Here is a 56951-nt window from a genome sequence, read left to right on the forward strand (position 1 = left end):
CGGTTCGCCTCTGTCCGCCATCCATGGCGTCCAGACCTTGTCATTCACGCTCCGGTTCGCCGATTTCAGCGGGGACACAACCCCTCGCTGTAAGACCGGAGATAAAAGCGATGAAAGCGTTGCTGTGGGCTCGCTTTTGTAGGCCGGATAAGCGCAAGCGCCATCCGGCAATCCGTGCTGCGGTGATAATGCCGGATGGCGGCTCCGCCTTATCCGGCCTACGGGAACAGCAACAAAAAAGCCCCTCCCGTTGCCGGGAGGGGCTTTGCACACTGCCTGAGCGAGGAGCGTTAAAACGCGTTCTCGGTCACGCGCTCGATCAGCTCCATCTCTTCGCTGTTCAGCAGCTTCTCAATATCCACCAGAATCAGCATCCGCTCATCCAGCGAGCCGAGACCAAGCAGATACTGCGTGGAAAGCGTAACGGTATACTCCGGCGCGGGCTTAATCTGCGCCGCGTTCAGCGCCAGCACGTCAGAGACGCCATCCACCACAATCCCCACCACACGGCCGCTGTCGAGGCTTAGCACAATCACCACGGTATTTTGATCAAACTCTGCCGAGCCGAGGGTAAACTTCACGCGCAGATCGACGATCGGCACGATCACGCCGCGCAGGTTGGTAACACCGGCAATAAAATCAGGCGTATTGGCGATCCGCGTCACGCGATCGTAGCCGCGGATCTCCTGCACCTTCAGGATCTCAATCCCGTACTCTTCATTGCCCAGGGTAAACACCAGGAACTCATTCCCGGCGTTGTCGCCCGATAACTGTTTGTCTGAGTCAGATACGTTCATCTTATAACCTTTTCAAAAACGCCCTTCAGGCTTGCTGTCAGTGAGGTTTCGCGTTTTTCGCCAATGTTGTTAACACGGCCACATCCAGGATCAGCGCTACGCTGCCGTCGCCAAGGATTGTCGCCGCCGAAATACCGGGGATTTTGCGATAGTTCTGTTCGAGGTTTTTCACCACCACCTGGTGTTGCCCAATCAGCTGATCGACCAGCAACGCGTAGCGGCTGCCGGCGCTCTGCACAATCACGGCTATCCCTTCGCTGAAGTCATAATCGTCCTCGTGAATGCCGAACAGTTTGCCCAGCTCAACCAGCGGCAGATACTCTTCGCGCACCTGCAACATGCGCTCGCCGCCGGTCATCCGGTGCAGGGTGTTTTCGGAGAGCATCAGGGATTCCATCATGCTGCCGAGCGGCAGGACGTAGATCTCAGAGCCAACGCGCACCGACATGCCGTCGAGGATCGCCAGCGTCAGCGGCAAAATAATGCGGATCTTGGAGCCGCGCCCCTGCTCGGAGTGGATCGTCACATGGCCGCCCATCTCCTGAATGTTACGCCGCACCACATCCATGCCGACGCCGCGCCCGGAGACATCGGTCACCTTTTCGGCGGTGGAGAAGCCCGGCGCAAAAATCAGCATCCAGACATCTTCATCACTCATGTTGTCGCTGATCGCCATCCCCTGCTGCTGCGCACGGGCGAGGATCTTCTCGCGATTCAGCCCGGCGCCGTCGTCGGTCACTTCAATGATAATATTGCCGCCGTGATGTTCAGCCGACAGCACCAGGTTACCCTTCTCCGCTTTACCGTTGGCGCGACGCACCTCAACCGGCTCAATACCGTGATCGAGGCTGTTGCGCACCAGGTGCGTTAAGGGATCGACAATCTGTTCGATCAGCCGCTTATCCAGTTCGGCGGATCCGCCAACTAGCGTCAGCTCTACCTCTTTATTCAGCTTGCCGGCGAGATCGTGCACCAGCCGTGGGAAGCGGCTGAAGACATAATCCATCGGCATCATGCGAATCGACATCACCGACTCCTGCAGATCGCGGGCGTTACGCTCCAGCTGAGCGATGGTGGTAATCAGGATGTCGTGAGTGGAGGAGTCGAGCATGCCAGAGAGCTGCGAGAGCATCGCCTGGGTGATGATCAACTCGCCGACCTGGTTGATTATCTGATCCACCTTCTCTACCGCCACGCGAATGCTGCTCGCCTCCGCCTGATGCGGTTTCGTGCGCGCGGTTTCCGGGCGCGCGGCGCGCACCGCCGGGGCTGCGCTACTTTGTGCAGGCGCGGTGGTCTCAATAGCGGGAACGGAGGGCTCTTCCACGGGTGCGGGAGAGATCGCAATCTGCTCGGGCTCGAGGATAAAGCAGAGCACCGCCAGGATATCGTCCGGCGTGGCGGTAGTCGCCAGCGTCAGTTGCAAACCCGTCTGGTCCGTCTGCAAGGCGCTGACCTTGCCCAGGTTGCCCAGTTCGTCAATCAGCGGCTGCTGATCCTCCTCTTTAATAGTGCTGAGGATAATACGTAAACGCTCGCCCTCCGGCTTCGTCGCAGCGACGGGCGGCGCAACGGGTTCGACGGCCACAGGCGCGGCGACTTCAGCAGGCAGCGTAGTCGGTTCGGCACTGTCGAGGGCAATCTGGCGCAGCGCTTCACAAATGTAGCGGAACGCCTCCTGATCGGGCTCAGCGGAAGCTTTATAGGCGTCCAGTTGGTCCTGCATAATATCTTTGCTCTCCAGAAACAGATCGCGGATCGGGTCGTTGATCTGCAATTTACCGCTCCGTACATCGTCCAGCAGGTTTTCAAGAATATGCATGGTCTGTTGTAAGACGGTAAAACCAAAAGTACCCGCCCCACCCTTGATGGAGTGGGCGGCACGGAAAATGGCGTTAAGTACTTCCCTGTCCGGAGCCTCGAGATCCAACTCAAGCAGATACTTCTCCATATCCGCCATCAGCTCATCCGCCTCGTCGAAAAAGGCCTGATAAAAATCGCTTATATCCATTATTTGATCTCCTCAGGAGCGCGCTTAGCGGCGGGCTCTGGCGTGCCTTTGCCGCTGGCTGCCTGCGGCGCGGGGCTGACCAGCGTGTCGCGTAAAAGCACATCTTCTTGCATGATCTGTTTCTCTTTCTGCTGGCTTAATACCAGGATGCTGATGCGGCGGTTGATGGGATCGGCGGCATCGGAGCCAGCCTGCATCATGGTGTCCGCCGTACCGACCACCCGGATGAATTTTTTACTGGCAAGGCCCGCGCCAGAGAGAATACGACGCGAGGCGTTAGCGCGATCGGAAGAGAGCTCCCAGTTGCTGTAGCCCTGTTCGCCGTTGGCGTAAGGGAGTGAATCCGTATGACCGGTCAAAATGATGCGGTTGGGCATATCGTTAAGCACCGGCACCAGCGCCTGCAGAATATTGACCATGTAGTTTTCCGGCGTCGGGCGTCCGACCTTAAACATCGGCCGGTCGGCGCTGTCGGTGATCTGCAACAGCAGTCCGTCATCGGTCAGGGAGAGCCGCAGGTTCGAGGTGAAGTTATTAAGCCGCGGATCGACCTCAATCAGGTTCTCCAGCTTCTCGCGCGCCCGCTTGAGGTTGGCTTCGCTCTTCTTCTGATCGAGTTTTTGCAGCGTTCGCTTAAATACCTCACCATCCTGCTTCATCGCATCATCGCCGCCGCCGGGGACAATACTATCGCTCAGGCTTGCCTTGGTGCCGTGCGCCAGCGTGTTCTTCAGCGGCACCTTAAAGTAGTCAGCAATCTGCTGGCGCTGTTCGGGGCTTGAGGAGGAGAGCAGCCACATCACGAGGAAGAAGGCCATCATTGCGGTCATAAAGTCCGCATAGGCGATCTTCCACGAGCCGCCGTGCGAACCATGCCCTTTTTTGATGGTTTTGCGAACGACGATGGTCTCTACGGGCTTCCTTCTCATGCTGCGTCACTCGCAGACGAGGAGGCGCCTGAGGAGGAGGAAGAGGAGCGGACTTCCCGCACGTGATCTTCCAGCTCGGCAAAGCTTGGGCGCTCGGTCGAGAAGAGCGTTTTACGCCCAAACTCGACGGCGATTTGCGGCGCATAACCGTTAATGCTGGAGAGCAGCGTGGTTTTGATGCACTCCATCATCTTCAGATGTTCAGCGCTGCGCTGGCGCAGCAGGGTCGCCAGCGGCAGAACCATGCCGTAGGCGAGCAGAATACCGAGGAAGGTGCCGACCATGGCGTGCGCGATCAGCGCGCCAAGCTCTGCCGCCGGGCGATCCGCCGCCGCCAGCGCATTCACCACACCCATCACCGCCGCGACGATACCAAACGCCGGCAGGCCATCGCCGACGGCGTTCAGGCTGTGCGCCGGCACTTCATGCTCGTGCTCGCAGGTCTCGATCTCTTCATCCATCAACGACTCAATTTCAAAGGCGTTCATGTTGCCGCTGACCATCAGGCGCAGATAATCGACGATAAAGTTCATGATGTCGGCATCGGCCAGCAGGCGCGGATAGGCAGAGAAGATCGGGCTGTTTTGCGGATCTTCAATATCGTTTTCCAGCGCAACCAGCCCGCTCTGGCGGCTTTTTGCCAGCAGCAGATAGAGCATGCCCAGCAGATCCAGATAGAGTGATTTGCTGAAATGCGAACCTTTAAACAGCGAGGGGAAGGCTTTAAGGGTAGCGCGGATCGCTTTGCCATTATTACCGACAATAAAAGCCCCTACTCCGGCACCGCCGATAATTAATAGCTCGGTCGGCTGAAATAGTGACGCGAGGTTACCGCCGCTCAGCACAAACCCGCCAAATACGGTAGCGAGGACGACGACATAGCCAATAATGACTAACACTGCAACTCCTTAATCATTGAATAAAACAACCTGCCACGCTGAATAGTGCGCGCAGCGCATGCCCAATCCGGTTATAGCCGGGGGGTAATGAGCGTTCGCTCGGGGCCTGCGCGTTTAATTGCCCGGGAGGGCGGAAAACATAAACTGCAGGTAAAGACGCCCTGGGTACTTTCTGGTGCGGTAATGAAACGCCCGCCGCAGGTGCAACACTCGATATGTTTGATCATGCCGCAGTCAATAAAACGCAGCAGCGTCCAGGCGCGGGTTAAACCTAATACCGGCTTTTGCGCGGCACCGTTCAGGCTATTTTCTAAATAGAGGCGGTAGCCTTTAAGCATAATTTCAACAGGGCGGCCCGATTCGGTCTTTTGCAAATAACAGTAGATGTTATAAAACATTGACGAATGGATATTCTGCTCCCACGCCATATACCAGTCTGTGGAAAACGGCAACATGCCTTTCGGCGGCGAACAGCCTTTAAGCTCTTTATAAAGCTTTAATAAACGCCTGCGGCTTAAGCTCGTTTCGCTTTCCAGAACCTGCATCCTTGCGCCAAAGGAGATCAATTCCATGGCAATCTGCGCATCCCTGATTTCCGACATTATGCTTTTTTCACACATCATAAACTCCGCTTTCAGGTTGTCGACGGCTCTTCCCCGGAAAGAGAATTAAGCAAATCAGTGGATAGGATGATTCCGGTATGGATACTCTGCAAAGCATCAATACGGGAATCCCTGGTTAAACACTCAATAACCGTTTCATTATCAATTCGCAGCTGGCAAATAAGTTGCCCGGTAGATGCAAGCTTGATTAACTGGGGAAAGGTTAACCCTTTAATAATATCGATTGTGGCTTCACTCAATCCAAGCCGAAACTTAGCGGCAAGGCGGTCTTCCAGAATCAAACGCTGCGCCAAAAGCAGGTAGGAAAGATTCATATCCCGAATACACTGCATCGGCTCATCAAAATTCGTTACGTTCACTTCAACTGCCCCTTGTATTTTGTAACCAATAACGCAGTTACCGTCCTGCAATTCGTAACCAATGAGTAACAATAAAAATAAATAAAATTAAAAATAATCAGGCAGCGTCATTCATCGAGGATTAATTTATTATCGGTATGAGATATTACTTATCACCTTATGATTCCCAGCCCCGACCTTCCAGCCGCGCACGCAAACGTTTAATCGTCTGGCTATGTAATTGGCTGACGCGAGTTTCGGTAATGCCCAGTAGCGATCCCACCTCCTTCATATTCAGCTCTTGTTGATAATAGAGATTGAGCAACATCTGTTCGCGCTCCGGCAGCTCGCGGATCTCATTACTGACCTGCCGGGTTAAATCGCCCAGCACAGCGTCATTGAGGGGATCAAGGTGATCCTGCTCAAGCTCCGCCAGCTCGACGCCATCGGCCAGCAGCTCCTGCAACTCGTCCAGCGAACAGAGCATGCTGGTATTGGTGTCGGCGAGGATCTGCTGATACTCCTGCAGCGTCATACCAAGCTCAGCGGCCACATCGGATTCCGAGGCCGCGCCGCCGGAACGTTGTTCAACGCGCATAATGGCGGAGGAGACTTCGCGGGTTTTACGGCGCACGCGTCGCGGAACCCAATCATGTTCACGCAGTTCATCCATAAATGCCCAACGCAGACGCTGGGCAATATAGACGCTAAGTTTGACCCCTTTTTTGGGGTCAAACTGATCGATTGCATCAAGAAGAGCAATAGCACCAGCCTGAATAAGATCGTCAATTTCCACACTGGCTGATAATCTTGATTGCATTTTCAGTGCTTCATAGCGGACTAAATAACCATATTTAGCCCACAACTGCTCTTTTTGAATTGTCCCTTCGGGACTGTATAAGCCATTCACTATTACAATTTCCGGGATGATAATAATAGAATTAAATTATTATTGATTATCGCCAAATCAAATAGCCTGATAAGAAACCGTAAAGTTGAACATATTGCGACTTTATTTCCCGCAAGAACTTCGCGAAATTAAAACGTTTCCCAATCACCTTCGGATTTTTTAACAGGAACGAAATCTTTTCGTGTGGTGGAAATAACAGGACGCACTGTTTCTATACCATGCTGTTCACGCGCACTGGCGGAAACGTGATGTTCATTAACCACAAACTGCGCCACGATCTGATCGAGACTGCTGGCATGCTGCTCAACGCTGGTGGCGGTTTTCGCCGCGTTCTCTACCATCTGGGCATTCTGTTGGGTAACCAGATCCATCTCATTCACCGCCTGAGCAATCTGGTTAATACCGGTGCTCTGCTCATCGGACGCTGAAGTGATCTCCGCCATAATGTCGGTCACCTGCACAACGGATTTCACAATCTCCTGCATTGACGCACCGGCCAGTTCCACTTCCTGCGAGCCGGTATTCATATTGGCAACACAGGTGTTGATCAGCTGGCGGATCTCTTTCGCCGCGTCGGCGCTGCGCTTCGCCAGGTTACGCACTTCACCCGCTACCACGGCAAAACCACGGCCCTGCTCGCCCGCACGAGCCGCTTCAACCGCGGCGTTCAGCGCGAGGATGTTGGTCTGGTTCGCAATGCTATCAATAACGCTGTTGATATCAGCAATTTGACGGGAATTGGCGGTGATTTCCACCATGATCTTGTCAAGATTGCTCATCACTTCGCCGCCTTTTTGCGCACTGACGCTGGCACTTTCCGCCAGTTGCTGTGCGCTATGGGCGTTGTCGGCATTCTGACGAACGGTGATTTTCAGCTCTTCCATGCTGGCGGCGGTTTCCTGCAGCGCAGAGGCCTGCTGCTCGGTACGAGAAGAGAGATCGTTGTTGCTGGTCGCAATCTCCTGCGCGTTGCTATAGATGTGCTTCACGCCGTTACGAATGCCGTAGACGGTGTCGGTCAGCGACTGGCGCATCCCTTCCACTGCCGTCAGCATTTTGCCGATCTCATTCTGCGCGCCAGCCTCAATGCGGGTGCTCAGGTTACCGGAAGCGATGGACTGGAAGGCGGCAATCGCCTGATCCAGACGGGTGAAAATAGTCCGTTTTAACCAGATGCGGGAAACCACTGCGCAGATAACAGCAAGAACCAGCGCAAACATGGCGAACATCGTCATACGTTGCGTATCTTCATGGGCAGTCTCGCCAAACCCCGACACCAGCTCTTCGGCAAAGGCGAGATACTCATCTGCCAGCTCTTTCAAGGCAATACGCTGTTTCGCTTCATCAACAACGTCATTGGTGTAACTGGTTGGGTTGTTAATGTAGTTAATTTTTTTCAGCGAAAACTCCAGAACCCCTTCAAAACGCTTATGAATATCCTTGGCAATAAGCTCCTCTTTTTCCGTTTTGAAAGGCGTGGACATAAATTCGCTCATGTCCTTTTCGGCCTGGGCAAACATCTTTTTCGCATTATCGATATCGCCCTGATTAACCGGCTGGTTAATCATTGTCGCCAACATTCCGGCATTAACCTGCGCCATGGCATTAGTCAGCCCGAGGATGGCGCTATTTAACGTATCGATATTCGTATTGGTCATTACCGCATCATCAAAGTTATCTGATGATGATTTGGCACTGGTCAAGGCATAACCTGACACCGCAACAATACAAACAATTAACAGACCAAGCAGGAGGTTTATTCCTGTGGATATTTTTAAATCTTTAAACATAGCTGAACCTGAATAATAGGGAATAAAATGCACCCTCCGCGCAGGGAGAATGCATTGAAGAATAAGCGTCTAATAACCATTCCATTAAAGCTTATGGCATTAACAATCAGCGGCAGGCATCAACCCATTACTTTAAAAATAGAGAGCTGCTGCATCGACTGAAATACCGTCATGGAGGAATTAAGCGCGAATTCAGACATCTTTGACTGGGATAACAGGGTAATCATCGAGTCCCAGTCCGAACCTAACGTTTCCTGCAGACGGCTCTGCACATTGATGCTTTGAGCCTCAGCGCTGAATCCCAGTGACTCAATCTGCTGCATATTGGTACCGACGGTGGCGCGAACCTTGCCGAGGTTATCAATATTTTTCTTGATGCTGACATTGGCATCATCCAGCACTCCTTGCAGCGCATCCCTGTCCGCATCGCTGGTGACCGGCTGTTTCAGTTGCGCAATCGCACTGTCGAGGGCTTGAAACAGATCGTCCGGCGTGCCGCTGAGAAACACCTCTGAACCGGTATGGCCAACCTGCATTTCGGTGCTGTCGGAGACCACCTGCGTCATGGCGGTATCGCCGCCGACATAGCTGCCATCGGCCTGGAACGGCGCGCTACCGGTTTTATACCCGGCAAAAATATAACGCCCGTCGCTGTTTTTGGTGTTCGCCAGATCCAGCAGGTTATCGCGGATGCCCTGTAACTCTTCCGCCAGCGCAGCGCGATCTTCGTCAGAGTAGGCGCCGTTACCACCGGCGATCACTTTCTGCGTCAGGTTCTCTGTCAGCAAGTTGCCGATAGAGTCCAGGGTGTTATCTTCCTGGCCTAATGCATCCTGCGCGTAGGTGCGCGCGGTGTCGAACTGGCTCATGCGCGACAGCGCCGTTTGTAAGGTGACAGACTGCGACGCGCCGGTCGGATCGTCAGAGGGCTTCAGCAGCGTCTGGCCAGCAGAGAGGCGGGTCGCCAGGTCGTTGTAACCCGTCATCGCGTCGCCCAGGCTGTCTATGCGGTTTTGAAAAATATAACTTGTGCTAAGACGCATCGTTATTTCCCGATCAAAGGTTAAGCAACCCGGTTACCCGGGCGCGATTAACGGATATTTAAAATGGTGTCGAACAGCGTATTCGCGGTTTGCAGCACCTGCGCGTTCGCCTGGTAGTACTGAGAGAACATCTGCAGGTTGACGTACTCTTCCGTGATATCCACCCCGGAAACAGACTGCTGCTGCAACGCCCACTCGTCATAAACGTTCGCGGCAGTCGACATGTCCGCCTTCAGCGCGCTGACCGAGGAGCCAACGGAGCTGACCAGGCTGGCGTAGGCGCCGGAGAGCGTCTTACCATCGACCACCTCTTCATCTTTAATCGCAATCAGATCGAGGATGTTTTCGTTATCGCTCTGATCGTCCGGATCGGGGGATTTCGCCGCCGCGATCTGATCGCCGTCGGTGATCGCCACGGTCAGGTTATCCGCTGCGCCGTCGGTCGGGTTGAGGGTGAAGCTGTCGCCCGGCTGCGGAGTGCCGCCTGGCATTACGGAGATGCCTTCAAACTCCAGTTCGCCATTTGTGCCAATCGTCGGCGTGATGCTGCGACCATCGCTGGTAGTGATACTCCAGTCGGTGCTGCCCGGGCCGTTATAGACCAGTTCGTAATCTTCAGATTTCACCGACGGAATGTCGGTGAAGTTGACATCCAGCGAACCGGTACCGGTGTTGTTGATATTGCCCACTGCCAGCGGATCGGCAATGTTGAAGAGATCGCCGCCGGGATTGCCGTCGAGATCGTAACCCTGGGCATTCACTTCGTTGAATTTGTTCGCCATCTGCAACGCCAGCTGGTTAAGCTGATCGCGCGCCGAGACCAGATCTTCGTTGCGGAACTTGAACAGCCCGCCCAACTCGCCGGTAATTTTCTCTTCATCCAGCGGTAAGGCGTTGCCGGAGGCGTCAACGTAGGCCACCACGGTGGTGTTCGGATCGCTTTCCGAGGCGCTGGCCTGTAATTCGTAGGATTTCCCGCCGCTCACCAGCGCCATGCCGTTTTGCATCGAGATGTTAACCGCGCCGGTATCGCTGTTTTCAGTCACCTTAATGCCGATCTTTTCGCTCAGCTGGCTGAGTAACTGGTCGCGTTGATCCAGCAGGTCGGCAGGCATACCGCCGGTCTGGCCGTGCACCTTCTCAATCTGTTTATTGAGGGTCGCCAGCTGTTTGGTGTAGGAGTTGATGTCGTCAACGCTCTGGCTAATCTGCGTGTTGGTGCTCTGCTCAAGGCCGTTTAACGTTTTGCTGTTACTGCGATACTGGTTCGCCAGCGCGTTAAACTCGGCAAGCACACTTTGACGCGCGGCCGGATCGACGGGGTCTTTACTGACCGATTCCATGGCTTCAAATAAGCTATCCATGGTGACGGAGATATTGTTGGTGTTGTCGCCGAGCATGTCATCGATTTGGCTGACCTGCTGATAGCGGCTATTGAGGGTATAAAATTCGGTGGTCGCGCCACGCACCTGATTGGTCATAAAACCGTCGTAGGCGCGCTGTACATCGCCCACTTTTACGCCATAGCCGAAGAAGCCATAGCTTGTGGATTTCCCACCCGCCTCGCCGAGAATAATATTCTGGCGGCTGTAGCCTGTTGTTGTGGCATTTGACAAGTTATTACCCACCACATTTAACGCGTTCTGCGCGGCGTTAAGCCCGGACTGGGCCAGATTGATTAAATTCATTGGTATCGATCCTTACCAGAGGAGGAGGAGATAAGAAGCCCCCGATAAAAGTAGTGCTCTCTATATTTATCGGCCCTGCAAAATTTCGCTAAAGGCCGCAGCCTAAAATAATGAGGAAAAATCCGAGGAATATGCCTCTGCCGCTTCACTCACCTTATTCCGCACCTGCTGAATGATATTGATCAATTTTTTCGCATAGGCCGGATCCGTTGCATATCCTGCGCTCTGCAACGCTTTTGCCGCTATTTCCGGCGTTTCCGATTTCACAACATTTTTATAACGAGGATTACGACTAATTAACGACGTATAATCTTCCAGCGCTTCGGCATAAGAGGAATAGACTTTAAATTTATCCTTTATTTTTTGCGCCACGCCATTTTCATATTCGGTGGTGGTTATTTCGGTCGTTTCACCGTGCCACTCTGCGGTAGCTTTTACGCCAAATAAGTTATGGCTCGGTTTACCCTCCTCGGTGAGTATTTCCCGTTTACCCCAGCCGGACTCCAGCGCCGCCTGGGCAATAATTAATTGATGGGGAATACCGCTTAAACGCGCTACCGCCATTGCTGGCGCCATCATGCGGGAAATAAAACCGCCGCCGGGGATCGCGGGCACCTCGGGTAGCGCAGCCCGTTCATTGTTGGCCTGCGCCTGTTGCGGAACCTCGGTTTGCAGACGCAGCGGCACGCCAATAAAGCGTGCCGGGCTGATATTAAGGGGAACTTCACGCGTCGCGGTGGTCGTTTCCGCCACCGCATCGCTTTTGCCGCTCAACTGTTTAACCATCAGATCGGCGAAGCCCATCTTGCCTTTGTCGGCGATATTCTGCGAAATCTGCTGGTCATACAGCGAGGTGAACATCTCTGACTGCTGAGTGTTGAACAGCCCATCCTTAAAGCTGGCCTGCCGCATGCTTTTCAGCATCATCTGCACGAACAGGCCCTCCATCTGTTTCGCGACGGCTTTGAGCGCCTGCGGCGAATCGTTGCGCGCCGCCAGCTTTAACTTATCGAGACTGTGGGCATCAAACGCCGCATCTTGCGGCACGGATGGGCCAATCATCAGTTGATCTCCAGACGGGCATGCAGACAGCCTGCGCTTTTCATCGATTGCAGAATCGCCATCAAATCGTTCGGCGTTGCGCCAAGGCCATTAAGGGCGCGGACGACATTGTTGAGATCGGTGCTGGTCTGCACACGTTGCAGAGAGCCGTTCTGTTCACGTACCGAGAGCTGCGTATTTTGCGTCACTACCGTCTGCCCGCCTGCCAGCGGCGCATTGGGCTGGTTAACCTGCTGGTTTTGCGCCACTTCAACAGTCAAATCCCCCTGCGCAACGGCGCAAGAGTCGAGAGAGACGTGACCATTCATCACCACCGAACCGGTACGGGAGTTAATAATGATGCGCGCATCACCGGCGTCGACCCGCAGCGGCAGATCCTGCACCGCCGAGAGAAAGCGCACGCGCGCCGCGCTGTCGGCCGGAGCACGCAGGCTCACGGTACGGGCATCTTCCGCCACTGCTGCGCCGCCATAGCGACGGTTAATGGCGTCGCTGATCTGCTGGGCAACGGTGAAGTCATCCTGGTTCAGCACCAGTTTCAGCGTGCTCTGCCCGGCGAAGTTAGAGGGCACCTCGCGCTCAACCGTGGCGCCGCCGCTGATGCGTGCGCCGTTCAGCTGGTTGACCTGCACGCGGTTGCCGCCCGCCTGCGCGCCTGCGCCGGAAACCAGCAGGTTCCCCTGCGCCAGGGCGTAGATCTGGCTGTCCGCGCCTTTCAGCGGCGTCATCAGCAGCGTACCGCCTCGTAAACTTTTGGCGTTGCCCATCGAGGAGACCACTACATCGATCTTCTCCCCTGCACGGGCAAAGGGCGGCAGCTCCGCTGTCACCATTACAGCGGCGACGTTTTTCAACTGCATATTGACCCCCGCAGGCACGGTAATACCGAGCTGCGAGAGCATATTGTTGAGGCTCTGGGTGGTAAACGGCGTCTGCATGGTCTGATCGCCGGTACCATCCAGACCTACCACCAGGCCGTAGCCCATCAGGGAGTTGCCGCGAACGCCCTGAATCGAGGTGAGATCCCGGATCCGCTCAGCGCTGGCCTGGCCGGCAATGAGTGCCGACAGACAGCAGAAGAGCGCCAGGTAACGCGTAAAGGAAAACATTTTCATCATCAATCAAAAAGGAGAAAGGTTAAGGAACAGGCGTTGCAACCAGCCCATCTGCTGCGCTTCGTTGATATAGCCGTTGCCGACATATTCAATGCGCGCATCTGCCACCTGGGTGGATACAACGGTGTTGCTGGCGCTGATGGTGCGCGGGTTCACGATGCCGGAGAAGCGGATAAACTCCGTTCCCTGATTAATGGCGATCTGTTTCTCCCCGACCACGGCCAGGTTGCCGTTTTCCAGCACCTGTTTCACCGTCACGGTGATGGTGCCGCTAAAGGTATTTTTCGCTGCCGCTCCGCCTTTACCGGCGAAGTCGTTGGTGCCGCTCAGTGAGGCATCGGCTTTGCCGCCGCCCACCAGCCCGGAGAGGAAGCCCGGTACGGTGCTCATGCCCACATCCGTTGAGCCATCGCGCGAGGCGGTGGCGGAGGAGCTTTTGCTGGCGCTGACGTTCTCCTGTAGCGCAATGGTCAGCGTGTCACCGACATTGCGCGGACGGCGGTCCTCAAACATCGGTTGATAACCATAATTCATCGCCTGCCCTGACTGAAAAATTGCGCCGTTAACCGATGCGGCAGCAACCGGCGTAGGCGCGGCAGAGGTTTCCCCCCCTACCAGTGGTTTTTGTGGAATGTAGGCGCAGCCGGTTAACAGACTCATTAACAGGAGCGTTGAGGCCATACGGCCCAGCGTGGTTTCAGAGCAAGGGAGATTAGTCATCATATTCACTACAGATAATGCAGCCGCGAGCGTGCCCGCGGCCAGGGTTCAAAGTTGTGACAATCGTTGCAGCATCTGGTCAGAGGCCGAGACCGCCTTACTGTTAATTTCATAGGCGCGCTGGGTCTGGATCATGTTGACCAGCTCTTCCGCCACGTTAACGTTGGAGGTTTCGACATAGCCCTGCTTCAGGGTGCCTGCGCCGTTGAGACCCGGCGTGGATTCATTCGGCGCACCCGACGATTGCGTTTCGCGATAGAGGTTTTCACCAATACTTTCAAGGCCGGAGTCGTTGATAAACGAACTCAGCGTCAGCTGTCCCACCTGCTGCGGCGCGGTCTGGCCAGGCACCGTGACGCTTACCGTACCGTCGTTGCCGATGGTCAGGCTCTGCGCATCCTGCGGGATGGTAATCGCCGGCTGAACCTGATAACCGCTGGAGGTCACCAGCTGGCCGTTCTGGTCAAACTGGAAAGAGCCATCGCGGGTATAGGCAGTTGTGCCGTCCGGCAGCAGAACCTGGAAGAAACCGCCGCCTTCAATGGCGACATCCTTGCTGTTGTTGGTCTGCGTCAGGCTGCCCTGGCTGTGAATGCGCTCGGTCGCCACCGGACGCACACCGGTACCCAGCTGTAAACCGGACGGGATAGTGGTCTGCTCGGACGACTGCGCGCCCGGCTGGCGCAGGGTCTGATAGATCAGATCCTCAAACACCGCCCGCTGGCGTTTAAAGCCGTTGGTGCTGACGTTCGCCAGGTTATTGGAAATCACATCCATATTGGTTTGCTGGGCTTCGAGGCCGGTTTTCGCAATCCATAAAGAGCGGATCATGCTGTATTTCTCCTTACCGCGGCCTAACTGGCGCTCAGTAACTGGTTGGCTTTCTGTTCGTTGTCATCGACGGTGGTGATGACTTTCATGTTCATGTCAAAGCCGCGTGAGGTGGCGATCATCTCCACCATCGATTTCACCGGGCTGACGTTGCTCCCCTCCAGCATGCCGGGCATCAGGCGCAGATCGGCATCGGCGGGCAGCACGGCGGCAGCGGCCGGATCGGCGACGTGAAACAGACCGTCGTCGCCATGTTTCAGCACGCCAGGCGTGGCATTGACCATCTTCAGGCGGCCAACCTGCGCCAGCGCGGAAGGCTCATCGCCCGCGCCCAGCGCGGTAATGGTGCCGTCGGCGGCGAGCGTCAGTTCTGCCTGCGGTGGGACGGCAATCGGGCCGCCATCGCCAATCAGCGGCATGCCGTGCACCCGCAGCTGGCCATCGGCGTCCACTTCGATGTTGCCATCTTTGGTGTAGCCTTCACTGCCGTCGGGCAGTTGCACCGCCAGCCAGCCGTTCTGCGGCATCGCCACGTCGAGGTTGCGCCCGGTGGCCTGCATCGCGCCCATGGTGCTGTCGCTCCACGGCGTTGATTCGGTCACCATGGTGCGGGTCTCCAGCGACGGGCCGTGCACCGGGATCGCGCGATACGCGGCGATCTGCGCCCGGAACCCGTTGGTCGATGCGTTCGCCAGGTTGTTTGAGGTCACCGCCTGGCGGTTAAGGGCCGCGTTAGCGGCACCCATTGCGGTATATATCGCGCGATCCATCAGCCATTAACCCAGGTTAACCAGCGTCTGTAACAGCTCAGACTGGGTTTTGATGGTTTGCGAGTTGGACTGGTAGTTACGCTGGTAAACGATCATGTTCACCATCTCTTTACTCAGATCCACGTTGGAGGCTTCCAGCATGTTGCCGCGCAGCGAACCGAGGTTGCCGGTGTCGGCAATACCGGTTACCGGCTGCCCGGATTCCGGCGTCTCGGTCCAGCAGTTGTTACCTGCCGACTCCAGACCGCCCGGGTTGGTGAAGTTGCTCAGTACCACCTGGCCCAGCAACTGGCTTTCGCCGTTGCTGTAGGAGGCGATAATCTGGCCGTTATCACCGACGGTGTAGCCGTTCATCAATCCCGGCGGGTAACCGGTGGTGCTCGGGCTGTCCATGGTATTTTCAGATGCCTGCTGGCTGAGGCCAGAGAGATCGAGATTGAAGTTGAGCGCCGCGCCGCCCTGGTAAGCCGCGCCGTCGACGGTCAGCTCAGCCGGGTTGGTGGTCAGCTTGCCGGAGGTATCAAACGTCAGATTCACGGAGCTGGTGGTGCCCGGTGACGTAGAGTCCACCGAGTAAGCCGTCCACTGGTTATCCGCGGTTTTCACGTAGTAGACGTTAATCGCGTGCTCGTTACCGAGGCTGTCATAGGCGTTCACCTGCGTGGAGTAGGTATAGGAGTCGCCATCTGTCGGATCGAACGGGGTCACGGAGACAACGTCGTTACCGGAGTCGAGGTTACCGGAGATAGAACCCGCATCAGAGGCGCGCGCCGGCATCTGCCCGGTCGGGATCTGGATCGCGCCAACCGGTGCACCCTGCTGGATCGCCGGCGGCGTGCCGGTGGCCATATAACCGGTCAGGCGCATGCCCTGGTTGTTGACCACATAACCGCTTTCATCGGTCTGGAACTGACCATTGCGGCTGTAAAATACGCGCCCCGCTTCAGTCACCATGCGGAAGAAACCGTTGCCCTGGATACCCATATCCAGCGCGCTGCTGCCCGCGCCGAGTACGCCATCGCTGAAGTTCTGGTTTACACCGGCAACCTGTACGCCCATCCCCACCTGGGAGCCGGCGAAGACATCGGCGAATGCCACGGAGCCGGATTTAAAACCGACTGTCTGCGAGTTGGCGATGTTGTTACCAACCACATCTAACGCCTGCGATGAGGCGTTTAATCCACTAAGACCTTGAGAGAAACTCATTTGCTAAACGTCCTGTGCGCGTAGCGCGCAACTCTGAATGAAAAATTATTCAATAAGGTAAACTTCGCTGAGCGACGCGGTGCCATCGACGCCCAGTTGCAGCACAGCGCCTGAACTGGTGAAGGAGACGCTCTGCACTTTCGCCGGCTTCAGCGCGGTAATCGCTGGCGCGCTGCCGTCGGCATTGGTGGCGGTAAACGACACCGTAAAGCTGGTGTCCGCCTGGGTACGCGGGTCGCTCGGCTGGAAATCTTCAAAATCATCCAGCGTGTACTCATGCACGCCCGCTTCCACATTCTTCAGCTTCGCGTTGTAGGCGTTACCGGCCGCATCGGTGAGCGTGACGGTGACTTCATCGGCGGCGCTGTCGAGCGAAAGCCCCACTTTCTGGTTACCATCGGTCGCGGTGGAGACCTTCGGATCGCCCTGAATCATGATGTCGCGGCCGACCCAGTCAGCGGAGTTCATCTGCTGCATGCTGGCCACCAGCGTGCCCATGCTGTTCATGGTGGTGTTGAGTTGTTCCACGCCCGCCGCCGTGTTGAACTGCGCCAGCTGAGCGGTCAGGTCGTTGTTATCCATCGGATCGGTCGGGTCCTGGTTCTGCATCTGCGCCACCAGCAGCGTCATAAAACTATCCAGCAGCTCATCCGCGGTGGAGCCGGTGCCGACACTCCCGGAACTGGAGCTCGTCGACGACGTGGAAGAAGTGGTGTTCGTCGTGGTTGACGTACTTTTTGTCGTCACGGCGCTTTGCGTCATGAGCGGTGAAACTGCCATCGTTTTCTCCTTACTGACCCAGCGTCAGCGTTTTCAGCATCAGACTCTTCGCCGAGTTCATCACTTCGACGTTGGCCTGGTAGCTGCGGGATGCCGAAATGGTGTTGACCATCTCACCCACTACATCGACGTTCGGCATATGCACATAGCCCTGCTCATCCGCCAGCGGATTAGCCGGTTCATACACCAGACGATCGGGCGCTTCGGACTCCGTCACGCCGCTGACTTTCACACCGCCAATCTCCTGACCGGCAGCGTTATCGACATTGAAAATAACCTGACGGGCGCGATAGGGTTTGCCATCCGGCCCGGCAACACTGTCGGCATTTGCCATATTACTGGCGCTGACGTTAAGTCGTTTTGACTGGGCGGTCATCGCCGACCCGGAAATATCGAAAATACTAAACAGCGACATGAAAATTATTAACCCTGGTTAATGACGCTCATTAAACCTTTAATTTGAGCGCCGAGGATGGTTAAGCTCGACTGATACTTAACATTGTTATCTGCAAAATTAACGCGCTCACGATCCATATCGACAGTATTACCATCCGCGCTTGGCTGATCCGGAATTCGGTAAAGTAACTGTTGATCGTTGGCTTTTGGCGCAACGCCGGGAATATGTTTCCCGGATGTTATAGCTAATGTTAATGGATGATTATTTCGCGTCTCCTGCGTCATCGCATTTTTCAACTCTTTTGAAAAATCAATGTCTCGCGCCTGGTAGCCCGGCGTGTCGGCATTCGCGATATTGGAGGCTAAAATATCCTGCCGCCGTGACATCAGGCTTAATGCCTGCTGCTGGAAACGCAATTCATTATCAAGTTTATCAAACATGAAATGACTCGCCTGCTTCGCTAATTGATTACGGAGCATAGTCTAAGAGACAACCTAATAAATCTATACCTTAAACATCTGACAGAAATAAGCGCATTTAAATACTTCATTACGCGCATCGATTTCTAAATAGTGTTTTTATACACACTCTGAAACAGCAAATCGGCAATATACAAACAGAACTGCGCGCATTTACGCGATAAACAAATTACCGACCTGGATTACAATTAAAGTAATCGTAATATCCGCCTTCCTCTATTTATATATAAGGTTGTTCTACATGCTGCACACGCTATTAAGGCCGCTTTGCCTGCTGCTGCTCTGCTGCGCCGTCACGCTTCCCGTCCGGGCAGCAAGTGCACCCGACGGCGAGCTTGCGTCGCGCATTGCCAAACTGCTGGCAGCCAATCATCAAGGAGCAGAGGAAAACGCGCCGCAGCTGCGCATTCGCATTCTTACCCCGGCCACAAAACTTGCCGCCCTGTGTGAAAAGCCTGATTTGCGTCTTTCCGGCCATCCGGTGCGTTTGACCGGTAACCGTAGCGTGATCGCTAAATGCGGCAGGAAACAGCACTTTATTCAGGTGAATGTGAGCGCCAGCGGGCGCTACTGGATCGCCGCCCGTCTGCTTAAACCGGGGCAAACCATTGGCCCGCGTGATATTCAACCCCTTAGCGGCGAGCTGGATAAGCTGCCCGCCGGGCTGCTGTTAGATGCCAGTAAGATCGTGGGCCGCACGCCGACACGCACCCTGCATCCCGGTCAGCCACTGACGGAAAATCAGCTGCGTCAGCGCTGGCTGGTGGTGGCCAATCAGGAGGTGGAGGTTGTCGCTCCCGGTGATGGTTTTTTGATTCACGCCAAAGGCAAGGCGTTGAACAATGCGGCGCGAAATGAACGGGTACGGCTACAGACGCGCAGTGGCCGCATCGTGGCGGCAACCGTGGTTTCAGAAGGGACAGTAAGCATCAACATCGATAACTGATTTCAGTTTTATTTTGCCTGGGCCGATATCTTTATTACAGGCCACACATAAAAGATATCACCAGGACACTTATGAACATTGAACGCACCAGTCAAGCACGCGCAATCCAGGCGACCACCGCACAACAGCAGGGCGAGCCGCGCGCAAAGTATGACGATATGGGCAGAGCGGCGGCATCTGACGATCGGGCAAACGGTACGCAGGTCAAGCTGAGCCAATTGATGCAGCACGTTAAAGCTGACAGTAGCCGTGATATCGATACCGCACGTGTTGCTGAAGTTAAGGCGAAGATGGAAGCGGGCGAGTTAACGCTGGACAGCGACAAGATTGCCAGCGCACTGGTCCGCGACATCTTTCAGTTCTCATAAACCTGACGAATAGTAGAGATGGAAAATTTATCCGTAATATTGAAAAAACTCACCGGCCTGCTGGAGGAGCTGGAGAGCACGCTGGTGGAAGAGAATGGGCAGCTAAGCCGGGCGCAGATCAACCCGATTTCGCTGCAAATTATCTCTGACAATAAAAGCCGCCTGCTTGCCGCCATCAACTTTTATGATGAACAGCGCAAGCAGGAGGAGAACCAGCAGAGTGTCGCGTCACCGTATAGCCATAAACCGCAGCTGGCGGCGCTGTGGAGGGGCATTACTGTAGTGGTGAAAAAATCGAGCGAGCTGAACCAGAAGAATTATCAGCTGCTGGAGATGCATATGAAGAAGGTTAACGATGTTAAGCAGATCGTCAGCCGGGCGACCTCAACGACGCAACTCTATGGGCAGAGCGGCAATCACAGCAATGATGGTTCCGGCAATGTCTATCGCATCTCGGTATAGCGCGCATATCACCCTCACAACGGCTTTCAGACGCTTGCCTCGCTACCTGCACCGGGAATAAACACCACGCGGTTTCATTTCCGGTGCTCTCAAGCCAGCATTTTCAACTGCACGCTTTTTACTCATTCTCTGCTGCGAAAAATTGCAACCCCTTTTTTACGTCACCCCGCGCCATTCAACGCTTCGCGCTGATTTACCAAGGCAGATGTTTCTAAATGTTTCTTAAAAATCTTCCCCTGCAATGCCCCTCTGCGCAGGAAAAAACAAAAGCGCTGATTTTGATCCCTTTTTTCCGGTTAAAAAAACTGTACGGCTACGCGGTTGCAGTAGATTAATTGCCACACTTTCTCCATTGAAAAGGGTCGAAAAACTCCTTCTATAAATTTGACGAAACAAAACAAAAAAAGCCTGTTTACGCCCTGGCGTGAAATCGTGAAAATACATCCACGCACTGCATCATGACGTTTTACCGGTAATACGAAATGATGGCTCTGTGAAAATTCCCTCTCGAAAAGGCCCATTTTTCCAGTTGCCTTATGCCGGGAAGGTCGGTGACCAAACTCTATTACTGACTTTTATTACCAGTAGTGAGCTGTCATATGTGATGTATAACCACTCTTTTCGATAGCCACCTTCGGGTGGCTTTTTTTTGCTTATTTTTCATGTGATTAAATTTAAAGACAGAGAAAAAGGTTATTAACAATAGCGTTAACCCGGCATGGGCCCGGCTTAAAAAACGCTGCCGGACCGCTATCAGCATAAATAGACGTAAGCCTGGCGCTTCGCTAAATTACCGTTTCGTTTTACCGCCCGGCTTATTTCCGCTGTGCATTATCCGTTAATGGATATGCTGCGAATTTACTCACCCTCGACCTCTTTATTAAGCGTTGTTCCCCCCTCCTCTTCCCGTTCGTCGGTCCAGATACGGCTGTAGTCGGGCCAGACCTGCGCATAACACGCAATATTTTTGATGCACACGGGTGTGGTCAGGCGATAACGCTGGGCAAATAGCGGCACCACAAAGTAGTGGGTTTTAAGAAAGCGCATCAGCCGCCGGATGCGCGCGCCGTGACGCTCCGCCGGCCCGGCATTGATGCGATCGAGCAGCTGCACGCCGCGCAGCCACTGGGCATGCCCCCAGAACCAGGTCCACATCTCGCTATGGCGATAGCGCTCCTCCAGGCTGAAGGTTTCATGCTGGTCAAAGCGCAGAAAGCCGAGACAGAGATCCTCCTCTTCCCAGCGCTGGTTGGGCAGTAACCAGTGCGAAACGCTGATCGGGTTGGTGTTAACCGTACAGCCGCGGTAGCGCAGGCTTTTGATCAGCTCGTCCACCAACTTTTTCATCTCGGTAGATCGAAAGTAGGTGATATTGAGCGTGGCGGGCAGCAGCGCCTGGGCCACGGGCTCTGTTGGCGGCAGTAACCACTCCGGCAGCGGTGCCAGCGTCTCTTCCCGCTCCATCATCGCGCGGGCGAGGGACTGCGCAATCTGGCGGATCACCGCCTGCTGGGCGAGGCTCAGGCGGCCGCGCCGTTGATTAAAGGTGACATAGTAAAACGCATCGCTGCTTTCACGGACGATCATCGGCTCGGGAGATAAGTGTGAGCGAGGGGTATCGAGGCGTACCAGCGCTGGCGAGGGGATGGCGGCCAGCGGCGTGTTGTAGACAATCTCGCTCGCCTGCGGCATTTCACCATGCCAGCCGGGCGCGCGGGTGAGGGTCATCTGCGCATCGGAATGGCTGCCAAGCTGAAAAGGCCCGAGGCCGACCACGCCGTTTTCCGGGTGTGCCAAGGCATAGACCGGGCTTGCCAGCCGATAGAGCAGCATCGCGTCCGGTTGGCTGAGGTGCATGATCAACACATAATCCTGCACAATCACATCCGTCACGTGGGGTAAGCCAGGCCCGCCCGCGTAACGCTGAAGGGTGGTCTGCAACTGCGCAGGATCTAACGCCTCGCCGTTGTGCCACACCAGCCCGCGACGCAGCATAAAGTGCCAGCTCAGCCCATCGTCACTGACCCGAATGGTGTGGGCGAGACAGGGAACCGGCTCGGCCTGCTCCGGCAGATGGCGCGTCAGCCCGGCATGCACCATTTGTAGAATATGCCGCCCGGCGCGATCGGTATGAATAGAGGGCACGGGCGCCTGTAGCGGGCGATAGAAGGAGATGTGATAGTGAAAGCCGTCGCGGGAGTAACAGGTTCCGTGGTTTTCCGGCATGCTTTTCGCCTCTGCCGCAGGGGTATTGCTGCCAAGCATATTCTCCAGCGCTGCCACGCTCATCTGGCACTGCAACACGCCGAGTGCGCCCCGCCCCGGTCTGGAGCGCCAGATAAGCCACCCCTCCTCCTGCATCTCTTGCAGCAGGGAGCGTGCATAGCGCGCCGTGCAGGCTAAGGTGTCGGCGATTTGCGCCAGGGATAACTCATGTCGGTGCGTACTGTATTTCGCCAGCAGCCGGTTATAACGGCGCAGCAGGCTACCCTTCTCAATAGCGGAGTAATAAACCATTGGTTATTCACCATGATAAACAGATGACGCAAGGGGATTCGATACGATGGAGAGTGCAGTAGTGAATATAGCATATTAGATAAATCTTATGATTCTGCCCGCCCGCCGCGCGGTCATATGAGATTTTTCACTTTTTTTTCGCTGTCCGCGAAACCTTTTCCTCTGCGCCAGCGAACTGTAGATGAACGCACACTTAATGTTGACCTGGAGCGCATGATGACCCCGATGAAAAAACTCTTTTTGAGCCTCTCTGCCGCAGCCCTGCTGAATGTTGCCAGCGCACAGGCGGCGCTGCCCACCGGTTCGCAGGCACCCGACTTCCAGTTACAGGGCGCGCTGGCGGGAAAACCGCTCACCTTCTCCCTTAAGCAAGCGCTGCAAAAAGGGCCGGTGGTGCTCTACTTCTTCCCGGCGGCATTCAGTAAAGGGTGCACCATTGAAGCCCACGCCTTTGCCGAAGCGACGGATGATTTTAAAAAGCTTGGCGCGACGGTGATTGGTGTTACCGCCGGTAATACCGATCAGGTGGATGCTTTCTCCAAAGAGGAGTGCCGCGATAAATTTACCGTTGCCGCCGATCCGGGCGCAAAAGTGGCGGCGCAGTACGACACGCTGATGCAGATGAAGGGCAAAACCCTCTCCGATCGTACCTCTTACGTTATCGCGCCGGACGGCAAGATCCTGCTGAGCTACACTGACAGAAACCCGGAAACGCATATCCAGAAAACGATGGACGCGGTGAAACAGTATGCGAAATCCCATTCGTAACTAACCCTTTTTCCGGCAGAGAATCACTATGTTAACCGCCATGCTCGCCGCCTTCGCAGGCGGCATTATTCTCAACTTTATGCCCTGCGTGTTTCCGATTATCTCGCTGAAAGCGCTGGGCCTCCTGCGCCATACCGGGGATCCAGCGCAGACGCGCCGCGAAGGGCTGGGTTTTTTGCTCGGTACGGTGGCGACCATGCTGATCCTCGCCGGGATCCTGCTTGCGCTACGCGCTGGCGGCAGCGCCGTTGGCTGGGGCTTTCAGCTGCAATCACCGCTGGTTATCGCTGCGCTGGCGCTGATTGTGCTGGCGGCGGCGCTCAACCTGCTCGGCGTGTTTGAAGTGGGCCTCTCCGTGCAGCGGGCCGGAGAGATCCACGTCGAACGCGGGGCGTTTATCCGCGCGGCGCTGACCGGCGCGCTCTCTATTATTGTTGCTACCCCCTGCGCCGCACCGTTTATGGCGGGGGCCATTGGCTATGCGCTGGTGCAACCGCCCACCGTCGCGCTGGCGATCTTCTTCGCCCTCGCGCTCGGTTTTGCCGCACCGTTTAGCCTGATTTCGCTCTTCCCCGCTCTCGGCAAATGGCTGCCGCGACCCGGCGCGTGGATGAACACCCTGAAACACGGGCTGGCCTTTCCGATGTTTGGTGCCTTCGGCTGGCTGGTGTGGGTGCTGGCCCAACAGGCGGGCACCACGGCGCTGGCGGCGATCATTGCCGCCTCGGTGGTGGTGAGCTTCGCCGCCTGGCTCTATGGCATGGCGCAGCAGCGCCGCTTCGCCGGGCGCGGCCATAAAGGGTTGTTCGCCGCCACCGCACTGCTGATTATCGCCGCCCTTACCCCGCTGCCGTCGGTGGTGAACAGCGGCGCGGCACTGGCCTCGTCGCAAGTAGCGGAGACCAGCTGGTCGCCGCAAAAAGTGGCGGAGAATCGCGGCCACGGGAAAGCGATTTTCGTCAACTTCACCGCCTCCTGGTGCATCACCTGCCAGGTGAATGAGAAGACCTCGCTCTCAACCGAGGCGGTCAAAACGGCGCTGGCGAAGAGCGGCACCCTCTACATGGTGGCGGACTCGACGAAATTTAATGCCGATATTGATGACGCGCTCAACGAACTAGGCCAGGGCAGCCTGCCGCTCTATGTCGTCTACCCGGCGGATGGCGGCGCGCCGACCATCCTGCCGCAGGTGCTAACACCCACAATTGTGGTCAATGCCCTGAACGCAGCGAGCGGCAAAAAAACCTAAGGCGGATGATGGAAAAAGCGGAGGCAGCGCGGGAAGAGTGGCCGCATCTGATGGCCAGGGCGCAGGCTGGCGACAGCCAGGCCTATACCCGGCTGCTTAAAGCGCTGGTGCCGGTTATCCGCACGCTTGCGCGTAAGCAGGTAGCAGACGAGCTGGTCGAAGATGTGATTCAGGATGTGCTGCTGACCCTGCACCGGGTTCGCCACACCTACGATCCCGCTGCGCCCTTTTTACCGTGGCTGATGGCAATTGCCCATGCCCGCACGGTGGATGCGCTGCGAAAACGCGGCCGCCATCAACAGCGGGAGGTGGCGGATGAGCTGCTGCCTGAGCCGGTCGCAGACGCTCACCCAACTCTGCATGAAGAGGAGCTGGCGGCGCTGCTCGCCCAGTTACCCGCACGCCAGCGCCAGGTGATTGAGCATTTTCACCTGCGCGAAATGAGCCTTGCTGAAACCGCGACGCGGCACAACCTGACGGTCTCCGCCGTCAAATCGCTACTGCATCGCGCCCTGAATAATCTTCGTCGGTTAGGAGCCCTTCATGGCCGATCATGAGTGGTTAATTGAGAAACTTGGTCGTTCGGCAGAGCCGGTAAAACGGCCCTGGCGCAGCGGCTGGCGGGTGGCAAGCTGGCTTGCCGTGGCATTGCCATGCGGGGTGATAGTCAGCCTGCTGTTAAACAGAACACAGACCGACTGGTCGCACGCAGGCGCTGCGTGGGCGATGCTGCAACTGCTGCTCACCTTTGCCACCGGCACGCTGGCGATCCGCAACGCCTTTCTGCTCAGTATTGCCGGGCAGCGTCCGCTCGGCTGGGGCTGGTTTGCGGCGCTGGTCAGCCTCTGGCTGGCAACAACCTTTTTGAATCTCCATCTGCATCGCGTTCCGGCGAGCGGCATGGTTGAGGGGCCAAATTGTTATCTCTTTATGCTGGCGGTGAGCGTGCCGATGGCGGCAATCGTGGTCGGCTACCTGCGCCGCACCCGCACGCTCTTTCCCGCCCGCAGCCTTGGCGCGGCGGGTGCAGGGGTCGCCTGTATGGCGCTGACCCTGCTCTCGCTCTGCCATCCGACGCACATCAGCGCGGCGGATCTGCTGATGCATATCGCCGCGGTGAGCACCATTGTGCTGCTCACCGTGGTGCTCGGTTACCGCTGGGTTTCCCTGCCGTAGCGGTCACTTTTTCGGGAAGATCCACAACTGATCGGCAGGCAGCACCACGCGGTAGTTCTGCGCCGTGCGCGACTGGGTGCCGTAGACGCGCACCACGTAGTCATCAACCGGCGTGCGGAAGAGATACTCCCAGCGGTCGCCAAGGTACATGCTGGTGAGCATCGGCAGATCCAGCGAGTTATCCTGCGGCGTCTCGGTTAGCCGCAGGCTCTCCACGCGGATCACCGCCGTCGCCTCCTGCCCTACGCTAACGCCCGGCCCGGCAACACCCCACAGCGCCCACTGCGCCCCTTCGATACGCGCCCGGCCGTTGGAGACTTCCGTCACCTTGCCATGCAGGCGGTTGTTGCTGCCCATAAACTCGGCGGTGAACAGTGTTGAAGGCTTGCTGTACATCTCCTGCGGCGTACCCTGCTGCTCGATCACCCCATTGTTGAGCAGCAAAATGCGGTCGGAAATCGCCATCGCCTCATTCTGATCGTGAGTCACCATCAGCGCCGACAGCCCGAGCTTGACGATCAACTCGCGCAGGAAGACACGCGCCTCTTCGCGCAGCTTGGCATCGAGGTTAGAGAGCGGTTCATCGAGCAGGATCACCGGCGGGTTATAGACCAGCGCGCGGCCAATGGCGACGCGCTGCTGCTGGCCGCCCGACAGCTGGTGAGGGTGGCGCTGGCCGAGCGCGCCGAGGCCAAGCTGATCGAGCACACTCTGCACCCGCTGGCTAATCTCGTGAGCGGCGATTTTGCGCAGCTTCAGCGGGTAAGCGACATTCTCAAACACGGTTTTGTGCGGCCACAGGGCGTAGGACTGGAACACCAGCCCGAGGTTACGCTCCTCCGCCGGCACTTCGCTGCGCGGTGTGCCATCGTAAACCACATTTTTGCCAATGGTGATGCGCCCCTGGGTGGGCTTCTCCAGCCCGGCAACGGCGCGCAAAAGTGTGGTTTTCCCGCTGCCGGAGGGGCCAAGCAGGGAGACCACTTCGCCACGTTTGAGATCCATCGACACGCCCTTTAACACCGGGTTGTCGCCGTAGGTCAGGTGTAAGTTCTCTACCGTTAGCTCAATCATGTAATTTCACTCCAAAACGCAGGGCCACACCAAGACCGATGACCACCAGCAAAATATTGATAAACGAGAGGGCCGCGACAATATCGATAGCGCCCGCCGCCCACAGCGACACCAGCATCGAGCCGATGGTTTCCGTGCCGGGCGAGAGCAGATACACCCCGGTGGAGTATTCGCGCTCAAAGATCAAAAACATCAGCAGCCAGGAGCCGATCAGGCCATAGCGCGACAGCGGCACCGTCACATGGCGGGTCACCTGACCCGGTGTTGCGCCAGTGCTGCGCGCCGCCTCTTCCAGCTCCGGGCCGACTTGCAGCAACGTCGAGGAGATAAGGCGCAGGCCATAAGCCATCCACACCACGGTGTAGGCCAGCCAGACGCTGAAGATGGTGTTGCGCAGCGAGCGCAGCCAGACAATCAGGTTGTCACGCAGCCACTCGGAGACCGGTAAGCCCGACAGCCAGCCGTTTTTCAGGGATTGATCGAGCCACATCGGTAAGAAGAGGAAGACCCACAAAAAGGCGAGACCGGCGAGCAGACCCGGCACCGCGCGCGGCACCAGCACGCTGTAGTCGAGGAAGCGGGTAACGTTATCCTGCTTGCGGTGCATCGCGATGCCGACAAACAGATAGCAGATCACCGCCAGCGCGCCGCCGAAGACGCCAATCGCCATCGAGTTGACGATTGCCCGCAGCAAGTTCGGCTGCTGCCAGATATTGCGGAAGGTCTCCAGCGAGACGTTATCCCACAGCGGCACGCCAACCCCCCAGTGGGAGATAAAGGCGCGCAGCACCACGCCCAGCAGCGGCACGCCGATAGTGACCGTCAGCCACGCCACTACCACTGCACATGCCACCCAGCGCCATTTGCCCAGCGGCAGCGCGCGCGCCTGCGACGCTTTGCCTTTCATGGTGACAAAGCGGTTCGCGGTACGCATTAAGCGGCGTTGCAGCATCACCAGCGGAATGGTGATGCAGATCAGCACCACCGCCACGGCGGCCATCAGGTGATAAGAGGGCGTGCCGAGCTTGTTGGTCAACTTATAGAGATAGGTCGCCAGCACCATGTTGCCTTCGGGATCGCCGAGCACCAGCATCAGGCCGAACACCTCCAGCCCGAGGAAAAAGAGCAGTACGCAGGCGTAAAGGATTGAGGGGCGCACCATCGGCAGGCTAACGGAGGTCATCACCTGTAAAGGCGAGGCCCCCACCGTGCGCGCGGCCTCCTCGACATCTGAGCCAACGCTGCGCAGCGCCGACGAGATATAGAGATAGGCGTGCGGAACGTGCGTCAGCCCGGCGATCACCACAATGCTGAACATCGAGTAGATGTTCCACGGCACAAACCCCAGCAGCTGTTGCGCCCACTGCGACAAGAAGCCCACCGGCCCGGCAGAGACGACATAGCCAAAGCCAAGCACCATCGGCGAGACGAAAATGGGCACCAGGATCAGCGGCTCAATGAAGCGCCGCCCCGGCAGATCGGTACGCACCATCAAGAAGGCGAGAATGCCGCCGAGCGGAATGGCAATAAACACCAGCCCAAAGGCGAGAATAAAGCCGGACTTTAAGGCGAGGTAAAAATCGGGGTCGGTGAAGATAAAGGCGAAGGATTCGAGGCTCAGCTCCTTACTGCGGGAAAAGAAAGGCGCTGAAAGAAAACTCTGTACGACGATAAATAATAACGGAACGTAGATCACCAGGGCGGTAATCAGGACCGTTACGCCGCGCGGTAACCCTTGCCATTTTCTGCGCACGATATTCATAGAAAATCCCTGTGGTCAGAAGATGAGAGTGAAAGGGTTGTGCGCGGACAGCGCCGCACACAACCGGCAACGCCTCTATTTCCCGGCGGCGGTGCGCCACTGTTTAATAAATTCGAGACGCTTTTTCGGCTCCAGATACTCAAGCAGCGACTCATCAACCGGGATCGGTTTCAGCGCATCGCCGAGTAGTTTGGTCATGCCGTCGATATCATTGCTGCCTTCAATATCGTTACGCAGGGAGGGGATATCCGCCTGGCTTGCGAGAATGCTCTGCCCTTTTTCCGACAGCACATAGTCAAACCACAACTTCGCCGCGTTGCTGTGCTCCGCTTCGGCACTGATAAAGGAGACGCGCGACAGCACCAGCACGTAATCTTTCGGGTAGGAGACGCCTAAGGATTTATCCGCTTTCGCACGCGCTTCGGCATAGGATCCGAGGATGTTGTAGCCGACCAGGTTTTCACCGGAGGAGACGCGCTCCATCATGGTGCCGGTGGAGGATTGCACCGTCAGGCCGCCTTTGGCGATATCCGCAAGATGGGTGAAATACTCTTTGTCGTGCTTGCTATCTTCAACGGCGAGCATAAAGCCGAGCCCCGATTTTTCGATATCGTAGGTGGTCACTTTGCTCTTGAACTTATCGGTCTGGCTGGCAATCAGCTTCGCCAGCGCGGTGTGGGAATCCGGGACATCGCCCTGCGGGATCAGGCGTTTGTTATAGATAAAGACCACTGGCTCGTAGGTGGTACCGTAGGCTTTGTTTTTCCAGACCGCCCATTTCGGCAGTTTGCTCTGTTCGGGGGAGGCGTACTCATCGGCATATTCGGTTGCCAGCTTCAGCGCGGTGTCCATCGACGAACTCCAGACCACGTCGCCGCTGCCGCCGCCGGAGGCCTGCTCGCTAAGATAACGGTTATACAGCTCGGTGCTGTTCATATCGTTATATTCAACTTTGATACCGGGATATTGCGCTTCAAACCCTTTGATCAGCGGGCCAGCGGCTTTGGTGTCGGTCGTTGAGTAGACCACCACTTTGCCCTCTTTGGTGCCGGCATCGACGATTTTCTGATAATCCGCCGGGTAGCCCGCAGGGACAGCTGCGAGAGCGGCAGAGGAAAAGAGCGCCGCTACTACGCCCGCCAGTACGCTTTTTTTCATCTCCATGAACAAACCCCTATTTATCATTTTGTAAACACAAATTTAACATATAGCGCCTTAGCCACCCGATGCAACGCGGCAGGGTCTTTTTTGCGGGTTTTGTGACATTGAAGGGATTTAAGCCAATTACGCCGTTATTTTACCGAGAGTTAGCGGCATTTTATTCAGAACGGCGTTTTGCTCAGGATGAAAAATGGCGGGGAAAAGAGGTAAGAGTTGTTTACGCTTTTTAACAAATTAATCGCCGAGGATAAGGGGGCGATCGTACAGCACAATATGTTCGGGTTTGTGCGGGTCATACTTTATCGTCGTGCCAGTCCCGGCGGCCAGCCGCGTCGCATCCCTAAATGCCAGCGGCACAGTGATAGTGGCTTGTACAACACCCCCTTCGCGCGTGGTAAACCGGACCGCTATTTCGCACCATACCGAGGCGCGATCCATCCTGTTAGTGCGATTAAACGCAACGATATCGGCGTTGGCAGCAATACCGTGTTTACTTACATGGGCCTCAATAAAAAGCTTTCGAACCCAGACGCACACTTTGTATATCAGCCACAGCACCACTATCACAGCTATGCTGCTCAGCATCTCGTAAAGGGGTTTTAGTGTCATGAATCCTCTATGAAATGAAAGAGGTTAATTAAAGCCAGGAAAAATACCTGAGGAAGAGCCGTCAGAGAAATGCGACCTTTTATGTCCGCCCTGCAAACGCTTTAGGGGATAGATTAATCACCTAATATTAAAGGCTTATCATACAAAGCTATTCGTTTAGGGTCGTTAGGATCATATTTGATAGTGATGATTTCGCCGGGGGAGTAGCGCATAACTTCTTCTGCCGCTAAGGGTTTGTCTAAACTTGACTCCAATTCAACTCCCTCTTTCGTTTTGAATATGAAAGTCAGTTTATACACAGGAAGACCAGCATCAAACATGTTGGTCCTTTCACGTGTCTTGATCTGAGCATTAATGCCTACGCCAATTCTTTTCACCTCAGATTCCATCATCCCCTGTCGAATACCAGGAATGACCATAGAACCAGCCATCATTAGCAATCTAATGGCAACAAAAGCTATAAAGATATAAAACAAATACATCCATCGGAATTCCATTTTACCCCCCATCATCTAAACAATTAACGTCAAAGCTTTTGAACTCCAGCGCAGTGCACCAGACTCCAGCAGTACCCCAATTTGCTCAAATTTGAGCGGGTTATTTTTCTTTTCAAAAGCTTTCGAGCTTATGGAAATCACATGACGTGATATCGATGTATTTGCTGCAGCAATCGTAACTCCTTTGTAATCGAGTGCCACTCCAGTAACGCTTTCAGAAAAACCTGTAGCACTTGCGCTATTTCCTGCCACGACCTCCTTATGCCACCCTACCGTGTAAGACGATTTAGGCGCATCAAGATCTATAGCAACATCACTATGAAGAGTAATTGTTTTCGGGCTAGTAATGGTGATCGTTCCGTTTTTGACATCCTGATACCAGTCACCGCTATTGACAGTGATGGTCACGCCACCATCAATTGTTTCAGTTTTCCCCGATTTAATCGTAGTGGTAAGAGATTTGTCAAAATTTTGCGTCAAGGTGCCCGTTACATGATGCGTTTCATTACCAGTTACATCAGTAGTGCGGTCACCCTGAATAGTCACATTATCGCCGCCGCTGGTAATTTTTAGCGTTCGCCCATTCTGGATAGTTGTAGTCTCGCTATCGTTAAAGGTTTTGGTTTCCGCTTTTGTGACCGTGGTGGTGCGCTTTGCGAGATAGTTAAAAGTCGCATCCTGCGTGACATTATCAGTCTGCGTCTTTTTAATTGTGGTCGTGCGATGCCCGTCAATATCCACCGTTTGATCGTTTTCGACAGAGACAGACATATCTTTTTCAGAATGTAGCTGCACGGCTTCGCTGCCGGGTTTATCTTCGAAAAAGAGGTAACTGGCGTTGTCTTTGCTGCCATCCTTGCTTCTTGTCATAAAGCCCATAACGGTTGCTGCCGCAGGAAGTTCCCATGGCGGCATGCTTGATTCGTTGTAGACACGCCCTGTGATCAGAGGACGGTCGGGATCGCCATTAATAAAATCAACAACGACCTCATCGCCAATACGCGGAACCTGGACACCACCAAAGCCCTGACCCGCCCAGGCGCTGGATACGCGCACCCAACAGGAGCTTGAGTCATCGCCCTTCGCCAGGCGATCCCAATGAAATTTAACCTTTACGCGACCATAGCGATCGGTCCAGATACTTTCACCTGCTGGCCCCACCACTTTCGCCGTCTGCGGGCCATAAGTGCGTGGCCAGGGCGTTTTGACTTCAGGTCGATAGGGTGTAGAAGAGGGAATAACGGAGAATTCAATGCGGTGCATTGTTTCACCCGTATCGTTTGAAGCGTAGGGATTTTCGCGAAAATCATATTCAGCGGCAGTGATCAGATATTCGCCGTTATCTCCGACGAAAGGCGCGCTACTTAACTGAAATACATAACCGGGAGCAATACCGGTGGCAGTCGCCAGGCCCGCAATATGTTGATGGTCAACCTGCCATCTCTCCTGACGGATGCGCGCGTATTTTTCCCCATGCACATGGTCGTTAAAGCGTCCCGGCCACTCGTAGACATCGATATCGCCCGGCCTTGGAGAAGAGGGGTTTTGCCGAGCCTGGAACAGCCAGGCATTAGGCTGGCGAAAATCATAATCTTCAAGGCTAAATTTACCCGGTGTAACGCTATCTTCCATGGCCCACTGGCTAATCCCTTCCTCGCCCGTGACACCGCCAGAGTCAGTCGAATGGTAGGGGATCGTTTCATAACCTGGGAAGGCATCAAAAGCGGAACCGGTATCGAAGAGTACCAATTGATGGTGGCCTGGTTCATGGTGAAAACGATAAGCAATACCTTCAAGCTCCAACAGACGGCTAACAAAATCCAGGCTGCTTTCCTGATATTGAACGCAGTAGTCCCAAACGCGGTAACTCGCGGTCAACCTGTCATCCACGTTTATTTGATATTCGCTAAACAGAGTTTTGACTATTTCAGGAACCGTCTGGCTCTGAAAAATCCGCATATTACGGTCGCGCTTCATTGGCCAAAGGTCAGATTCAACAATTAAGTTGTAGGCAGCGTAACGGGTACCGGATAGCTCTACAGGCCGGACGCCTGCCCGGGTTACCTTACCGTTGAGATAGCGGGGCATGGATAGATTCTGGGTTGGTAATGCTACCGTTACGGATTGCCCAAGCAGTTTACTGCGATCGAGACGGGGATCTTCGCTGAGTAAAGTCAGGTTAAAAACAAAAGGCTCAGAGATCGCTTCACGCCCGGTCAACTGCCAAAAGAGCAACTCATTTGTTGTAGGAAGTTGTACGGAAATACGCTTATTCATTCCATCATCCCCATAGAGAGCAATAAACCATCGCCTTAGGTCACGATACGCACGAGCATAGCCAACACAGGTAGTATGCTGCTGAATCTAACCAAAGACTGTTACATGCGTTGTTATTTCAGATTAAGGATGCAACGGTGCATGGGTTCAGACCGGAGGGTTAATTCACAAGGGCCTCGAAAAGAAAACAGATCTCGCTCCCTAAAACACAATAAACCCACCAACAGTGTTGAACAGCTAAACCGGTTTAGTTAATGTTTAGCGGTACTCATTATCGGGAGAAAATCATGTCAGCTCGAGTCTGGTGTCTGGGTGACGCCGTGGTGGATCTATTGCCGCAGGGCGATGCCTGCCTGATGCAGTGCCCCGGCGGCGCGCCGGCCAATGTCGCGGTCGGCATTGCGCGCTTAGAGGGAAATAGCGGTTTTATCGGTCGCGTCGGCGACGATCCCTTCGGCCACTTTATGCGCCAGACGCTGGCGAAAGAGCAGGTCGACACCGCGTTTATGCGTGCCGATGCGCAGCACCGTACTTCAACCGTGGTGGTGGCGCTGGATGAAGAGGGTGAGCGCTCATTTACTTTTATGGTACGCCCGAGCGCCGACCTGTTCCTTGCAGAAACGGATCTGCCGCCATTTGCCCGCGGCGAATGGCTGCACTGCTGCTCGATTGCGCTGGCGGCTGAGCCTTCGCGCGCCACCACTTTCAGCGCCATGGAGCGGGTGCGCGGCGCGGGGGGGTTTGTCAGCTTCGATCCCAATATTCGCCACGATTTATGGGCCGACAGCGCCCAGCTTCGCCACTGCATTGAGCGTGCGCTGGTGATGGCAGATGTGGTGAAACTCTCGGAAGAGGAGCTGGCGTTTATCGCCGACGCGCCTGCTGAGGAGGTGAGCCTGCCTGAGCTGGCAGCGCGGTATGGCATCACCCTGCTGCTGGTCACTCAGGGCAAAGCCGGGGTGAAAGCCTGCCTGAACGGCAAGTGCTACCACTACCCGACGCTGCCGGTAATCAGCGTGGATACCACCGGCGCGGGCGACGCCTTTGTCGCCGGTCTGCTGTGGGGGCTGGCGCAGCACGGCCTGCCCGATAGCGAACCGCAGTTAGCCGCGCGGCTGGCGAGCGCGCAGATCTGTGGCGCGCTGGCAACCACCGCTAAAGGCGCCATGACCGCCCTACCCTGGCGCCACCAGCTTGAGGAGCAACTCGCCTGATACCTGCGGGCTTACGTCTCGTTTTGCGAGCCGTCTCACATTCACTAAACCGGTTTAGCTAATTTCATTGCGTCCTGAAATTATGCGCGATTATGATTCGACACCTAAACCGGTTTAGCAAAAATAACTCTGTGATGATGGCTCTTCCTTAGGGATGCAAAATGATGAAAAAAAGCACGCTCGCCATAACCCTTGGTCTTATTCTCAGCGCGGGAGCGGCACAGGCCGCCGACCCGAGCATGAGCAGCATTGAAGCCCGTCTTGCCGCGCTGGAGCAGCGTTTACAGGCCGCTGAACAGCGCGCAAATGCCGCCGAAAGCCGCGCACAAGCCGCGGAAAAACAGGCTCAGCAGCTGGCGGCCGCCCAGCAAAAAACCGATACCACCACCACACAAGTTGAGCAGCGCACCGCCAAACTGGAGCAGAAAGCCAGCGATGAAGGCGGCTTTGAGTTTCACGGCTATGCCCGCTCCGGCCTGCTGATGAGCGATTCGGCGAGCAAAACTCAGGGCGGCCCAACCGTGACGCCAGCTGGTGAGACCGGCGGTCATGTAGGTCGTCTGGGTAACGAACCGGATACCTATGTCGAGATGAACCTCGAACATAAACAGACCCTCGCCAACGGCGCGACCACCCGCTTTAAAGTGATGCTTGCCGACGGCCAGCGCACCTATAACGACTGGACCGCCTCCAGCAGCGATCTCAACCTGCGCCAGGCCTTTACGGAGATCGGCCATCTGCCGAGCTTTACCGGCGCATTTAAAGACTCCACTGTCTGGGCGGGGAAACGCTTCGACCGCGATAATTTTGATATCCACTGGATCGACTCCGATGTGGTGTTCCTCGCCGGGACCGGCGCCGGGGTATACGACATGAAGTGGAGCGACGAGGCGCGCAGTAACCTCTCCCTCTATGGCCGCACCTTTGGTGATATCGAAAACAGCGAAAACACCGCGCAGAACTACATCCTCTCCCTGAACAACTACTACGGCCCGGTACAGCTGATGGTCAGCGGCATGCGCGCGAAGGATAATGACGACCGCCTCGATCTGGAAGGCAATAAAGTGAAGAGCGACGCGGCGGATAACGGTGTTCACGCCCTGCTCGGCCTGCACAACGACAGCTTCTACGGCCTGCGTGAAGGTTCAGCAAAAACCGCGCTGCTCTACGGTCACGGCCTCGGTGCGGAAGTGAAGGCCATCGGCTCCGACGGCGCGCTGTTGTCGCAGGCCGACACCTGGCGCCTGGCGAGCTACGGCATTACGCCGCTCGGCGGCGGCTGGCACATTGCCCCGGCGGTGCTGGCACAGAGCAGTAAAGATCGTTACGTCAAAGGCGACAGCTACCAGTGGGCGACCGCCAACGTGCGCCTGATTCAGGGGCTGACGGAAAACTTTGAAATGCAGTATGAAGGGACGTATCAGTACATGGATCTGCGCCCGGAAGGGTACAACAGCCGCAATAACGTGAGCGGCAGCTTCTACAAACTGACCGTTGCGCCAACGCTGAAAGCGGGCGATGTCGGCGAGTTCCTGAAACGCCCGGAAATCCGCCTGTTTGCCACCTGGATGGACTGGGATCACCGGCTGGATAACTACGCCGGGGATGATGCCTTCGGCAGCGCTGGCTTCAAGGCTGGCGGCGAGTGGAACTTCGGCGTACAGATGGAAACCTGGTTCTGATAGCGCGGCCCCTGCGGGGGCCGTTTGCGTAGCTTGAAAGCCTAAAAACAAGACAGAGGTTGTTATGGATTTTGCACAAATTTCCCGCTCGCTGCTCCCCTTGCTCGGCGGCAAAGAGAATATCGCCAGCGCCGCGCACTGTGCGACGCGCCTGCGGCTGGTGCTGGTGGACGACGCGAAAGCAGACACCGCCGCGATTGGCAAACTCGACGGCGTGAAGGGCTGTTTTCGTAACGCCGGGCAGTTACAAGTCATCTTCGGCACCGGGGTGGTGAACAAAGTCTACGCCGCGTTTATTACCGAGGCGGGGATCAGCGAGTCGAGCAAATCGGAAGCGGCGGATATCGCTGCGCGCAAACTGAACCCGTTCCAGCGCATCGCCCGTTTGCTGTCGAACATCTTCGTGCCGATCATTCCGGCGATTGTTGCTTCCGGCCTGCTGATGGGCCTGCTGGGGATGGTGAAAACCTACGGCTGGGTCAACCCGGATAACGCGCTCTATATCATGCTCGACATGTTCAGCTCGGCGGCGTTTATCATTCTGCCGATCCTGATTGGCTTTACCGCCGCGCGCGAGTTTGGCGGCAACCCCTATCTTGGCGCAACGCTTGGCGGCATCCTCACCCATCCGGCGCTGACCAACGCCTGGGGCGTGGCGGCGGGCTTCCACACCATGAACTTCTTCGGCATCGAAGTGGCGATGATTGGCTACCAGGGAACAGTCTTCCCGGTACTGCTGGCAGTGTGGTTTATGAGCATGCTGGAAAAACAGCTGCGCCGGGTGATCCCGGACGCGCTGGATCTGATCCTCACCCCGTTCCTGACGGTGATTATCTCCGGTTTTATCGCCATGCTGATTATCGGCCCGGCGGGCCGCGCGCTGGGCGACGGCATCTCATTTGTGCTCAGCACGCTGATTGCCCACGCGGGCTGGCTGGCGGGTCTGCTGTTTGGTGGGCTCTACTCGGTGATTGTGATTACCGGTGTGCACCACAGCTTCCACGCCATTGAGGCCGGGCTGCTCGGCAACCCGTCGATTGGCGTTAACTTCCTGCTGCCGATCTGGGCAATGGCTAACTTTGCGCAGGGCGGTGCCTGTCTGGCGGTGTGGTTTAAAACCAAAGACGCCAAAATCAAAGCGATTACCCTGCCCTCAGCCTTTTCGGCGATGCTCGGTATTACCGAAGCGGCGATCTTTGGTATCAACCTGCGCTTTATGAAGCCGTTTATCGCCGGGTTGATTGGCGGTGCGGTCGGCGGCGCGTGGGTGGTGTCGATGCATGTCTATATGACGGCGGTAGGCCTCACCGGGCTGCCGGGTCTGGCGATTGTGCAGGCCAGCTCGCTGCTTAACTATATTATCGGTATGGCTATCGCCTTTAGCGTCGCCTTCATTCTCTCCTTCTTGCTGAAATACAAAACGGACGCGGAATAATGGCATCTGACTCTCTGCTGCCCGCCATTTTACAGGCGGTGATGAAAGGCCAGCCGAAAGCGCTGAGCGACCCCTTCTACCCGAGCTGGCACCTGGCGCCGGTCACCGGGCTGCTCAACGATCCCAATGGATTTATCCAGATGGGCGGGCGTTACCACCTGTTTTATCAGTGGAACGCGCTGGGCTGCCAGCACAACCACAAATGCTGGGGGCACTGGAGCTCAGCGGATTTACTCCACTGGCAGCATAAGCCGATTGCGCTGATGCCGGACGAAGAGTATGACCGCAGCGGCTGCTACTCCGGTAGCGCCGTGGATAACGACGGCGTGCTGACGCTCTGCTACACCGGTAACGTCAAGTTTGACGACGGCACGCGCACCGCCTGGCAGTGTCTGGCGGTGCAGAACCGCGACGGCGGCTTCGACAAGCTCGGCCCGGCGATCCCGCTGCCAAACGGCTACACCGGACACGTGCGCGACCCGAAAGTGTGGCGACACGGCGACTTCTGGTACATGGTGCTCGGCGCGCAGGATCTCAATTTGCAGGGCAAAGTGCTGCTACTGCGCTCGGAAAACCTGTGGAACTGGCAGAACCTCGGTGAGATCGCCGGTAGCGGCCTTAACGGGCTGGGCGATGCGGGCTATATGTGGGAGTGCCCGGATCTCTTCGCGCTCGGCGACAGCACCTATCTTATCTGCTGCCCGCAAGGGATTACGCGCGACGAGAAGCGCTGGCTCAATACCCACCCGAGCGCTTATCTCAGCGGTGAGCTGGATTACGACAACGCGCAGTTCCGCCACGGCGAGTTTCACGAGCTTGACGCCGGGTTTGAGTTCTACGCGCCGCAAACCACGCAGAGCGAAGATGGCCGCCGTTTACTGGTTGGCTGGATGGGCGTGCCGGACGGGGAAGAGATGCGCCAGCCTACCGTCGCCAACGGCTGGATCCACCAGATGACCTGCCTGCGCCAATTAACCTCGCGCAACGGTAAGCTTTATCAACAGCCGGTTGTTGAGCTTCAGGCGTTACGCGGCGAAGAGCAAATCTTCAACGGTCAGGCCGACGCGCTATCGGCGCTGGATGCCGCGTCGCTGGAGCTGATTGTCGAGAGCGCAGGCGATCTCACGTTGAATTTCGCCGACACGCTGATCCTTGAGTGGAGCCAGAGTGAACTGCGCCTCGCGCGCAGAAGCTTTGAGAGCGGCGAGTGGCACTACCGCTACTGGCAAGGCGCGGCGCACAAGTTGCAGATCCTCTGCGACCACTCCAGCGTCGAGATCTTTATCAATGATGGCGAAGGGGTGATGAGCAGCCGCTACTTCCCGCAGCAGCCTGCGCGCTTAACGTTTGCGGGTGACGCAGAAGTGCGGGCGCGCTACTGGTCGTTACGTGCTTGCATGGTAGAATAAGCGCTTGTTTCCTTAAGCGATGCAAAACCGTGAGAAAACCTAAACGCGTTACCATCAGTGATATTGCCGCGCTGGCGGGGGTGTCAAAAGCCACCGCCAGCCTGGTGCTTAACGGCCGCGGCAAAGAGCTGCGCGTCGCCCAGGAGACGCGCGAGCGCGTGCAGGCGATTGCCCAGCAGCACCACTATCAGCCGAGTATTTACGCGCGCTTGCTGCGCGAAAACCGCAGCCATACGCTGGGGCTGGTGGTGCCAGAGATCATCAACTATGGTTTCGCCGTCTTCTCTCACGAACTGGAAAACCTCTGTCGCGAAGCGGGCCTGCAACTGCTTATCTCCTGCACCGATGAAAACGCCAGCCAGGAGACAGTGGTGGTCAATAACCTGGTGTCGCGCCAGGTCGATGGCCTGATTGTCGCCTCCAGCATGTTGAACGACGCCGACTACGTAAAACTGAGCGAGCAGCTGCCGGTGGTGTTGTTTGACCGCCATATCAGCGACACCCAGCTGCCGCTGGTGATCACCGATTCACTGACACCCACCGCCGAGCTGGTCGAGCGTCTGGCGCGCGCCAATCCGGATGAGATCTATTTTCTTGGCGGCCAGCCGCGCTTATCCCCGACCAAAGATCGTCTTGCAGGCTTTATGCAGGGGCTTGAACGCGCAGGCGTCACCCCGCGCCCGGAGTGGATCATTCACGGCAACTATCACCCGAGCAGTGGGTATGAGATGTTCGCCGCCCTCTGCGCGCGCCTTGGCCGCCCGCCGAAAGCGCTGTTTACCGCCGCCTGCGGGCTGCTGGAAGGGGTGCTGCGCTATATGAGCCAGCATCACCTGCTGGAGAGCGATATCCATATCGCCAGCTTTGACGATCACTATCTCTATGATTCGCTCTCGCTACCCATCGATACCGTCGAGCAGAATATCCCGCGCCTGGCGCAGGACTGCTTCGAGATCATCATGCAGCTGGTGGACGGTAACGAGCCGACCACGCCGCAGCGCATTCTTCCCGCCACGCTGCGCTGGCGTCATCCTTAACGCATGCCTCTGGCGCGATATGACCGCGCCAGCCAGATAAGAATTTGCTTAGCGTATAAGCGCAACGGGAGCACGTTGCGCTTGCTTCTTTCCCATTTATATTTTAGGTTTTCCTAAATTTAGAAAAAGCTAAAATAAAAATGCCACCATCGAATATTACCCAGTTACAGAACCAGGCTGAGCAGGCCGCTGCGCTGCTGAAAGCGATGAGCCACCCGCGCCGATTGCTGATTTTGTGCATGCTCTGCGATGCGCCCGGCACTCCTGCGGGCGAACTCTCGGCGTTGACCGGCCTTAGCCCGTCGGCCACCTCGCAGCACCTGACGCGCATGAAAGATGAGGGGCTGATTGAGAGCGTGCGCCAGGCGCAGCGCATCACCTACTTCATCAAAGATCCCGCCGTGAATCATATCGTCAACACACTTAAGGGCATCTACTGCCCGGAGGTCTGAATATGTCCTACACATCCATTTCCCCGCACGATGCACGGATACAACAGCAGCAGGGCGTGCCGTTGATTGATATTCGCCAGCCGGATGAGTTTCGCCGCGAACATCTGCCCGATGCCCTCTCCCTGCCGCTGGAGAATCTGCTGGCCGGTAAACGATTGAGCAGTGAAAAACCCGCGCAAACGGTGATTTTCCACTGCCAGTCAGGAATGCGTACCCAGAAAAACGTTGAGGCGTTGATCCAGGCCGCCGCGCCTGCGCAGGTGCTGTTACTGGAGGGTGGGCTGGCGAACTGGAAGCGCGCGGGCTTGCCGACGGTGCAGGATAAACGTCAGCCGCGCCCGCTGATGCAGCAGGTGCAGATCGTTGCGGGCAGCCTGGTGCTACTTGGCGTGGTGCTCGGCTACCTGCTCAATCCGGCCTTCTTTCTGCTATCAGGCTTTGTCGGCGCAGGCTTATTGTTCGCCGGATTAAGCGGCTGGTGCGGCATGGCATTGCTGCTGGCGAAGATGCCGTGGAACCGATCCTGATGTGCGGCATTTCTCCTCTGGGTCAAATGAGTGATATATTTCCCGGCCTACACCCAAGGAGACGCCATGGCGGAATTTGATTCACTCGCGCAGGAAGAGCTGGCGCAGGCAGAGGCTTTGCAGCAACAGGCACGGGATCGTGCCCTGCTCAACCAGCTACTCGACATCTATGGTCAAAAGTATGTGGCGGAGCAGTTAAAGAAAGCGGGCAAATCGGAGTGGAGCCGTGAAGCGCTCAACCGCTGGGTTAACGGCAAAGGCGCGGCGAAAACCCTTACCGCCACCGAAGAGAAGCTGCTGCGCGAGCTGTTGCCCTCCCCGCCCGCGCACCATCCCCATTACCGTTTTCGCTTTATCGATCTCTTTGCCGGTATCGGCGGCATCCGCAGCGGGTTTGAAGCGATTGGCGGGCAGTGCGTCTTTACCAGCGAGTGGAACAAAAACGCGGTGCGCACCTATAAAGCCAACTGGTATAACGACAGCGCCACGCACACCTTTAATCAGGATATCCGCGAAGTGACGCTGAGCGGCAATCCCACCATCTCTGAAGCGCAGGCTTACGCCCACATTGCGCAGCATATTCCCGAACACGATGTGTTATTAGCCGGTTTCCCCTGCCAGCCCTTTAGCCTTGCGGGCGTCAGTAAAAAGAATGCCCTCGGGCGGGCGCACGGCTTTGAGTGCGAAGCGCAGGGAACGCTCTTTTTCGACGTCGCGCGGATTATCAAAGCCCGCCGCCCGGCGATTTTCGTGCTGGAGAACGTGAAAAACCTCAAGAGCCACGACAAAGGCAAAACCTTCAGCGTAATCATGAATACGCTTGATGAGCTGGGTTACGACGTCGCCGACGCGGAAGCCTCGGGCAAGAACGATCCGAAGATTATCGACGGCAAACACTTTCTGCCGCAGCACCGCGAGCGCATTGTGCTGGTCGGTTTTCGCCGCGACCTCGATCTCGCCGACGGCTTTACGCTGCGCGATATCGACCGCCTCTATCCGCAGCAGCGCCCGACCTTTGGCGAACTGCTGGAGCCGACCGTCGACAGCAAATATGTGCTCTCGCCCAAGCTGTGGGATTACCTCTATCGCTATGCGAAGAAGCACGCCGCCAAAGGCAACGGTTTCGGCTTCGGGCTGGTCGACCCAACGAATGCTGGCAGCGTCGCACGCACCCTGTCGGCGCGCTATCACAAAGATGGTTCGGAAATTCTTATCGATCGCGGCTGGGATAAAGCGCTGGGCGAAGCGGACTTTACCCATGCTGAGAACCAGGCTCGCCGTCCGCGTCGCCTGACGCCGCGCGAGTGCGCCCGCCTGATGGGCTTTGAGAGAGTGGGCGAGAAGCCGTTTCGCATCCCGGTTTCCGACACCCAGGCGTACCGCCAGTTCGGCAATTCGGTGGTGGTGCCGGTCTTTGCCGCGGTGGCAAAACTGCTGGCACCGCGCATCGATCTGGCGGTGAAACGACGCAAAGAGAAGAGCAATCTGTGACGCAGAATACACTTCACTCGGCCTGAGTGAAGTGTTTGATAAGCGATCGTAAAGTTAAGGCAGGCCAGGTCGATAATTCTTGAGCAATCCCGACTCTCTTACGGACTATGGCCATGCTCAAAAACATACGTGTTATCACCGGCATTATTATCGCCCTTTCGGTATTTTGCCTTCTTCAACTGGTCACCGGGGGTCTTTTTTACTCGGCGGTCAATAACGACCGGGTGAATTTCCAGAACACCGGCGTGCTGAATGCGCAGCAAGAAAACCTTGGCGACAGCGTGAATACGCTGATCAAAACCCGCGTCACCGTCACCCGCGTGGCGATCCGCTTCCTGAAAAACCAGCGCGATCCGGCTTCCCTCGCCAGTATCGAAAAGCTGCTCAACACCGCAACCGATTCCCTGCAGAAATCTGAAACCTATTTCAATAACTATAAGAGCACACCGCGTGTCGCCGGGCAGGATAGCGTACTGGCGGACGACGTCGCGCAAAAGATCACTAAGATGCACGATGTGTTGCAGCAGTCGATCGCCTTCCTGCGCGCCAACAATTATGAAGCCTATGGCAACCTGGATGCGCAGCAGGCGCAAGATGATATGGATGCCAGCTACGCCAAGTGGCGTACCGAAAACAACACCTTCTTGCAGGCTGCCGCACAGCAAAACCAGCACAGCTTTACCAGCATGCAGTGGACGCTGGGGGTGATTCTGCTGGTGGTAATTGCGGTGATGGTAATGATCTGGCTCGGCCTGCAGCATCTGTTGCTGCGCCCGCTGCACAGCGTGATGAATCATATTCGCGCCATTGCCGGTGGCGATTTGACACAGTCCATTGCGGCGCAAGGGCGTAATGAGATGAGCCAACTGGCGGCCGGTCTGCATGAGATGCAATCTTCGCTGGTGAAAACCGTCAGCGCGGTGCGCAACAGTTCAGATTCGATCTATACCGGCGCCAGCGAAATCTCAACCGGCAATAACGATCTCTCTTCACGCACCGAGCAGCAGGCGGCGTCGCTGGAAGAGACCGCTGCCAGCATGGAGCAGCTGACCGCAACGGTGAAACAGAACACCGATAACGCCCGCCAGGCGTCGCAGCTGGCGAAAACCGCGTCTGACACCGCGGCGCGCGGCGGCCAGGTGGTGAGCAATGTAGTGCGCACGATGAGCGAGATCTCCGACAGTTCCCAGCAGATCGCCCATATTACCAGCGTGATTGACGGCATTGCCTTCCAGACCAATATCCTGGCGCTGAACGCCGCCGTGGAAGCAGCGCGCGCGGGCGAACAGGGCCGTGGCTTTGCTGTGGTCGCAGGCGAAGTGCGCACGCTGGCAAGCCGCAGCGCGCAGGCGGCAAAAGAGATCAAAACGCTGATTGAAAACTCCGTAAACCGCGTCAACTCCGGCACCACGCTGGTGGCGGAAGCGGGCGATACAATGAAAGAGATCGTCAATGCCGTTACCCGCGTGACGGATATTATGGGCGAGATCGCTTCGGCATCCGATGAGCAGAGTAAAGGTATTGAGCAGGTGAGCCTGGCCGTGTCGCAGATGGATAGCGTCACCCAGCAGAACGCCTCGCTGGTGCAGGAGTCCGCCGCTGCGTCCGCGGCACTTGAAGAGCAGGCCGAGCAGCTGCGTCAGGCCGTTGCCGTGTTTCGCGTCAACGGGCACAGCGCACTGCTTAACGCCAGACCAGGTAAACCGAGCGTCGCGCCGCTGCGCCCGGTGGCTACCGCCAGCACTGGCAGCGGTGACGGCAACTGGGAAACCTTCTGACAGACACCCGCGCGATGAAGCTGTCGCGCGGGTTACGCTGCCACCCACTGCGTGATCTCGTGGCGTAAGTGTTCGATATACCGCGTCAGTTTTGGAAGCGGTCGGCTGTCCTGGCGATAGACCAGGCTCACCGGCCGCGGCCTGGGCGTGAAGGGCTGCATGATGCGCACCAGCGTGCCGTTTGCCAGCTCCTCGCGTACCAGGATTTCAGGCTGCAACAGCAATCCCGCCCCGGCAATCGCCGCCATCCTTAACCCCTGCCCGTCATTACAGCGCAGCACCGGATCGCGCTGCCAGCTCATCTCTCCCGCTTCGCCCGGCAGTTTCCACTCATTGCGCCGGTTCCACACTCCGTTCGACAGACAGCGATGATCGCGCAGCGCCTCCGGTGAGGATGGCTCGCCATAACGCGCCAGATAGGCAGGCGCGGCGCAGATCACCATCCGGTAGAGGCAGAGCGGTTTTACCACCACATCCTCACTGTTCACCGCGCCGATGCGGATCGCCAGATCGAACCCCTCCTCCAGCAGATCAACGCTGCGATTACTCAAATCGAGATCGACCCGCACCTGCGGCCACGCCGTGAGAAAGGTGGCGGTGATGGGTGCGATAACGCAGCCGCCAAAAGTGGTTGAGGCGCTGACGCGCAGCGTACCGGCAGGTGCTGCGCGCAGCCGCTCGACGGAGGTTTCGGCAATATGCACCTGCTCCAGCACCCGCCGCGCCTCCTCATAGAAGACACGGCCGGCATCCGTCAGGCTCTGGCGTCGGGTATTGCGCGCCAGCAGGCGTGTCGCCAGGCTGTTTTCGAGTTGAGCAATGTATTTTCCGACCATTACCGCCGAGATCTCCAGCCTGGCGGCGGCCTGAGTAAAGGACCCCGCCTCTGCCACGGCGATAAACACCGCCATACTGCGCAGCTTATCCATAGTGCAAACCATTAGTTAGGAATAAATAAACATTCAGAGCATTTATCTTATCAATGATTAGCGAAAAAATGACCACTCCGCACACTGAAGGAGAGTTGCAATGAAGATTATCGTAATAGGTGCTACCGGCACCCTTGGCCGCGCAGTGGTGGCCGAGCTGGGTCAAGATAACGAGGTGATAAGCGTCGGGTTAACGCATGGCGATCTACAGGTCGATTTAACGCGTGATGAGAGTGTCGAGGCGCTGTTTGCGCAGACCGGACGCGTTGACGCGATTATCGCCACCACCGGCTCACTCTTTTTCGGCCCGCTAACGGCGATGCGCGCAGAGGATTTTGCTTCCGGCCTTAATGACAAACTGCTGGGCCAGGTGCGGCTGTCGCTTATAGGTCAGCACCATCTCAATGATGGCGGCTCGATCACGTTGACCAGCGGCATTATCGGCAGTGAACCCATTGCGCAGGGGGTGAATGCTACCGCGGTCAATGCGGCACTGGAGGGGTTTGTGCGTGCTGCGGCGTGCGAGTTACCGCGCGGCTTACGCATTAACGTCGTCAGCCCGACGGTGCTCCGCGAATCCGTTGAAAAATATGGTGCCTTCTTCCCGGGGTTTGAAAGTGTGCCTGCCGCGCGCGCTGCACTGGCCTATCGACGCAGTGTTCACGGCGTGCAGACAGGCCGCACCTTTACCGTCGGATATTAAGCGCGCTGGCTTTCGTCGCCTGCCGGTTGCTCCGCCGCTTTCAGCAGGGTGGTGAACTGCGACCACTGCTGCTGTAACGCGCCGATGTGGTTTTTCTCAAGCGTGGTGACAAATGGCAGCGAACCGCTGTTTTCCACCCGCTGATTCATCTGCGCAAACCAGCTGCTACTGTCGTCAGCATTGGCGGTGATCGCCAGCATCGCCTTGCGGTCCATCTGTGAGGAGTGTGTCCCGGCATCAAGTTGTTCGATCGCCTGCTGGCTCTGTTTCGCCTGAGCGGTGTCGCCCATGCTTTGCGCCAGCTCCGCCGACTGGGTCAGCGCCGCGCGGTTGGTCTGATCCGCCTGCTCGCCTTTTTTAGCCACAAACCCGGCGACGAAATCGCGCGCCTGCTGCTGGTAATCCGCCGAGACAAACTTATCCACCACATAATTGAGTTTCGCCTGGGTCATCGCCACGTCCATCCCGAGGGTGGTCTCATCACCGCTGCCTTGCGGCGAGGTCAACGCCTGGTGCAGCGCCGTGGCCATATCATCGGCATTGATGGTGGAGTGCTGGAAAAAGTCGATAAAGCTTACCGCGTCGTTGGCCGTGGCCGGGTCGCCATAGAAGGCGCTGGCAAGGCTCGGCCCGCGTGCATAAGAGGCCATATCGTTATTACGCACAACGGCCATCTCGCGGGCGACCTTTTCGCTCTGCTCTTTGGTGGGTTTTGGCTGGCTCTCTGCGCCGCGCGCCAGCGCTTCTGCAGAGATGGAGACAGAAATTGAACTCTCGGTGACAATCTCTTTGCCACCAAACGTTATCGTTTTTGACGCACGCACCTCATACTGCGACTGCGCTGCCGCAGAGGCACTGACTTCCTGAATGCTCATTTCGCTTCCTTAAAGTGATTGCTAACGTGATATTTATCGACGTCATCACCATTCTCTTTAAGGTTTTGGAGAAAAAATGTGCACTTGATCGGCGTGGGGCGGAGAACCGCCCCGGAAGGATCAGTCGCGGGATTGCACCCAGAAGGCGTGGATCAGGCCCGGGATATAACCCAGCAGCGTGAGCAGAATGTTAAGAAGAAACGCCAGGCCTAAGCCTTTCCCGAGCAGCACGCCCAGCGGCGGAAGAAGAATCGTAATGACAATACGCCAAAAGCCCATAAAGCCTCCTGTGCAAAGTAAATTCCAGGTGATTGATAATTTACACAATCTGTTTAAGCGTAGCCGCTACATCCCACAGTGCCAATCAGCCATCAAGAGGTTTACCCTCTTTTACGCTGTACCACTCTCGCTGTTCAGTCTATGTTTACTCTTACAACCTCGTTACAAAGGAGAGACATATGTTTGCTGTAGGCGATATCGTTCAACCGCGCATTGGCGGCCCGAAACTCAAAGTGCTCGAAGTGCATGATGACCAGATTATTGCGGTGCCCACTCACGACGAACAGGCGGAAAAGCTGACGCTTAAAGCCGATGACGTCGAGCTGTACAAAGAAGAGGGCGACTTTGGTGTCTGCTGAGTTATTGCGGTGGGCTCGCCCGCCGCGTAACGGCATACATACCCACTTCTGACGCGTAAAACCCCAACCCCTCCAGACCGCATCATATGCTGCTAAAAACGCCTTACTAGCATAAAACATACTGCCTCAACGCTTTTCACTCTTCGCCAAAGCATAGCGCGCTACGCTGACCGCTACGCCCTGCCGTGAAATAATGTAACTTACTGAAAATAAATCACTTCCAACACCAACCCAACAATAATAGGGCAATGCGGAAGATTGCAGCAGATGCAGAGCACTTTATCCAGGCGGCGGTCAAAAATAAAAATTAATCGCTAGTTGAGAGTTTCAAATCAGACAGATACGCTATGCGCGTAAATAAGTCCGTTTTAAAACGCTACACCTCTTCATTGCGCCATCATTTTTCAAGGAGCTTCATCATGTTCTCTTCGCAGTCTCGCCTGCGCCACGCCGCTGCGGACACTTTCGCGATGGTGGTCTACTGTTCAGTAGTGAACATGGTGATTGAAATATTCCTCTCCGGAATGAGCTTTGAGCAGTCCCTTTCCTCTCGTCTGGTGGCGATCCCGGTTAACATCATTATTGCCTGGCCTTACGGCTTCTATCGCGATCTCTTTATGCGCTATGCACGCCGCATAAGCCCCGCAGGCTGGATGAAAAATCTGGCAGATGTGCTGGCGTATGTCACTTTTCAGTCGCCGGTGTATGTAACGATTTTGTGGTCGGTAGGGGCAGACTGGCAGCAGATTATGGCGGCGGTCAGTTCAAATATCGTGATATCGATGTTGATGGGTGCGGTGTACGGCTACTTCCTCGATTACTGCCGCCGTCTCTTCCGGGTGAGTCATTACCACCAGGCGAAAGCCTGATGGCAGCTCTGGGTTAGTGCTGTTCGCCGAACAGGCCGTTCAGGAAGCGCTCGAGCGCCATACGCGAACTGAAACCATGCGGAATGCCGTAATGATCCTGTTCATGACCGCCCAGGTAGAGCGGGAAATTGTGGTAGTGATCGCACAACTTAATGTCCGATGCGGGATCGGCCAGCGATGAACTGCGCTCTTTCAGGGTGGGATGGATAATCAGCGCCGTGCGGCCCATACGAGCTTCGCGGTTAACATATACATAGTTTTCGCCACGGCGATAACCGTACGCTTTGTTGGTCGCCACATCCATCGTAAAGCCGACATTCTCCAGCACGCGCGCCACTTCATCGGGTCGTAAATACATAGATTTTCCTCATCATCTCTCAACTGCTTCGCAACCTTACAGTACTGAGCATGGTCAGTGACTCAGAAAATTCCACAAACTGCGCGTAAATGGGCGTTTGCCGTTTGGCCTGTAAAATTATGGTCTACGCTTAAAAGCACACCAAAAAAAGGGAGGCTACTATGTTAAACAGACCCACACGCCGTGAAGTAGATGAAGGTGTTGATGATATCAATAACGATGTCAACCAGTTAGCTGATAGCCTGGAAGATTTGCTTAAATCCTGGGGCAGCGACGCGAAAGAGGAAGGCGAATCTGCACGCCGTAAAGCGCAGGCGCTGCTGAAAGAGACTCGCGCCCGTATGCATGGTCGCAACCGTGTGCAACAAGCGGCACGTGACGCCGTCGGCTGTGCCGATAGCTTTGTGAAAGACCGTCCGTGGTGCAGCGTCGGTGCTGCTGCTGCCGTTGGTATTTTTGTCGGCGCGCTGCTCAGCTTCCGTCGTTAATTTATACAAATAATCTGAAACCTCTGCCCATCCTGCCGGATGTCAGGGGTTTTTCTTTGTCCTTTTTCCGCCCCGCTTTACAATACGCGGCGACATTTCGCCCTTACCCATTCAGCCACTCTCCTGGGCACGGCCTGTGTCTTTTTCCCATATATTGTATGGTTGATAAAATTTATAACTACATCTAGTATCTCTTCTTGTACTCCATACACTAACTGACGCGACTTATCGCGCCGCTCTACTACTTTTAACGGAAATACGAATCATGCGCATTACTATTTACACTCGAGATGATTGTGTTCAGTGCCACGCCACCAAACGGGCGATGGAGAGCCGCGGTTTTGAGTTTGAGATGGTGAACATTGATCATGTGCCGGATGCCGCAGACCAGCTGCGTGCGATGGGTTTTCGCCAGCTGCCGGTGGTGGTTGCAGGCGAGACAAAGTGGTCCGGCTTCCGCCCGGATATGATTAATCGTCTCAGCGCAGCCGCATGAGCACGCTCGTCTACTTCTCCAGCAGCTCGGAAAACACCCATCGCTTTATTACGCGCCTAGGGCTGCCGGCGGTGCGCATTCCGCTTAACGAGCGTGAGCGTATTCAGGTAGACGAACCCTATATTTTGGTGGTTCCCAGCTATGGCGGCGGCGGTACGGCCGGTGCTGTGCCGCGCCAGGTGATCCGCTTTTTGAACGATCCGCATAATCGGGCGTTGATTCGCGGCGTGATCGCCGCCGGCAATCGCAGCTTTGGCGATGCGTTTTGCCGCGCGGGCGATGTGATCGCGCAAAAATGCGCGGTGCCCTATCTCTATCGGTTTGAATTGATGGGTACTGCGCAGGACATCATCAACGTGCGAACAGGAGTAAGCGAATTTTGGCAACGACAACCGCAGCGCGCGTGATGCAGAGCACGCCCGATTTCCATGCACTGAATGCCATGCTCAATCTTTACGATCGCAATGGCCGCATTCAGTTTGAAAAAGACCACCAGGCGGTGGAGGCGTTTATGGCGCACCACGTTCGCCCCAACAGCGTTCACTTTGCGAGCCAGGATGAGCGCCTTAACTGGCTGGTGGCAGAAAATTATTACGATGAGAGCGTGCTCGCGCGCTATGAGCGGGCGTTTGTCATCGATCTGCTGGCGAAAGCGAAAGCGCGCGGTTTCCGCTTCCAGACCTTCCTTGGCGCCTGGAAGTTCTACACCAGCTACACGCTGAAAACCTTTGATGGCAAACGCTATCTGGAAGATTTTGAAGATCGCGCCTGCATGGTGGCCTTAACGCTGGCGCAGGGCGACACCGCGCTGGCACAGGAGTTGGTGGAGGAGATCCTCTCTGCCCGCTTTCAGCCCGCGACGCCGACCTTCCTTAACTGCGGTAAAAAGCAGCGCGGCGAACTGGTCTCCTGTTTCCTGCTGCGTATTGAAGACAATATGGAGTCGATTGGTCGCGCGGTGAACTCCGCCCTGCAACTCTCCAAGCGCGGCGGCGGCGTGGCCTTTTTGCTCTCGAATCTGCGTGAAGCAGGTGCGCCGATCAAGCGCATTGAAAACCAGTCTTCCGGTGTGATCCCGGTGATGAAGATGCTGGAAGATGCCTTCTCCTATGCCAATCAGTTGGGCGCACGCCAGGGCGCAGGTGCAGTCTATCTGCATGCCCATCATCCCGATATTCTGCGTTTTCTTGATACCAAGCGCGAAAACGCCGATGAGAAGATCCGCATCAAAACCCTGTCGCTGGGCGTGGTGATCCCGGATATCACCTTCCAGCTGGCGAAAGAGAATGCGCAGATGGCGCTCTTCTCCCCCTACGATGTAGAACGTCTGTATGGCAAGCCGTTTGGCGATATGGCGATCAGCGAAAACTACCACCAGCTGGTGGCTGACGAGCGGGTGCGCAAAAGCTGGATCAACGCGCGCGACTTCTTCCAGACGCTGGCAGAGATCCAGTTTGAGTCCGGTTACCCCTACATCATGTTTGAAGACACGGTTAACCGCGCTAACCCGATTGCCGGGCGCATCAATATGAGCAACCTCTGCTCGGAGATTTTGCAGGTTAACAGCGCCTCAACCTTTGATGACAACCTGGATTACGCCGAAACCGGGCACGATATCTCCTGTAATCTTGGCTCGCTGAACATTGCCCACACCATGGATTCGCCCGATTTCGGCCGCACCGTTGAGACCGCAATCCGAGGTTTAACCGCCGTTTCTGATATGAGCCATATCCGCTCGGTGCCGTCGGTGGAAGCGGGAAATGCCGCCTCCCATGCGATTGGGCTGGGGCAGATGAACCTGCACGGCTATCTGGCGCGCGAAGGCATTGCCTACGGCAGCCCGGAAGGGCTCGATTTCACCAACTTCTACTTCTACACCATCACCTGGCACGCGCTGCATACCTCGATGATGATCGCCCGCGAGCGCGGCCAGACCTTTGCCGGTTTCCCCGCCTCTCGCTACGCCAGCGGTGAGTATTTTGATCGCTATCTTGAAGGCGACTGGCAGCCGAATACCGATAAAGTGCGCGCGCTGTTTGCCCGTGCCAATATCACCATCCCGACGCGCGAGATGTGGCAACAACTGCGTGAAGAGGTGATGCGTTACGGCATCTATAACCAGAATTTACAGGCGGTGCCGCCGACCGGGTCGATCTCCTATATCAACCATGCGACATCGAGTATTCACCCGATTGTGTCGAAGATTGAGATCCGCAAAGAGGGCAAAACCGGGCGCGTTTACTACCCTGCCCCGTTTATGACCAATGAGAACCTGGCCCTGTATGAAGATGCCTACGAGATTGGGCCAGAGAAGATCATTGATACCTACGCCGAAGCGACGCGCCATGTCGATCAGGGTCTGTCACTGACGCTCTTTTTCAAAGATACAGCCACCACGCGCGACATCAACCGGGCGCAAATTTACGCGTGGAAAAAGGGCATTAAGACGCTCTACTACATCCGCCTGCGCCAGCTTGCGCTGGAAGGCACCGAAATCCAGGGCTGCGTCTCCTGTGCGCTATGAGGAAAGTATGATGAACCCACTCTCCCGCGTCAGCGCGGTGAACTGGAACAAAATCCAGGATGATAAAGATCTCGAAGTGTGGAACCGGCTGACCAGTAACTTCTGGCTGCCGGAAAAAGTACCGCTGTCGAACGATATTCCGGCCTGGCAGAGCTTAAGCCCGGCCGAGCAGCAGCTGACGATCCGCGTCTTTACCGGGCTGACGCTGCTCGACACCATTCAGAACACCGTTGGCGCACCGGCGCTGATGCCGGATGCAGCCACCCCGCACGAAGAGGCGGTGCTCTCCAACATCAGCTTTATGGAGGCAGTGCACGCCCGCTCCTACAGCTCTATCTTCTCGACGCTCTGCCAGACGCGGGATGTTGATGTTGCTTACGCCTGGAGCGAAGAGAACCACGCCCTGCAACGCAAAGCGCAGATCGTGCTGGGCCACTATCGCGCTGACGATCCACTGAAAAAGAAGATCGCCAGCGTCTTTCTGGAGTCGTTTCTCTTCTACTCCGGCTTCTGGCTGCCGATGTACTGGTCAAGCCGCGGCAAGCTGACCAACACCGCCGACCTGATTCGTCTCATCATTCGCGATGAAGCGGTGCACGGTTACTACATCGGTTATAAGTATCAGAAAGGGTTAGAGAAAGTGAGCGAGGCCGAGCGCGAGTCGCTGAAAAACTTCGCCCTCGATCTGCTGATGGAGCTATACGATAACGAGCTTGCCTACACTGACGATCTCTATGCCGACAGCGGCTGGGCCGAAGAGGTGAAAGCATTTCTCTGTTACAACGCGAACAAGGCGCTGATGAACCTCGGGTATGAGGCGCTCTTCCCGCCGGAGATGGCGGATGTCAACCCGGCGATATTGTCGGCGCTGTCGCCCAACGCCGACGAAAATCACGACTTTTTCTCCGGCTCCGGCTCGTCGTATGTGATGGGTAAAGCCGTCGAAACGGAAGACGAAGACTGGAACTTTTAAATATTCTCTCCTCTCGTGCTGCGGGAGGAGAATATCCCCCCGTTTTTTAATTCACCACTATTTATTCCGCCGCATTTAAGCTGATTCTTAGCAAAATAACTATGACGGTCTGCGCTGTCATGGTTTGTTCATATTCCGCAAAATCATCTCCATTCAGGCTAATTTTTCTGTCCAATTCAAAAAAATGATTACCCGCGCCAGCCCTTATATCATGGGAAATAATGCCATTTGAGTGCATGGAAATTCTGTAAAGCGCGGCACAGAAGGGTTGTCTCAGATGAAGAGTGTGGTAGGGTATGACCAGTCAAATATATTCATTGGGTAGCGTATCGAAATAATAAATAACAGGAACTCTATTATTGCATGGCAATTAAATTAGAAGTTAAGAATCTCTATAAAGTATTTGGCGAGCATCCGCAGAGAGCTTTCAAATATATAGAAAAAGGACTTTCGAAAGAAGAAATACTGGAAAAAACGGGTCTGTCGCTTGGCGTGAAAGACGCCAGTCTGGCCATTGAAGAAGGCGAGATATTCGTCATCATGGGGTTATCCGGCTCGGGTAAATCCACTATGGTACGCCTTCTCAATCGCCTGATTGAACCCACCCGCGGACAGGTGCTGATAGACGGCGTCGATATTGCCAAAATATCCGATGCCGAGCTACGCGAGGTGCGCAGAAAAAAGATTGCAATGGTCTTCCAGTCATTCGCCCTAATGCCCCATATGACGGTGCTGGATAATACCGCATTTGGTATGGAGTTAGCCGGCATGCCCGCGCAGGAGCGCCAGGAAAAAGCGCTCGATGCACTGCGCCAGGTGGGGCTGGAAAATTACGCCCACGGCTACCCGGATGAACTCTCCGGCGGTATGCGCCAGCGCGTCGGATTAGCCCGCGCATTAGCCATCAATCCCGATATCTTATTAATGGATGAGGCCTTCTCCGCGCTCGATCCCTTAATTCGTACCGAGATGCAGGATGAGCTGGTCAAGCTGCAGGCGAAACATCAGCGCACCGTTGTCTTTATTTCCCACGATCTCGATGAAGCGATGCGCATTGGCGACCGGATTGCGATTATGCAAAACGGCGAAGTGGTGCAGGTCGGCACGCCGGATGAGATTTTGAATAATCCGGCCAATGATTATGTGCGCACCTTCTTCCGCGGCGTTGATATTAGCCAGGTGTTCAGCGCGAAGGATATTGCGCGCCGTACGCCCGTGGGTCTGATTCGTAAAACGCCCGGTTTCGGCCCGCGCTCGGCGCTGAAAATGTTGCAGGATGAAGACCGCGAATATGGCTATGTCATTGAGCGCGGCAATAAGTTTGTCGGCATTGTCTCCATCGACTCCCTGAAAGCGGCGCTGACCGCCGCGCAAGGGATCGATGCGGCGTTGATTGACTCCCCGCTTGCGGTGGAGGCAGACACGCCGCTCAGCGAACTGCTCTCCCATGTCGGACAGGCGCCCTGCGCGGTGCCGGTGGTGGGTGAAGAGCAACAGTACGTGGGCATCATTTCGAAACGAATGCTGCTGCAGGCTTTAGATCGCGAGGGGGTAAACAATGGCTGATCAAAACAATCCGTGGCAGAGCGCACCGGCAACGGACAGCGCCGCACAGTCGGCTGATGCGTGGGGCGGCGGCGCGGCAGCACCTGCCGATAGCGGCAGCGCTGACTGGCTTAACAGCGCCCCGGCACCCGCGCCGGAACACTTCAACATTATGGATCCGTTCCATAAAACGCTGATCCCGCTCGACAGCTGGGTGACGCAGGCGATCGACTGGGTGGTGCTCCACTTCCGCCCGCTCTTCCAGGGCATTCGCGTGCCGGTGGATTACATTCTTAGCGGCTTTCAACAGCTGCTGCTCGGCATGCCGTCGCCGGTGGCGATTATTCTCTTCTCGCTGATCGCCTGGCAGATGAGCAGCGCCGGGATGGGCGTTGCAACGCTGGTATCGCTGATTGCTATCGGCGCGATTGGCGCCTGGTCACAGGCGATGATTACCCTGGCTCTGGTGCTCACCGCACTGCTGTTCTGCGTGGTGATCGGCTTGCCGATGGGGATCTGGCTGGCGCGCAGCCCACGGGCGGCGAAGATCGTTCGCCCGCTGCTGGATGCGATGCAGACCACTCCGGCGTTTGTCTACCTGGTGCCGATTGTGATGCTGTTTGGTATCGGGAACGTGCCGGGCGTGGTGGTGACGATTATCTTCGCCCTGCCGCCGGTAGTGCGCCTGACGATCCTTGGCATCAACCAGGTGCCGGCGGATCTGATTGAAGCCTCACGATCCTTTGGTGCCAGCCCGCGCCAGATGCTGTTCAAAGTTCAGCTCCCGCTAGCAATGCCAACCATTATGGCGGGCATCAACCAGACCCTGATGCTGGCGCTGTCGATGGTGGTGATCGCCTCGATGATCGCCGTTGGCGGGTTGGGGCAGATGGTGCTGCGCGGTATTGGTCGCCTTGATATGGGCCTTGCCAGCGTCGGCGGCGTCGGGATTGTGATCCTCGCAATCATTCTTGACCGCCTGACTCAGGCCGTGGGTCGTGACTCGCGCAGCCGCGGTAACCGCCGCTGGTATCAGACCGGCCCGCTAGGCCTGCTGACCCGCCCCTTCGCCAAATAATTTTGCTGCCCGGCGCACCGGCCGGGCAACAACATCACACCTGAAAAATAAGGAATAACGATGCGACATAGCGTACTTTTTGCCACAGCGTTTACCACCCTTCTCTCCACCAGCGCTTTTGCCGCCGATCTGCCGGGCAAAGGCATTACCGTTAAACCGTTTCAGAGCACCATCGCCGAAGAGGCGTTCCAGACGCTGCTGGTCAGCCGCGGCCTTGAAAAGCTCGGCTATACGGTCGAAAAACCGGATGAAGTAGATTACAACGTCGGTTACACCTCGATGGCAGCAGGCGATGTCACCTTTACCGCCGTCAACTGGCAGCCGCTGCATGATGATATGTATGCCGCCGCCGGGGGCAATAAGAAGTTCTACCGCGAAGGCACCTATGTGACCGGCGCGGCGCAGGGCTACCTGATCGACAAGAAAACCGCCGATAAGTACCACATCACCAATATTGAGCAGTTAAAAGATCCGAAAATCGCCAAACTGTTCGACGGCAACGGTGACGGCAAAGCCGATATGATGGGCTGCTCGCCGGGCTGGGGCTGTGAAACGGTGATTAACCACCAGCACAAAGCCTATGGCCTGGAGAACACCGTCACGGTTAACCACGGTAACTACTCGGCGATGATGGCGGACACCATCACCCGCTTTAAAGAGGGGAAACCGATCCTCTACTACACCTGGACCCCGTACTGGGTGAGCGATGTGCTGAAGCCGGGTAAAGATGTGGTCTGGTTGCAGGTGCCGTTCTCCTCCCTGCCGGGCGAGCAGAAAAATATCGATACCAAACTGCCGAACGGCATGAACTACGGTTTCCCGGTGAACACCATGCACATTGTTGCCAATAAAGCCTGGGCGGAGAAAAACCCGGCGGCGGCGAAGCTGTTTGCCGTTATGAAACTGCCGCTGGCGGATATCAATGCCCAGAATGCGATGATGCACGCCGGTAAAGCCTCCGAAGCGGATGTGCAGGGCCACGTTGATGGCTGGATCAAAGCCCATCAGCAGCAGTTTGATGGCTGGGTGAAAGAGGCGCTCGCCGCACAGAAGTAACGCACTGACTCTTTGACCTTCTCACGCGCCATCGGGTTCTCGCCCGGTGGCGCGTTCGTTTATCCAGCCCGGGTGCACAGATAACAACACACGCCGCCGGGCAATTGTCTATGATGGATTTCTGACAAAGAACCTCATTG

General features: G+C 56.2%; 57 protein-coding genes. 27 read left to right on the forward strand and 30 right to left on the reverse strand.

Translation table 11 applies throughout. The annotated features are described in order from the left end of the window. Positions 1 to 290: 290 nt before the first annotated feature. The 19 genes from cheW to flgB all read right to left on the reverse strand — a co-directional run bounded on the left by cheW (position 291) and on the right by flgB (position 18349). A complete protein-coding gene (gene cheW, locus IAE50_RS19315) occupies positions 291 to 797 on the reverse strand; it encodes a chemotaxis protein CheW (protein ID WP_042712466.1) in 507 nt (168 codons plus the stop codon). A gap of 37 nt (positions 798 to 834) precedes the next feature. Beyond that, positions 835 to 2808: a chemotaxis protein CheA gene (gene cheA, locus IAE50_RS19320; RefSeq protein ID WP_200580981.1), complete on the reverse strand. Its 1974-nt coding sequence runs from the start codon at positions 2806 to 2808 to the stop codon at positions 835 to 837. Continuing rightward, positions 2808 to 3737, reverse strand: a complete 930-nt coding sequence (motB, locus tag IAE50_RS19325) for a flagellar motor protein MotB (RefSeq protein ID WP_042712469.1) — start codon at positions 3735 to 3737, stop codon at positions 2808 to 2810. The genes cheA and motB overlap by 1 nt, the downstream gene beginning before the upstream one ends. After that, positions 3734 to 4636 carry a flagellar motor stator protein MotA gene (gene motA / locus IAE50_RS19330; protein ID WP_200580982.1) on the reverse strand — a complete coding sequence of 301 codons (903 nt, stop codon included), beginning with the start codon at positions 4634 to 4636 and terminating at the stop codon, positions 3734 to 3736. The genes motB and motA overlap by 4 nt, the downstream gene beginning before the upstream one ends. A 71-nt stretch (positions 4637 to 4707) precedes the next feature. Then, positions 4708 to 5256 carry a flagellar transcriptional regulator FlhC gene (gene flhC / locus IAE50_RS19335; protein ID WP_042712473.1) on the reverse strand — a complete coding sequence of 183 codons (549 nt, stop codon included), beginning with the start codon at positions 5254 to 5256 and terminating at the stop codon, positions 4708 to 4710. Between the two features lie 14 nt (positions 5257 to 5270). Then, the gene (gene flhD, locus IAE50_RS19340; RefSeq protein WP_083699332.1) at positions 5271 to 5618 is read right to left on the reverse strand and encodes a flagellar transcriptional regulator FlhD; all 348 of its coding nucleotides are present in this window, start codon (positions 5616 to 5618) and stop codon (positions 5271 to 5273) included. A gap of 157 nt (positions 5619 to 5775) precedes the next feature. Further along, complete coding sequence (locus IAE50_RS19345) at positions 5776 to 6507, reverse strand: RNA polymerase sigma factor FliA (protein WP_042712475.1); 732 nt, start codon at positions 6505 to 6507, stop codon at positions 5776 to 5778. A gap of 128 nt (positions 6508 to 6635) precedes the next feature. Beyond that, on the reverse strand, positions 6636 to 8297 hold the full coding sequence (locus IAE50_RS19350) for a methyl-accepting chemotaxis protein (RefSeq protein WP_094421731.1): 1662 nt from the start codon (positions 8295 to 8297) through the stop codon (positions 6636 to 6638). Between the two features lie 119 nt (positions 8298 to 8416). Then, on the reverse strand, positions 8417 to 9340 hold the full coding sequence (gene flgL, locus IAE50_RS19355; protein WP_200580983.1) for a flagellar hook-associated protein FlgL: 924 nt from the start codon (positions 9338 to 9340) through the stop codon (positions 8417 to 8419). A gap of 47 nt (positions 9341 to 9387) precedes the next feature. Next, complete coding sequence (flgK, locus tag IAE50_RS19360; protein ID WP_200580984.1) at positions 9388 to 11028, reverse strand: flagellar hook-associated protein FlgK; 1641 nt, start codon at positions 11026 to 11028, stop codon at positions 9388 to 9390. 102 nt (positions 11029 to 11130) lie between these two features. Continuing rightward, the gene (gene flgJ / locus IAE50_RS19365) at positions 11131 to 12090 is read right to left on the reverse strand and encodes a flagellar assembly peptidoglycan hydrolase FlgJ (RefSeq protein WP_200580985.1); all 960 of its coding nucleotides are present in this window, start codon (positions 12088 to 12090) and stop codon (positions 11131 to 11133) included. Then, a complete protein-coding gene (locus tag IAE50_RS19370; RefSeq protein WP_234467235.1) occupies positions 12090 to 13208 on the reverse strand; it encodes a flagellar basal body P-ring protein FlgI in 1119 nt (372 codons plus the stop codon). Before IAE50_RS19370 ends, flgJ begins: the two co-directional genes overlap by 1 nt. A gap of 3 nt (positions 13209 to 13211) precedes the next feature. Further along, positions 13212 to 13886, reverse strand: a complete 675-nt coding sequence (locus IAE50_RS19375) for a flagellar basal body L-ring protein FlgH (protein ID WP_373456979.1) — start codon at positions 13884 to 13886, stop codon at positions 13212 to 13214. An 87-nt stretch (positions 13887 to 13973) separates the two neighbouring features. Then, positions 13974 to 14756, reverse strand: coding sequence for a flagellar basal-body rod protein FlgG (gene flgG, locus IAE50_RS19380; RefSeq protein ID WP_042712490.1), 783 nt, complete (start codon positions 14754 to 14756; stop codon positions 13974 to 13976). Positions 14757 to 14779: 23 nt separating this feature from the next. Next, positions 14780 to 15526 (reverse strand): flagellar basal body rod protein FlgF, encoded by a 747-nt coding sequence (locus tag IAE50_RS19385; protein ID WP_200580986.1) that lies wholly within the window; start codon positions 15524 to 15526, stop codon positions 14780 to 14782. Between the two features lie 6 nt (positions 15527 to 15532). Then, complete coding sequence (gene flgE / locus IAE50_RS19390; RefSeq protein WP_042712493.1) at positions 15533 to 16732, reverse strand: flagellar hook protein FlgE; 1200 nt, start codon at positions 16730 to 16732, stop codon at positions 15533 to 15535. Positions 16733 to 16777: 45 nt separating this feature from the next. Next, complete coding sequence (locus IAE50_RS19395) at positions 16778 to 17512, reverse strand: flagellar hook assembly protein FlgD (RefSeq protein ID WP_200580987.1); 735 nt, start codon at positions 17510 to 17512, stop codon at positions 16778 to 16780. 10 nt (positions 17513 to 17522) lie between these two features. Beyond that, complete coding sequence (gene flgC / locus IAE50_RS19400; RefSeq protein ID WP_042712495.1) at positions 17523 to 17927, reverse strand: flagellar basal body rod protein FlgC; 405 nt, start codon at positions 17925 to 17927, stop codon at positions 17523 to 17525. An 8-nt stretch (positions 17928 to 17935) separates the two neighbouring features. After that, positions 17936 to 18349 carry a flagellar basal body rod protein FlgB gene (gene flgB / locus IAE50_RS19405; RefSeq protein ID WP_042712496.1) on the reverse strand — a complete coding sequence of 138 codons (414 nt, stop codon included), beginning with the start codon at positions 18347 to 18349 and terminating at the stop codon, positions 17936 to 17938. Between the two features lie 280 nt (positions 18350 to 18629). On the opposite strand from flgB, the gene flgA reads away from it, so the two are divergent. The 3 genes from flgA to IAE50_RS19420 all read left to right on the forward strand — a co-directional run bounded on the left by flgA (position 18630) and on the right by IAE50_RS19420 (position 20164). Further along, entirely contained in the window at positions 18630 to 19334 is a 705-nt protein-coding gene (flgA, locus tag IAE50_RS19410; protein ID WP_200580988.1) for a flagellar basal body P-ring formation chaperone FlgA, read from the forward strand. A 71-nt stretch (positions 19335 to 19405) separates the two neighbouring features. Next, positions 19406 to 19702 (forward strand): flagellar biosynthesis anti-sigma factor FlgM, encoded by a 297-nt coding sequence (gene flgM, locus IAE50_RS19415; protein ID WP_200580989.1) that lies wholly within the window; start codon positions 19406 to 19408, stop codon positions 19700 to 19702. Between the two features lie 18 nt (positions 19703 to 19720). Beyond that, complete coding sequence (locus tag IAE50_RS19420; protein ID WP_042712500.1) at positions 19721 to 20164, forward strand: flagella synthesis protein FlgN; 444 nt, start codon at positions 19721 to 19723, stop codon at positions 20162 to 20164. A gap of 858 nt (positions 20165 to 21022) precedes the next feature. Here the strand turns inward: IAE50_RS19420 and IAE50_RS19425 are convergent. Next, positions 21023 to 22681, reverse strand: a complete 1659-nt coding sequence (locus tag IAE50_RS19425; protein ID WP_200580990.1) for an SgrR family transcriptional regulator — start codon at positions 22679 to 22681, stop codon at positions 21023 to 21025. A gap of 216 nt (positions 22682 to 22897) precedes the next feature. On the opposite strand from IAE50_RS19425, the gene IAE50_RS19430 reads away from it, so the two are divergent. From IAE50_RS19430 to IAE50_RS19445, 4 genes are read left to right on the forward strand one after another with little or no spacing between them, the layout of a single operon-like run. Next, positions 22898 to 23449, forward strand: coding sequence for a peroxiredoxin (locus IAE50_RS19430; protein WP_200581010.1), 552 nt, complete (start codon positions 22898 to 22900; stop codon positions 23447 to 23449). 28 nt (positions 23450 to 23477) lie between these two features. After that, on the forward strand, positions 23478 to 24698 hold the full coding sequence (locus IAE50_RS19435) for a protein-disulfide reductase DsbD (RefSeq protein ID WP_200580991.1): 1221 nt from the start codon (positions 23478 to 23480) through the stop codon (positions 24696 to 24698). An 8-nt stretch (positions 24699 to 24706) separates the two neighbouring features. After that, a complete protein-coding gene (locus IAE50_RS19440; protein WP_200581011.1) occupies positions 24707 to 25255 on the forward strand; it encodes a sigma-70 family RNA polymerase sigma factor in 549 nt (182 codons plus the stop codon). Next, the gene (locus IAE50_RS19445; protein WP_200580992.1) at positions 25242 to 25874 is read left to right on the forward strand and encodes an NrsF family protein; all 633 of its coding nucleotides are present in this window, start codon (positions 25242 to 25244) and stop codon (positions 25872 to 25874) included. Before IAE50_RS19440 ends, IAE50_RS19445 begins: the two co-directional genes overlap by 14 nt. Before the next feature lie 3 nt (positions 25875 to 25877). Here IAE50_RS19445 and IAE50_RS19450 read toward each other — a convergent pair whose 3' ends face one another. The 6 genes from IAE50_RS19450 to IAE50_RS19475 form a co-directional block, all read right to left on the reverse strand. Then, a complete protein-coding gene (locus IAE50_RS19450) occupies positions 25878 to 26948 on the reverse strand; it encodes an ABC transporter ATP-binding protein (protein WP_042712509.1) in 1071 nt (356 codons plus the stop codon). Beyond that, positions 26941 to 28710 (reverse strand): iron ABC transporter permease, encoded by a 1770-nt coding sequence (locus IAE50_RS19455; RefSeq protein ID WP_200580993.1) that lies wholly within the window; start codon positions 28708 to 28710, stop codon positions 26941 to 26943. The genes IAE50_RS19450 and IAE50_RS19455 overlap by 8 nt, the downstream gene beginning before the upstream one ends. A 75-nt stretch (positions 28711 to 28785) precedes the next feature. Then, the gene (locus IAE50_RS19460; RefSeq protein WP_023480653.1) at positions 28786 to 29874 is read right to left on the reverse strand and encodes an ABC transporter substrate-binding protein; all 1089 of its coding nucleotides are present in this window, start codon (positions 29872 to 29874) and stop codon (positions 28786 to 28788) included. 231 nt (positions 29875 to 30105) lie between these two features. Then, positions 30106 to 30480 (reverse strand): DUF3592 domain-containing protein, encoded by a 375-nt coding sequence (locus IAE50_RS19465; RefSeq protein WP_234467236.1) that lies wholly within the window; start codon positions 30478 to 30480, stop codon positions 30106 to 30108. 113 nt (positions 30481 to 30593) lie between these two features. After that, a complete protein-coding gene (locus tag IAE50_RS19470) occupies positions 30594 to 30977 on the reverse strand; it encodes a DUF3592 domain-containing protein (RefSeq protein ID WP_200580994.1) in 384 nt (127 codons plus the stop codon). Positions 30978 to 30992: 15 nt separating this feature from the next. Beyond that, on the reverse strand, positions 30993 to 33254 hold the full coding sequence (locus IAE50_RS19475) for a type VI secretion system Vgr family protein (RefSeq protein ID WP_200580995.1): 2262 nt from the start codon (positions 33252 to 33254) through the stop codon (positions 30993 to 30995). A 287-nt stretch (positions 33255 to 33541) separates the two neighbouring features. On the opposite strand from IAE50_RS19475, the gene IAE50_RS19480 reads away from it, so the two are divergent. From IAE50_RS19480 to IAE50_RS19520, 9 genes are all read left to right on the forward strand, one after another. Continuing rightward, positions 33542 to 34468, forward strand: coding sequence for an aminoimidazole riboside kinase (locus tag IAE50_RS19480; protein WP_200580996.1), 927 nt, complete (start codon positions 33542 to 33544; stop codon positions 34466 to 34468). 164 nt (positions 34469 to 34632) lie between these two features. After that, positions 34633 to 36150 (forward strand): carbohydrate porin, encoded by a 1518-nt coding sequence (locus IAE50_RS19485; protein WP_139965879.1) that lies wholly within the window; start codon positions 34633 to 34635, stop codon positions 36148 to 36150. Positions 36151 to 36214: 64 nt separating this feature from the next. Continuing rightward, a complete protein-coding gene (locus IAE50_RS19490; RefSeq protein WP_023480595.1) occupies positions 36215 to 37585 on the forward strand; it encodes a sucrose-specific PTS transporter subunit IIBC in 1371 nt (456 codons plus the stop codon). Next, the gene (locus IAE50_RS19495) at positions 37585 to 38994 is read left to right on the forward strand and encodes a sucrose-6-phosphate hydrolase (RefSeq protein WP_200580997.1); all 1410 of its coding nucleotides are present in this window, start codon (positions 37585 to 37587) and stop codon (positions 38992 to 38994) included. The genes IAE50_RS19490 and IAE50_RS19495 overlap by 1 nt, the downstream gene beginning before the upstream one ends. 29 nt (positions 38995 to 39023) lie before the next feature. Further along, positions 39024 to 40031: a substrate-binding domain-containing protein gene (locus IAE50_RS19500; protein WP_200580998.1), complete on the forward strand. Its 1008-nt coding sequence runs from the start codon at positions 39024 to 39026 to the stop codon at positions 40029 to 40031. A 140-nt stretch (positions 40032 to 40171) separates the two neighbouring features. Next, a complete protein-coding gene (locus IAE50_RS19505) occupies positions 40172 to 40483 on the forward strand; it encodes a helix-turn-helix transcriptional regulator (protein WP_042712534.1) in 312 nt (103 codons plus the stop codon). 2 nt (positions 40484 to 40485) lie between these two features. After that, a complete protein-coding gene (locus IAE50_RS19510; RefSeq protein ID WP_200580999.1) occupies positions 40486 to 41010 on the forward strand; it encodes a rhodanese family protein in 525 nt (174 codons plus the stop codon). Between the two features lie 66 nt (positions 41011 to 41076). Next, positions 41077 to 42501: a DNA cytosine methyltransferase gene (locus tag IAE50_RS19515; protein WP_232045229.1), complete on the forward strand. Its 1425-nt coding sequence runs from the start codon at positions 41077 to 41079 to the stop codon at positions 42499 to 42501. 113 nt (positions 42502 to 42614) lie between these two features. After that, a complete protein-coding gene (locus IAE50_RS19520; RefSeq protein ID WP_094421770.1) occupies positions 42615 to 44279 on the forward strand; it encodes a methyl-accepting chemotaxis protein in 1665 nt (554 codons plus the stop codon). A 32-nt stretch (positions 44280 to 44311) separates the two neighbouring features. On the opposite strand, the gene IAE50_RS19525 is transcribed toward IAE50_RS19520, so the two are convergent. Continuing rightward, the gene (locus tag IAE50_RS19525; protein WP_200581000.1) at positions 44312 to 45208 is read right to left on the reverse strand and encodes a LysR family transcriptional regulator; all 897 of its coding nucleotides are present in this window, start codon (positions 45206 to 45208) and stop codon (positions 44312 to 44314) included. A 100-nt stretch (positions 45209 to 45308) separates the two neighbouring features. On the opposite strand from IAE50_RS19525, the gene IAE50_RS19530 reads away from it, so the two are divergent. After that, positions 45309 to 45911, forward strand: coding sequence for a short chain dehydrogenase (locus tag IAE50_RS19530; RefSeq protein ID WP_200581001.1), 603 nt, complete (start codon positions 45309 to 45311; stop codon positions 45909 to 45911). On the opposite strand, the gene IAE50_RS19535 is transcribed toward IAE50_RS19530, so the two are convergent. Together IAE50_RS19535 and IAE50_RS19540 are read right to left on the reverse strand one after the other, a co-directional pair. Beyond that, positions 45908 to 46786: a hypothetical protein gene (locus IAE50_RS19535; RefSeq protein WP_200581002.1), complete on the reverse strand. Its 879-nt coding sequence runs from the start codon at positions 46784 to 46786 to the stop codon at positions 45908 to 45910. The genes IAE50_RS19530 and IAE50_RS19535 overlap by 4 nt on opposite strands. A 120-nt stretch (positions 46787 to 46906) precedes the next feature. Continuing rightward, positions 46907 to 47065, reverse strand: a complete 159-nt coding sequence (locus tag IAE50_RS19540) for a YqaE/Pmp3 family membrane protein (RefSeq protein ID WP_023480545.1) — start codon at positions 47063 to 47065, stop codon at positions 46907 to 46909. A gap of 179 nt (positions 47066 to 47244) precedes the next feature. On the opposite strand from IAE50_RS19540, the gene IAE50_RS19545 reads away from it, so the two are divergent. Together IAE50_RS19545 and alaE are read left to right on the forward strand one after the other, a co-directional pair. Next, a complete protein-coding gene (locus tag IAE50_RS19545) occupies positions 47245 to 47424 on the forward strand; it encodes a hypothetical protein (RefSeq protein ID WP_042712545.1) in 180 nt (59 codons plus the stop codon). 419 nt (positions 47425 to 47843) lie between these two features. Further along, positions 47844 to 48293 (forward strand): L-alanine exporter AlaE, encoded by a 450-nt coding sequence (gene alaE, locus IAE50_RS19550; protein ID WP_054803941.1) that lies wholly within the window; start codon positions 47844 to 47846, stop codon positions 48291 to 48293. A 13-nt stretch (positions 48294 to 48306) separates the two neighbouring features. On the opposite strand, the gene IAE50_RS19555 is transcribed toward alaE, so the two are convergent. Next, positions 48307 to 48651 carry a DUF2002 family protein gene (locus IAE50_RS19555; protein ID WP_042712548.1) on the reverse strand — a complete coding sequence of 115 codons (345 nt, stop codon included), beginning with the start codon at positions 48649 to 48651 and terminating at the stop codon, positions 48307 to 48309. Positions 48652 to 48812: 161 nt separating this feature from the next. On the opposite strand from IAE50_RS19555, the gene IAE50_RS19560 reads away from it, so the two are divergent. From IAE50_RS19560 to proX, 8 genes are all read left to right on the forward strand, one after another. Continuing rightward, a complete protein-coding gene (locus IAE50_RS19560; protein WP_128482281.1) occupies positions 48813 to 49139 on the forward strand; it encodes a DUF883 domain-containing protein in 327 nt (108 codons plus the stop codon). Positions 49140 to 49404: 265 nt separating this feature from the next. Then, the gene (nrdH, locus tag IAE50_RS19565; RefSeq protein WP_042712550.1) at positions 49405 to 49635 is read left to right on the forward strand and encodes a glutaredoxin-like protein NrdH; all 231 of its coding nucleotides are present in this window, start codon (positions 49405 to 49407) and stop codon (positions 49633 to 49635) included. Further along, a complete protein-coding gene (gene nrdI, locus IAE50_RS19570) occupies positions 49632 to 50042 on the forward strand; it encodes a class Ib ribonucleoside-diphosphate reductase assembly flavoprotein NrdI (protein WP_094421780.1) in 411 nt (136 codons plus the stop codon). The genes nrdH and nrdI overlap by 4 nt, the downstream gene beginning before the upstream one ends. Beyond that, complete coding sequence (nrdE, locus tag IAE50_RS19575; RefSeq protein WP_200581003.1) at positions 50015 to 52159, forward strand: class 1b ribonucleoside-diphosphate reductase subunit alpha; 2145 nt, start codon at positions 50015 to 50017, stop codon at positions 52157 to 52159. Before nrdI ends, nrdE begins: the two co-directional genes overlap by 28 nt. Before the next feature lie 10 nt (positions 52160 to 52169). Then, entirely contained in the window at positions 52170 to 53132 is a 963-nt protein-coding gene (gene nrdF / locus IAE50_RS19580) for a class 1b ribonucleoside-diphosphate reductase subunit beta (RefSeq protein WP_232045460.1), read from the forward strand. A 363-nt stretch (positions 53133 to 53495) separates the two neighbouring features. Next, positions 53496 to 54698 (forward strand): glycine betaine/L-proline ABC transporter ATP-binding protein ProV, encoded by a 1203-nt coding sequence (proV, locus tag IAE50_RS19585; RefSeq protein WP_200581005.1) that lies wholly within the window; start codon positions 53496 to 53498, stop codon positions 54696 to 54698. Further along, positions 54691 to 55755: a glycine betaine/L-proline ABC transporter permease ProW gene (proW, locus tag IAE50_RS19590; protein WP_054803936.1), complete on the forward strand. Its 1065-nt coding sequence runs from the start codon at positions 54691 to 54693 to the stop codon at positions 55753 to 55755. Before proV ends, proW begins: the two co-directional genes overlap by 8 nt. A gap of 60 nt (positions 55756 to 55815) precedes the next feature. Beyond that, positions 55816 to 56811: a glycine betaine/L-proline ABC transporter substrate-binding protein ProX gene (gene proX, locus IAE50_RS19595; protein ID WP_200134556.1), complete on the forward strand. Its 996-nt coding sequence runs from the start codon at positions 55816 to 55818 to the stop codon at positions 56809 to 56811. Positions 56812 to 56951: the final 140 nt, after the last annotated feature.

The organism is Kosakonia sp. S42 (assembly GCF_016624785.1).
Taxonomy (GTDB): domain Bacteria; phylum Pseudomonadota; class Gammaproteobacteria; order Enterobacterales; family Enterobacteriaceae; genus Kosakonia; species Kosakonia cowanii.

Coding starts and splice junctions, on each gene's coding strand:
- cheW (WP_042712466.1), bottom strand. CDS start 797: ATGAACGTATCTGACTCAGACAAACAGTTATCGGGCGACAACGCCGGG.
- cheA (WP_200580981.1), bottom strand. CDS start 2,808: ATGGATATAAGCGATTTTTATCAGGCCTTTTTCGACGAGGCGGATGAG.
- motB (WP_042712469.1), bottom strand. CDS start 3,737: ATGAGAAGGAAGCCCGTAGAGACCATCGTCGTTCGCAAAACCATCAAA.
- flhC (WP_042712473.1), bottom strand. CDS start 5,256: ATGTGTGAAAAAAGCATAATGTCGGAAATCAGGGATGCGCAGATTGCC.
- IAE50_RS19350 (WP_094421731.1), bottom strand. CDS start 8,297: ATGTTTAAAGATTTAAAAATATCCACAGGAATAAACCTCCTGCTTGGT.
- flgL (WP_200580983.1), bottom strand. CDS start 9,340: ATGCGTCTTAGCACAAGTTATATTTTTCAAAACCGCATAGACAGCCTG.
- flgK (WP_200580984.1), bottom strand. CDS start 11,028: ATGAATTTAATCAATCTGGCCCAGTCCGGGCTTAACGCCGCGCAGAAC.
- flgJ (WP_200580985.1), bottom strand. CDS start 12,090: ATGATTGGCCCATCCGTGCCGCAAGATGCGGCGTTTGATGCCCACAGT.
- IAE50_RS19370 (WP_234467235.1), bottom strand. CDS start 13,208: ATGATGAAAATGTTTTCCTTTACGCGTTACCTGGCGCTCTTCTGCTGT.
- IAE50_RS19375 (WP_373456979.1), bottom strand. CDS start 13,886: ATGGCCTCAACGCTCCTGTTAATGAGTCTGTTAACCGGCTGCGCCTAC.
- flgG (WP_042712490.1), bottom strand. CDS start 14,756: ATGATCCGCTCTTTATGGATTGCGAAAACCGGCCTCGAAGCCCAGCAA.
- IAE50_RS19385 (WP_200580986.1), bottom strand. CDS start 15,526: ATGGATCGCGCGATATATACCGCAATGGGTGCCGCTAACGCGGCCCTT.
- flgE (WP_042712493.1), bottom strand. CDS start 16,732: ATGAGTTTCTCTCAAGGTCTTAGTGGATTAAACGCCTCATCGCAGGCG.
- IAE50_RS19395 (WP_200580987.1), bottom strand. CDS start 17,512: ATGGCAGTTTCACCGCTCATGACGCAAAGCGCCGTGACGACAAAAAGT.
- flgC (WP_042712495.1), bottom strand. CDS start 17,927: ATGTCGCTGTTTAGTATTTTCGATATTTCCGGGTCGGCGATGACCGCC.
- flgB (WP_042712496.1), bottom strand. CDS start 18,349: ATGTTTGATAAACTTGATAATGAATTGCGTTTCCAGCAGCAGGCATTA.
- flgA (WP_200580988.1), top strand. CDS start 18,630: ATGCTGCACACGCTATTAAGGCCGCTTTGCCTGCTGCTGCTCTGCTGC.
- flgM (WP_200580989.1), top strand. CDS start 19,406: ATGAACATTGAACGCACCAGTCAAGCACGCGCAATCCAGGCGACCACC.
- IAE50_RS19420 (WP_042712500.1), top strand. CDS start 19,721: ATGGAAAATTTATCCGTAATATTGAAAAAACTCACCGGCCTGCTGGAG.
- IAE50_RS19425 (WP_200580990.1), bottom strand. CDS start 22,681: ATGGTTTATTACTCCGCTATTGAGAAGGGTAGCCTGCTGCGCCGTTAT.
- IAE50_RS19430 (WP_200581010.1), top strand. CDS start 22,898: ATGACCCCGATGAAAAAACTCTTTTTGAGCCTCTCTGCCGCAGCCCTG.
- IAE50_RS19435 (WP_200580991.1), top strand. CDS start 23,478: ATGTTAACCGCCATGCTCGCCGCCTTCGCAGGCGGCATTATTCTCAAC.
- IAE50_RS19440 (WP_200581011.1), top strand. CDS start 24,707: ATGGAAAAAGCGGAGGCAGCGCGGGAAGAGTGGCCGCATCTGATGGCC.
- IAE50_RS19445 (WP_200580992.1), top strand. CDS start 25,242: ATGGCCGATCATGAGTGGTTAATTGAGAAACTTGGTCGTTCGGCAGAG.
- IAE50_RS19450 (WP_042712509.1), bottom strand. CDS start 26,948: ATGATTGAGCTAACGGTAGAGAACTTACACCTGACCTACGGCGACAAC.
- IAE50_RS19455 (WP_200580993.1), bottom strand. CDS start 28,710: ATGAATATCGTGCGCAGAAAATGGCAAGGGTTACCGCGCGGCGTAACG.
- IAE50_RS19460 (WP_023480653.1), bottom strand. CDS start 29,874: ATGGAGATGAAAAAAAGCGTACTGGCGGGCGTAGTAGCGGCGCTCTTT.
- IAE50_RS19465 (WP_234467236.1), bottom strand. CDS start 30,480: ATGACACTAAAACCCCTTTACGAGATGCTGAGCAGCATAGCTGTGATA.
- IAE50_RS19470 (WP_200580994.1), bottom strand. CDS start 30,977: ATGGAATTCCGATGGATGTATTTGTTTTATATCTTTATAGCTTTTGTT.
- IAE50_RS19475 (WP_200580995.1), bottom strand. CDS start 33,254: ATGAATAAGCGTATTTCCGTACAACTTCCTACAACAAATGAGTTGCTC.
- IAE50_RS19480 (WP_200580996.1), top strand. CDS start 33,542: ATGTCAGCTCGAGTCTGGTGTCTGGGTGACGCCGTGGTGGATCTATTG.
- IAE50_RS19485 (WP_139965879.1), top strand. CDS start 34,633: ATGAAAAAAAGCACGCTCGCCATAACCCTTGGTCTTATTCTCAGCGCG.
- IAE50_RS19490 (WP_023480595.1), top strand. CDS start 36,215: ATGGATTTTGCACAAATTTCCCGCTCGCTGCTCCCCTTGCTCGGCGGC.
- IAE50_RS19495 (WP_200580997.1), top strand. CDS start 37,585: ATGGCATCTGACTCTCTGCTGCCCGCCATTTTACAGGCGGTGATGAAA.
- IAE50_RS19505 (WP_042712534.1), top strand. CDS start 40,172: ATGCCACCATCGAATATTACCCAGTTACAGAACCAGGCTGAGCAGGCC.
- IAE50_RS19510 (WP_200580999.1), top strand. CDS start 40,486: ATGTCCTACACATCCATTTCCCCGCACGATGCACGGATACAACAGCAG.
- IAE50_RS19515 (WP_232045229.1), top strand. CDS start 41,077: ATGGCGGAATTTGATTCACTCGCGCAGGAAGAGCTGGCGCAGGCAGAG.
- IAE50_RS19520 (WP_094421770.1), top strand. CDS start 42,615: ATGCTCAAAAACATACGTGTTATCACCGGCATTATTATCGCCCTTTCG.
- IAE50_RS19525 (WP_200581000.1), bottom strand. CDS start 45,208: ATGGATAAGCTGCGCAGTATGGCGGTGTTTATCGCCGTGGCAGAGGCG.
- IAE50_RS19530 (WP_200581001.1), top strand. CDS start 45,309: ATGAAGATTATCGTAATAGGTGCTACCGGCACCCTTGGCCGCGCAGTG.
- IAE50_RS19535 (WP_200581002.1), bottom strand. CDS start 46,786: ATGAGCATTCAGGAAGTCAGTGCCTCTGCGGCAGCGCAGTCGCAGTAT.
- IAE50_RS19540 (WP_023480545.1), bottom strand. CDS start 47,065: ATGGGCTTTTGGCGTATTGTCATTACGATTCTTCTTCCGCCGCTGGGC.
- IAE50_RS19545 (WP_042712545.1), top strand. CDS start 47,245: ATGTTTGCTGTAGGCGATATCGTTCAACCGCGCATTGGCGGCCCGAAA.
- alaE (WP_054803941.1), top strand. CDS start 47,844: ATGTTCTCTTCGCAGTCTCGCCTGCGCCACGCCGCTGCGGACACTTTC.
- IAE50_RS19555 (WP_042712548.1), bottom strand. CDS start 48,651: ATGTATTTACGACCCGATGAAGTGGCGCGCGTGCTGGAGAATGTCGGC.
- IAE50_RS19560 (WP_128482281.1), top strand. CDS start 48,813: ATGTTAAACAGACCCACACGCCGTGAAGTAGATGAAGGTGTTGATGAT.
- nrdH (WP_042712550.1), top strand. CDS start 49,405: ATGCGCATTACTATTTACACTCGAGATGATTGTGTTCAGTGCCACGCC.
- nrdI (WP_094421780.1), top strand. CDS start 49,632: ATGAGCACGCTCGTCTACTTCTCCAGCAGCTCGGAAAACACCCATCGC.
- nrdF (WP_232045460.1), top strand. CDS start 52,170: ATGAACCCACTCTCCCGCGTCAGCGCGGTGAACTGGAACAAAATCCAG.
- proV (WP_200581005.1), top strand. CDS start 53,496: ATGGCAATTAAATTAGAAGTTAAGAATCTCTATAAAGTATTTGGCGAG.
- proW (WP_054803936.1), top strand. CDS start 54,691: ATGGCTGATCAAAACAATCCGTGGCAGAGCGCACCGGCAACGGACAGC.
- proX (WP_200134556.1), top strand. CDS start 55,816: ATGCGACATAGCGTACTTTTTGCCACAGCGTTTACCACCCTTCTCTCC.